Consider the following 57,086-nt stretch of genomic DNA (forward strand, 5'->3'; position numbering starts at 1 on the left):
CTGCCATACGCACCTTGGACTCTGCTTCTTGACCCATACTTGCCCAAACGTCTGTGTATAGAACATCAGCACCTTTTACTGCCTCTGCTGGATCATCTACCACTTCTACTAAACCACCGTTGGCTTTAGCATCAGCCTGGGCCAGGGCAATAATCCCGGAATCCGGCTTGTAACCCTGAGGAGCAGCAATAACAACATGTAACCCCATTTTTGCGCCGCCAAACATTAGGGAATGGGACATATTGTTTCCATCGCCTACATAAGCAAGTTTTAATCCGGCTAAGCGGCCTTTATGCTCCTGTATCGTCATGAGATCTGCTAAGACCTGGCAAGGGTGAAGCAAATCTGTGAGTCCATTAATAATTGGAATTGAAGAGAATTCAGCCAATTCTAAGACTTCTTGATGGCTGAAGGTTCGAATCATAATTCCGTCAACCATTCGGGAAAGTACACGAGCTGTATCTGAGATAGGCTCTCCTCTGCCCAATTGGATATCTCGTCCGCTTAGAAAGAGAGCATGCCCTCCAAGCTGATACATACCGACCTCAAAAGAAACGCGAGTACGCGTAGACGACTTTGTAAAAACCATGCCCAGGGTCTTGCCCTGAAGAATCGGATGAGGGCGTCCGGCTTTTTGATCCGCTTTAATGTCTTTAGCTACGTCTAAGATAAAGCTTAATTCATCTTGACTAAAATCATGTAGGGAAATAAAGTCTCGTCCTTTAAATATTGATTTATCAATTGTATTCATTATACCCACTCCTTTGATGTGAATTATTATACACTTTAATGTATAATAATTCAATAGCCAAAATTAGATTTTCATTCTTTCATAGGTACCGTATAGTTTTAGGCAGGATATACAAGCTATTAGCGCGAAGATATTAAATCTTACGCATTGATTTGGTTATTTTGGAGGAATGATCTATGACTTGGCCAGACCGCATGAAATCAGCATGGGTAACGTTTAAGCGGGAAGCACTTCCCTTGTATGGCTGGACACTCATTTTCGTGGGAGTCTTCCTAGTCCTTATGATTGCAGTATCCTTTGGGATACTAAACCATTTAAACTGGGTTTTTCCTAATATTCATAATTTCCAAGGAGCGTATTCCTATTCTGCAGGAATGCCTGTTCCCGGGATGCCTCCTGTTGCAGACCCTTTTACTGAATCTTTTATTGATCCTTTCACAAATCCTTTTACTGATCCTTTTAGCCCACCATTCGAACTGCCCTTTTCCTACTTTGGAGGCATTGAAAATTTCTCTCGCTTTATTCCTTTTATCGAGAGTATTGTTGGCTCCCTTTTATTAATCCTGATTGTGATTTGGTTGGTTGGTGCAGCTTTTTATACTGGGATATCTAACTTAACTATGAAAGCTTATCGTGAGAAAGTAAGCTTTAGAGATTTCCGTTTTAGAGGTTTCTTCCGAATCCTCGGTTGGCAAGCTTTTGTCTTTTTGATCCAGTTGCTAATTGTAGTCTCCGGGTTGGTTGCCGTCTTTGTCTTAAGGCAGTCGGAATGGGCCCTCGTGAGTTTCCTTATTGCGTATGCTCTATTCCTACTAGTTATAGGTCTTTTTACATTGCCCTGGATTATTTCCTCAGGTATTTACCTTCTAGCTCACCCAGAGTTAAGTTTTCCAAAGGCACTTTCTCGAAGTTGGAGTTTCTTTCGCAAACACATGGGTACTCTCTGGGGATATTTAGGGACAGTTTTTTTAATTGAAATCGCCATTGAAATTCTTATTAGAATTTCCCATGGAACCGCTGGATTAGTCTACTTTGTAATTAGTCCATTCACAGTAGTATTAGCAATTGTTTGGGTTCTTTCACTCGAAGACGATGAGCGGGAAAGAGCTTGGCAAGTAAATCTACCTTATAACTCGATGAGCAGTCCCCTACCCCAGACTCCTAATGGTAATCCATCGATCACTGATGCAAAGGAAATGGACGCTTCTACGCCAAATCCCCCCAAACCTAAGCTTAACTTACAAAAGTCAGAGCACTTACCCTCTCTTACAGAGGATAATTCTCCGTTCTGCCCTTCCTGTGGAAAGCCTGATACTGGTACAGCATATTGCCCACAGTGCGGGAGAAAGCTCCATTAAACTTTCTTGATTTAACTAGCCTTATTTGTTTTATACAAGTAAAAAGCTCCTACTGAGATGAACTCCAGCAGGAGCTTTTAATATACTTTTAGTATACTATAATATTTCTAGATTTTGAACTCTTATTAATACCCTTCTTAAAATTAATGGATAGACTTTTTATAAATCACTTTTAAAGTTTACTCCTGATACTTGCTGATTCTCCGATTTGAAAGTTGACATGTAAACCAGATTTGTATAGGCTAATGATAGCAGAAATGAATGGTGATCATAATCAATATACAACACAGATTTTGAAACTACTACATTTATAAATTACTGCTTTCCCCATTTTTAAGTAACCAAATGGAGGTATAATGATGAAACAAATTAAAGAAACCGATTTGCCCGGTATTGGTAAGAAATTTCAACTTATGGCACGCAGCGGAGAGAAAATAGTCATAGTTGTACATGATGACGGACGAAGAGAGATTTATCACTTTTACCGCGAAGATCCTGATGATTCTATCTCCATGGTCACACTTGATGACGAAGAATCACGATGCATAGCGGCTATACTCGGGGGGATGACATATCGCCCCAAAGCGTTAGAGACTGTGGATATTGCCTTAGGGGATATGGTTATAGAGTGGCACAAAATCGAACCGGATGCCTATGCAATTGGCAAGACCATTAAAGATTTGTGTGTTCGGCAAGTTACGGGAGGAACGATTATTGCGATAGTTGACCTTGATCAGAATAAAACCGTCAATCCTGGTCCCGAGGCCTCATTCCGAGATGGCTCTACTGTAGTGATTATTGGTGATAAAAACCAAGTTAAAGCCTGTAAACATCTATTGTTACACGGGAGTATAAAATAATGGAGCATTTAATACTGGAGATTGGCCTAGCACTTGCTTTAGTTGCAGGCGCAGGACTTCTAGCCGGTAAACTCCGGATTTCTATCGTACCAATTCTAATTCTGACAGGCATGATCGTTGGCCCACAGGCGCCTCACATCGGCCCTTTAGACTTTAGATTTATCCAGAGTGCTTCATTAATTGAGTTCATGGGACGTTTAGGGGTTCTGTTCCTTCTGTTTTCCCTGGGGTTGGAGTTTTCCATAAAACGTCTTTTAACAGCTGGACCTTCTATCATTAGAAGCGGAACAATTTATATGGTTATAAATTTGTCCATAGCTATAATATTTCCTTTACTTCTGGGTTGGCCACTTAAGGAAATACTTGTTGTAGCAGGTATTATGACTATTTCCTCCAGCGCAATCGTGGCAAAAGTCATTGTTGATTTAAAGAGAGCAGCGAATGATGAAACTGAGATAATTTTAGGGTTGATGATGTTTCAAGATGTCTTTGTGGCTATTTATTTCTCGGTTGTTTCCGGACTGGTTCTTGCTGGTTCCACTTCCATTTCGGATATAATACTTAGTGCCTTGATGGCTCTTTTATTTATAGGTGGTTTTTTATTTTTGGGGCACAAGTTAGTTCCCAAGCTAGACCGGTGGTTGGACATTCCTTCAGATGAAACCTTTATGCTTGTAGTTTTTGCTATCTTAGTTTTAGTAGCTGGTTTTTCTGAAACTTTGCACATTGCTGAGGCCATAGGAGCTTTGCTCATTGGTCTTGTGCTGGCAGAAACGGAGCACTCCGAACGCATAGAACATTTAATTGTTTCATTCAGAGATTTCTTTGGGGCCCTTTTCTTCTTTAGTTTTGGTCTAAGCATCGACCCCTTTGCTTTGGGCGGGGCCGTTTGGCCGGCAGTCATTGCTGTTATTTTAACCCTCTTAGGAAATATTGTCTCTGGTGTTTGGGCAGGAAGAAAAGCTCGTCTTTCACACAGAGCGTCACTGAACATTGGTCTATCAATTATTTCGAGGGGTGAATTCTCTATCATTTTAGCTACCCTTGCGAAATCTGGCGGATTATTAGCTGCCTTGCAACCATTCGCTGCCTTGTATGTTCTCATCCTCGCCATTCTGGGACCTCTGTTAACGAAGGAATCCCGTTGGGTCTATAACAGGTTAAGGCCATTACTGAAATGGCCCCAAATTCCAGAAAGAAGAAAATCAAGAAAAAGTACAGGTCAATGAGCTAACGCTCATTGACCTGTACTTTTTCTTTTAAATCTCCAAATACTCCTGTAACGAAAGTACTTGGGGCACTGTATTACTGCGAATTTCTTGGAGCGCACGAACCACTGCTTTGGCTGTGTCCATTGATGAGAAACAGGGCACTCCGTGTTCAGCCGCTAATCTCCTTAAGAGATAACCGGTTCTTTCCGGTGTTCCTTGGGTGGAGGTGCTTAAGATGAAGGAGAATTCTCTCTGGCGGACTGCTTCTTGAAGAGCCTCACTCGATTCATTCACCACTTCCACTTCTACTCCACACAGGGCTAAAGCTTTAGCAGTATCTCCAGTCCCTTTAACTCCAAACCCTAGCTGAGCTAATTGGCGAGCGAGAGTAATCGCTTCGGGGCGGTCTTTTTCTGCTACGGAGACTAAAATATTTCCGTCCCCGGGCAGAGGAATCCGTGAGGCAGCAAAAGCCTTCGCCAGGGCATGACCAAATTGTGTATCCATTCCCATAACCTCTCCGGTGGATTTCATTTCCGGGCCCAGCGAAGTTTCGACTTTCGTCAACTTTTCAAAAGAAAAGACTGGGGCTTTAACGACTACAAAGGGCACTTCTGGAGCAAGACCATGGGTATAACCCATTTCCTTTAAGGTCTTGCCGAGAGAAACTTGAACCGCTAAATTGACTAAAGGAATTCCGGTTACTTTAGAAAGAATCGGTACTGTCCGGCTTGCTCTAGGGTTTACTTCTAAGACATATACTTTACCGCGCACAACAACAAATTGAATATTAATTAGTCCTTTGATCCCGACTCCCTCTGCCAAACGACAGGTGAAATCCTGAATTTGATCTATTTCAGAAGGCGTCAAGCTCTGGGGGGGATAAACAGCTAAGCTATCCCCTGAATGGACACCCGCCCGTTCGATATGCTCCATAATGCCGGCTATCACAGTCGTCTCACCGTCTGACACTGCATCGACTTCTACTTCTTTGCCGTCTAAATACCGATCCACGAGGATTGGATGTTCCGGAGAGAGGTGAATTGCTCGTCTTAAGTAATCTTCTAATTGATCCAGATTTTCAACGACTTGCATGGCCCGGCCTCCGATAACATAGGACGGCCTGACGATCATCGGAAATTCCAGTTCCTCAGCAACTTTTTGGGCCTGACTAACCGAAGTAACACTTCGTCCTTCAGATTGTGGAATACCTAAACGACACAAAAGCTCGGCAAAACGTTCTCGATCCTCGGCCATATCAATGGCATCGACAGGGGTTCCCAGCACTTGAACTCCGGCAAGCTTTAAGCGTCCTGCTAAATTGATGGCTGTCTGTCCACCAAATTGAACTAAAACTCCATCAGCTTTTTCTTTATTCAGGACATGCAGTACATCCTCCATGGTCAACGGCTCAAAGTAAAGCTTATCGGCAATGTCAAAATCAGTAGACACTGTTTCCGGATTATTATTGATCATAATAGCTTCTACACCCGCTTCTTGCAAAGCAGACAGCGCATGAACAGAGCAATAGTCAAACTCAATCCCTTGCCCAATTCGGATCGGTCCTGAACCTAAGACGACTACTTTAGGACCATTACTTATCTTGCCCTCATCTTCTTCCTCATAGCTTGAATAGTAATAAGGGGTTGAAGAGGCAAATTCTGCTGCACAGGTATCAACAGTCTTGTAGACAGGAATAATCCCTGAATCCATACGCATAGCTCGTACCGTTTCCTCTGAACGCCCAGTAAGCTTAGCAATTGCTAAATCGGAAAATCCTAGGACTTTTGCTAAGCTCAGCAGTTCGGTGGTCAAAGGTTCATTTTGCAGTCGCTGTTCAAGTAAGACCAGCTCTTTGATTTTAGACAAGTAGAAAGGATCAATCTGCGTAAGCATTTGAACTTCTAATATGGTCCAATCTCTGCGAAAGGCTTCAGGAATTGCAAAAAACCGCTCATGGTCAGCCGAAGTCAGCTTGTCTTCAATCTCCATTTCTGTCCAGCCCCCGGAAGCCTTAATCCGCAGACCAACAGTGCCAACTTCCAAAGAGCGGGTAGCCTTTAGGAGAGCCGCTTCCAAGGTTCTTTCCATAGCCATAACTTCTCCGGTGGCTTTCATTTGTGTCCCCAGACGATGATCTGCCGCCGGGAATTTATCAAAAGGCCACCGCGGAAACTTAACCACGACATAATCAAGGGCAGGTTCAAAGCAGGCACTCGTATGCCCGGTCACCGGATTCGTCAATTCGGGAAGGGTATAGCCTACAGACAAAAGAGCTGCCATTTTGGCAATAGGATAGCCAGTGGCTTTAGAAGCAAGGGCACTTGAGCGACTAACCCTAGGGTTAACTTCAATGACTACGTATTCTCGACTAACCGGATTTAAGGCAAATTGAACGTTACATCCACCGTTCACTCCCAAGGCTCGAATAATCTTTAAGGATGAAGCCCGCAGCATCTGGTACTCAACATCTGTCAATGTCTGTGATGGAGCAACTACGATACTGTCTCCAGTATGTATTCCTACAGGATCGATATTCTCCATGTTGCAGATTGTAATGCAATTATCAGCTGCATCTCGCATGACTTCATATTCAATTTCCTTCCAACCGGCAACACTTCTCTCTAAGAGGCACTGGCCGATGGGGCTGGCCTGCAGTCCTTTTTGCAAAATCTCCTCTAATTGTTTGGAGTTTTTTACAATCCCGCCGCCTGTCCCACCCAGAGTATAAGCCGGTCTAACAATCAGCGGAAAACCTTGCTTACTAGCAAAGGCCTCCCCTTCTTCTAAACTATTTACGATCACACTTTCGGCTACGGGCTCCTTAAGTGAAACCATGGTTTCCTTAAAGGCATCACGGTCTTCTGCTTTGTAAATCGTCTCAGAGTTACAACCAATAAGATCTACTCCGTAACGTTCTAATATCCCCTCACGTTCCAGTTCCATCGCCAGGTTTAGACCAGTTTGCCCTCCCAGGGTCGGCAACAAAGCATCCGGATGCTCTTTGCTGATGATCCTTTCCAATACTTCAGGCAGTAAAGGTTCAATATAGGTAATATCAGCAGTTTGAACATCCGTCATGATGGTTGCGGGATTACTATTAACCAGCACCACCTCTAGACCTACTTCACGCAGGGCTCTGCAGGCTTGAGTCCCGGCATAATCAAATTCTGCTGCTTGCCCAATAACTATTGGACCGGATCCAATGACAAGAACCTTCTTCCACGCCGGATTAAGAGGCATATCCAGCCCTCCATTCCTGCATCAATTGTGCAAATTCATCAAAAAGATAGAGGGATTCACTGGGTCCGGGCCCTGCTTCCGGATGGTATTGAACTGAAAAGACAGGTAAATCACGGTGTTTTACCCCTTCAATACTTTGATCATTAAGGTTGCGATGGGTCACATAGAGTGGAGTTTGCTCCAAACTTTTTTCTGAAATAGCATAACCATGATTCTGCGAAGTAATAGTCACTCGCTTAGTCGTTAAGTCTTGTACCGGTTGATTACCGCCCCGATGTCCAAACTTCATCTTATATGTATCTCCCCCTAATGCCAGGGATAAGAGCTGATGCCCTAAACAAATGCCGAAGATAGGACGTTCGCCCACTAATCCTTGAATTGTTTTTATCCCTGTTGTAACCTCCTTAGGATCTCCTGGCCCATTGGAGAGAAAGACACCATCTGGTTGCAGATTTAGGATTTTCTCGGTGGGGGTATTATGGGGAACAACTGTCAGACGAAAGCCACTTTCTTGCATTGCCTGCAGAATGTTTCTCTTAATTCCAAAATCCATAACCACGACATGCAATATCTCTTTCTCCATTGCCATAGGTGGGAGTGTATAGGTCTTTGAGGTACTGACTCTCGCTACAACATCCGTCGGAACAGACAAATTGTTTAAGCGCGAGACAATTTCCTGCAAACCTTCTAATTCCGTAGTAATTATCCCGCGTAATACTCCGTGTTCTCGTATAATGCGAGTTAACGCACGAGTATCAATTCCCTTAATCCCCACAACTCCAGACTGTGCCAATGTCCTGGAAAGGTTTTTCTCCATTTGCCAATGACTTGGATTACGAGCAGCTTCTTTTACTATAAAGCCTTGCACCTGGGGTTTTTCTGATTGATCATCAACCCTGTTGATGCCATAGTTGCCAATCAGTGGATAGGTCATACACACTATTTGCCCCGCATATGACGGATCGGTTAACACTTCTTGATAACCAGTCATTCCCGTGTTAAAGACAACTTCTCCAAAAGTCTCTCCTGTTGCTCCAAAAGACTCTCCCAATAAAATTTTCCCGGTCTCAAGTACGAGTGCAGCTTTCATTCCCATCCCTCCTCCGACCCTCTATCTGAAAGATTCTTAACCCTTGAGCTCTTGCTCAGATCTCTGATATCCGACATTTCTACCAGATTTTAGCCAGGACATCATCTAAAATTCTTAAGGCTTTATCAATGACTGGTTTTTCCACAGTAAGAGGGGGCAGGAAACGTAAGATCTTGCCTCCAACACAATTGATTAGCAGTCCGTTCTGCAAACAAGTCTCCACAATTTCGGGGCCCAGCTTAGAAACTGGCCATCCTAAGATGAATCCCTGGCCTCGAACCGTTCCACCTGTTTGATATTTTTGGGCTAAGTCCTCTAGTCCCTGACGAAAATACTCAGAACGTTCTTTAACTCCTTCAAAGAAACCCTCTTCGAGCATTATATCTAAGACAGCACAACCCACTGCCGTGGCTAGCGGATTTCCTCCGAAGGTTGAAGCATGGTCTCCGGGCTGAAAAGCCTGCGCTACTTTATCTGAGGCTAACATTGCTCCTATCGGCACTCCGCCCCCTAAAGCTTTAGCTAAAGTCATAATATCCGGAACCACTCCGCTCCACTCATAGGCAAAGAGCTTTCCGGTTCGTCCAACACCACACTGAACCTCATCAAATATCAGCAACGCTCCAAACTGATCACATAAAGTCCGTGCCTCTTGAAGGAACTCTGCCGAAGCGGGGATCACTCCTCCTTCGCCTTGAATAGGCTCAATAAAAACCGCTGCGGTATTATTATTAATCTTTGACCGTAAATCTTCAATATCGTTTAAGGCTGCATAGCTGACCCCATTAGGGAGGGGATTAAATCCTTGCTGGTATTTTGTTTGACCAGTAAGGGTAAGGGTAGCTAATGTTCGCCCGTGAAAGGAGTTTTCCAGTGAAACTACCTCATATTTGTGCTCCCCAAAATTCTTCTTAGCATATTTGCGTGCAAGTTTAAAGGCCGCTTCATTAGCCTCAGCACCGCTATTGCAGAAGAATACTTTATCGGCAAAGGAATGCTTCACCAAGCGTTCTGCCAACGCAACTTGATTTGGAATCCAGTAAATATTTGAAGTGTGCAATATTTCTTTAGCCTGATCTTGAATAGCGCGGACTATCGCAGGGTGGCTATGCCCCAGGGAATTAACGGCCAAACCCGTCACAAAGTCTAAATATTGCTTGCCATCCGAATCCCAAACCCAGGCCCCTTCCCCTTTGACCATTGTCATCGGCAAGCGGCCATAGGTATTCATTACGACATTTTTTCCTCGCTCTACAATCGCTTCAGTTGTAATACCCTCTAACATATCCAGTACCCCCCATTCTCCAAATTCCTATCATTAAAAAATTCATCCCGAAAATCTAAAGACCCAAAATCTCCACGCAAGGGTATGGGCCAGCCTCAGTCTCTTAAGCATCACCTTTGAACATCGTGCCAATTCCACCGTCTGTAAACAATTCCAGTAAAATTGCGTGACTTAGCCGCCCATCCAGGATATGTACACTGCCAACCCCGCCGTCTAAGGCCGAGATTGCACATTCAACCTTAGGTAACATTCCCCCGCTCAGAATCCCTTGAGCTTTCAGAGTCTCTACTTCCCCCCTGGAAATCGTCGAAATTAGAGAATCTGTATTAGAAACCTCTCTTAGGATTCCACGCACATCCGTTAAGAGCAGCAGTTTATCCGCTTTAAGGGCTTCAGCAATTTTCCCCGCAGCAGTATCAGCATTAACATTGAAGGTTTCCCCTGCTTCCCCACTGGCTACCGGAGAGATGACTGGAATGTAACCCTGACCCAGCAAAGTATTTAAAATATCCGGAGTAACACTTTGAATTTGGCCTACAAGTCCTAAATCAATATCTTCCATTTTTCCTGAACTGTTAGGCATCTGCATCGGTTTCTTTACAGCCATAAGCAGATTGGCATCCTTCCCGGACAACCCCACACTCTTCCCTCCAAAACGATTGAGAAGAGAAACCATCTCAGTATTTAGTTTGCCGAGCAAGACCATTTGGGCAATCTCCATAGTCTGCGCATCTGTTACTCTTAATCCTTGGACAAATTGGCTTTCAATTCCGACCTTTTTCAACATAGAATTTATCTCCGGCCCTCCACCATGTACAAGAACCGGGCGAATTCCAACAGAATGTAAAAGAAGAATATCTAACATTACCGACTCTTTCAAAACAGGATCAACCATAGCATGGCCCCCATACTTAATCACCACGGTCTTTCCCGCAAACTTCTGGATGTAGGGAAGGGCTTCTACTAAAACACGGGCTTTTCCTAATCCTTGTTCCATCGGGGTCATTTCTTCCACCTCCAATTTCGAATCATGACTTTTTAACTTATTTTTTCTAGTGATAATTCTTATCTCCGCAAGGTCAGTTTTAAATTTTCATTAGCATTCTCTCAGTATCTCTGAATTAAGTTCTATAACTCCCATTTATAGTCACGTACTCGTGAGTAAGATCGCAGCCCCATGCTGTCGCCTTTTCTTTCCCGTCGTGAAGATTCAAACTTATATTAACCTCTTTTAATTCTAAAATTGTTTTAGCCTTATCTTCAGAAAAGTCAATTCCTTTTCCACCTTGAGCAACCATAAGATCTCCTAAATAGACATCAACCTTATTGGGATCAAATTCTGCTCCCGAATATCCGGCAGCTGTCAAGATTCGACCCCAGTTCGCATCTTCTCCAAAAAGCGCTGCCTTAACTAAACTAGAGCCACAAATACTCCGAGCAATTTTTCGCGCATCCTCTTTCGTTTTAGCTTCCGAAACTGATACTGCCATTAACTTGCTGGCCCCTTCTCCGTCTCGTGCTATATCTTTAGCCATCTCAATGCACATTGCCTTTACCATTTGCACAAAATTGGCTCTGTCTGCCCCCTTCAGAGTGATCCCTGAAGCTCCGTTAGCCATTAGAAGAACCATATCATTTGTGCTTGTATCTCCATCAACAGTCACCATATTGAAGCTTTCATCAACCGCTTCCCGCAAAATCTGTTGCAATTCCTCCGCAGGAAGGAAGGCATCGGTTGTTATGAAACCTAACATTGTCCCCATGTTAGGATGGATCATTCCTGATCCTTTGGCAATTGCGCCCAAGCGAATGACTCCGCCTTGAGAACAAGGAAGTTCGTAGGCATATTCCTTTACCATGGTATCCGTTGTCATAATGGCAAGCGCGGCTTCGTGTGCTGCTTGATCTGCTTCCTCTTTCTGCCCACGGATTCCCTTGACAACATGATTGAGCAACAAAGAACTAGCCACCCTTATACCATTCAAGACTCGATCAATCGGCATCTTAACCCCAATTACGCCTGTTGAAGCAACAAGCACATCCTCGGTTGGTATTGCTAAAAAAGTCCCTGCTACTTCAGCCATTGCCTGGGCAGTTTGGTCACCAAATTCTCCAACACAGGCATTGGCATTTCCGCTATTGACAACAATAGCTCGAGCTAATCCATTTTTCAGATGACGCTGGGTTAAATAAAGGGGATGGGCTTTAACAATATTACGGGTATATACTCCCGCTGCCTGAGCTTGCACATCGGAAAAAATAAGGGCTACATCAAACTTGTCTTTATATTTTATTTCAGCTTGAACACCGACTGCATAAAACCCTTTTGGGGCTGCTATACCACCGTTAATCAACTTCCAAGCTTTCTTTGTATCATCCACTTAACCACATCTCCTTTAGCAAATTCTTAACTTAACTTGAACCGATTAGGGCCACAAGGCTGTACCTTTCAGCCCTTGTGCCTCTGGCCAACCCATGATAAGGTTCATATTCTGTACAGCCTGACCTGCTGCACCCTTTAACAGATTATCAATGGTAGAGACAATAACCACATTTCCTGTTCTTCTATCTAAGGTCAGCTGTAAAAAGGCATGGTTGCTCCCGCTAGAAAACTTCGTCTGTGGCCAGGTTCCTGGCGGCAAAAGATGCACAAACTCTTCCTTCTCGTACTGGTTTTGCCAGCAACTTCGCAATTCTTCTTCAGCTACCCCTTCGGAAACCTTAGCATAAATGGTCACCAGCATGCCGCGGGTCATGGGTACTAAATGTGGTGTAAAGCTGACTGTTAGCGGCGAACCTACAGCACGAGAGAGTTCTTGTTCTATTTCTGGCGTATGGCGGTGGCTTGCAACCCCATAGGCCTTAAAGTTTTCATTAACTTCACTATAGTGCATTCCTAAAGAGATTCCTCGACCTGCTCCCGATACACCCGATTTGGCATCAATAATTAAATACTCTGTTTGAAGTAATTGCTTACGAAGTAGGGGAACAAGTGCCAGCAAAGTTGCAGTCGGGTAGCATCCCGGGTTAGCAATCAAAGATTTTCCTTTAATCTCTTGACGATAAAGTTCCGGCAAACCGTAGACTGCCTCTTTGAGCAACTCAGCAGCAGGATGTTTTATTTTATACCATTCCTCGTAACTCTCCGCTGATTGCAATCTGAAATCAGCACCTAGATCAATTACTTTAATTCCACGCTCTAAGAAGGCGCTGGTTCTCTCTGCAGTCAATCCATGAGGAAGAGCACAAAAAAGCACATCCATGTCAGGTATATTTTCATCTTCTAAAATTCCAATATTTTGATCTAACCAATGCGGATATATTGAATCATAGTTTTCTCCAGCTACACTAGAGGATCCAAGATATAACTCCTTTACCTCTTCATGACGATGTAATAAGCGTACCAATTCCTGTCCTGCATATCCTGTTGCGCCTAGAATACCGACTTTCATAGTATGAACCTTCCCTCTATAGTCATCTTTTTAATAATTATACATTTAGTTGCATAAACATTCAACCACTATCGAAAAAAAGAAAGGGAGTTCCCTTTCTTAAATTACGTCAATCTATCCTTCTCTTATGACCCAATAGCTGAAATTATAATTCCATTATCAATACAAGATTATGCTTATCGATGAGTCAGTGAACTAAATTCTCGTTTAATCTGCTGCAGCAGTTTCTTATTGCTTGAAACGTCCCAACCAGTAAAAGCCAGAGCCTGCATAGCTAACAAGACTAAACTTTCACCATTTGATGAAAGTGACACATCGGCAAATTCTCGGGTATGCGGGATCTCATTACCTGTTCCCAAGGTCAAATATGGGTGTATAGACGGAACAACTCGGCTAACGTTGCCCATATCTACAGAACCCATAGCAATCTGAGGTGAGGCTATCTTATCAATACCCATTTCCTCAAGATTACGCGTAAAACACTCGGCCAACGCTAGATTCGTCAGCATTTCATCATATGAGAATTCGAATTTTTGCCAAGTCATTTTTGCAGATACCATAGACGCTGCACCTTCGGCACAACGAATTACTTTCTCACGCAAGTCATCTAAATCCTTACGCTTTCGAGCACGTAAATAAAATTGAGAAACAGCACGTTCCGGAATAATATTAGGGGCAGTTCCCCCCTCTGTTATAATCCCATTAATTTTCACATCATGAGGGACTTGCTTTTTTAGGGCATTGATACCGACAAAGAAATTTATCATGGCGTCTAAAGCGTTAATGCCAAAATTCGATGCTGCAACCGCATGAGCAGAGCGACCGTGAAAAGTGAACTCTAAGGCATCTAAGGCTAGGCTGGAAATGACAGGAACATTCTGACTGCCTGGATGAAACATCATGGCAACATCGACGTTTTCGAATATACCTTTTTCTACCAAAGTTACTTTTGCCCCACTGGTCTCTTCAGCAGGAGCACCAATAACCAGAATCTCCCCGCCTAATTCTAAACTCTTGCTTAAAATTATGGCTGCCCCAGCGCTGGCCGCTCCTATCAGATTATGTCCACAACCATGCCCTATCACTGGCAAAGCATCATATTCCGCCAGATAAGCAATAGTAGGACCGGAACCTTTACCCTTGAATCTTGCCAAGAAAGCAGTCTCCATACCAGCAATTCCACAATCTACTTTAAACCCATGTTTGGTAAGAAGAGAGCATAAGCTTGCAGATGCAAAGTATTCCTTATAACCAAGCTCAGGTCGCTCACCAATTTGACGGGCAACTTCCCATACTTCTCTGCTTAAACGCTGGGCCTGATCTCTGAAAAATGCTTTAATTGCATCCATAAGCAACCCATCTCTCTTCCAAATTCATAATCTGTAAGGTAATCCATCACCAAGGTGAGTAGCAAGAGTGTGCTTTGTTCAATATTAATATTTATTTTAATTCATACTACTAACTCAAATGTTTCCTCGCTTTATGCCTCTTTGATGGTCGATTTCTTATATAAATTATTTGGAACTCTAAATACGGCAATGATAGACAATACCCCAAGTAAAGGCCAGGAAACAACTTCCCAGAGGAGATATAGCATATTTCTTAGGTCTTGAAAAAGTATTAGGTTCTCTAAGACCCCCAGTCCTAATTGTTGAAGTTCTGAACCGTAAGGTATTCCAGCAAACATTTTGATCAAAAAAACTAACCCTTGAAGAACTACTTCGCTTCCAAACCAGAGAACTGTCCATAACACTCCCGTAATCATTAAGCTAAAAGCTAAACCTAACCCACATTTCCTGCGCGCAGCAAGCTGACTCTCACCTCTAAAATCAATAGGATTTGCCGCGATCTGAGCCATAAGCTGAGCCTGAAAAATGTCTAAAGTTGCTTTGGGTATTGGTTTGTCTGTAAATACTTTACTCCATTGCAGGTTTTCCTTCTCCACTATGGATTTCCCTCCTTTCTAAGCACTGCCGCAACTTGTCTTTACCCCGATGTAGATAAGTCTTAACTCGACTTACAGGAATCTCTAGCACAAGAGCTATTTCCTTGTAGGAAAGTTCCTGATGATAACGCAAATAAAGCGCCTGAGTATAATGTTCCGGAAGTTCAAGCAAGACACTAGCTAATATGCTGGCCTGTTCCTTTTCCACTAAAATATCCTCAGGCCTCGGTTGATGATCAACCATGTCCTCGTCAATATTTATAATTATCTCTTTACGCCTTTTTCGATGCAGATCAAGGGCCTTATTCCGCGCAATGGCATATAACCATGCTCTAAACGGATATTCTTTAGAGTAGTGAGTAAGATTACGATAGGCTGCTAAAAATGCCTCTTGAGCACAGTCTAACACATCCTCCTCTGAACCAAGAATCCGGCGCAAGAAATGAATCAACGGTTCCTGATAACCTTCGACGAGGACAGCATATTGTTCATGACGACCAGCTAGTATTTGCCGAATGATTTCGGCATCTTCCATTTTCTCAGGCTCCTATCCAGAGGGCGCGGCACGCCTTAAGATGCTCTCCTAATCGGCCAAACCTTTTACTGCTAATACGTTTTTCAATCCCTAAAAGTTTCAGACGCTAAGGATTATTGATTATAAATTTATTTTAACCCAGACCTAGATTACTGGCAAGAATTGTCTAGAAAATTCGCTCTCCAAATGCGGAACAAATAAGCCCTACAGCTAATTTAGCGGTTTTGTTGTGATTATCTAAAATTGGATTCACTTCTACAACATCCATACTTGATATATACCCCGAGTCCGCTAACAGTTCCATGGCTAAATGTGCTTCTCGATATGTGATGCCCCCTGGTACCGGAGTTCCAACTCCAGGGGCTTCCTCCGGATCAATGACATCTAAATCGAAGCTTATATGTATTCCATCCGTTCCTTGGGAAGCAATTCTAATCCCTTGGGATACAACTTCCTTCATTCCTATCTGATCTATATCTCTCATTGTAAAAACCTTAATTTTGGATCTGCGAAGTAATTCTTTTTCCTGAGGATCCATTTCCCTAGCCCCAATAATGACGGTATTTTCCTCTCTCAACTTTTTCTTATTCCCACCAATCCTCGTTAATTCGGGAGCCCCGAGTCCATTAGATATTGCTAAGGGCATACCATGAATATTGCCACTTTCTGTTGTATCGAGAGTATTATAATCTCCATGGGTGTCAAACCAGATTAGTCCAAAGGACTGTTCGCTTAAAGCCAACCCTGCTATTGTTCCAATACCTAAACTATGATCTCCACCAAGGATCAGTGGGATAACACCATCCTTTTTTGCTTTAGCGACAATAAGATGAAGTTGCTCATTAATTTGTACAATCTCCTCCAAGTACTTTAGCTTTTTATCCTTTATTTCTCTCGTCTCCGGAACCGGAACGTCGATATTTCCATAGTCTTCGACAATCCAACCTAAACGCTTTAATCTGGCGTTTAATCCCGCATATCTAATAGCACTTGGACCCATATCTACTCCACGACGATCAGCACCTAAATCAATGGGAACCCCAATAATTCTAACGACCTTTTTTTCCATGCTTTCATACTTCCTATCTTCAATTATTTATTCCGTGATTTGAGGCATCTTTGAACCAATGATTTCAAACTATCCCATTCTTATATATTAATGTTCCCCAAAAACAAAAAAGCTTGCAAATACTTTGCAAGCTTAGACTTATTAAAGCTAGGTTCTGACAGTAGAGTAAACTCCTACTATTTTAATAATCGATTAATTGTTTCTTCTACAGTTAGACCAACGGACAATTTGAATGTTCCTGCTTGAAACTTTCGCTCTACTCGCCTCAGACGAGCTTGCTTTAAGAAATCAGTTTTATCAAGGATAAAACCCTCTGCTAATAATAACTCAGCAATTTTTTCAGCATTTGCTCCCTTTGGGATAACAAAATCTCGCTCTATTTGGGCAGAACTTTGAGGTTCGGTGGAGCTTTCATTTGGTGTTGACTCCGAGGTTTTAATTGGTTGTGGAGGATCAATATCCGATGGCTGTTCTGTATTTGAATTTGAAACCATTGAGTTTTGATCGGATTGATTGTCTGATTGGATATCCGATTGTGTATCCGTTTGAATACCTGTTTGCACCTTTGATGGCTCATTAAGTCTAAGGTAAGGAGAAACGAACATTACGATTATGGCACTTAATATAAGTCCGGAACCTAAGCCTAGCCAAAAGGATCGTGTAACTTTCAATTATTCCTACCTCCATTTGGCTGCATTGACAGAACCATCTTTACGGCATCTTGACTTAACAACAAGCGAGAAGCAATATCCGGTATCCTTTGCCCACTAGCTGCAAGTTCTATTACTTCTTGATATTTTGGGGAGAGATTAAGATTAAGATTAGGACTCGGAACAGGATCAGCTTCGGCACTTCTTACTTTCTCTTTAATATAAACGTCATTGGGGATGCTAATTTCTTTTGAAGGAGTTTTAAGTTTCTCTTGGCTTGGTACCCCCAAAACATCTTCCTTTTCCTTAAGCATAGCTTCTATCTGTTCAACATCTTTAGTTTGTTTTACTCTTGACTCTAGAAGCTTCCCTTCGAGATCATAGACATGATCTTGGACTCTAATGATTTCTCTCTTCAAATAAGCTAACCCTTTCAAAGCTGTGATTGCTTCTTCGTTGGGTGGATTTTGCCAACGCCAACCTAAAACAATAAAACCAACTCCAAGTAATAGTAACAATATAGGCAAAATATCCACGGATCCCCCTACTTTCAAAGAATAGCTATTCAATATCTCTATTAGACATTCGCGAAAGAAAATAGTTTCCCTGCAAAAACTAACAATATTCAACAAAATTTCTTATTCATCGTTGATTAGTCTCTGTCTGTTTACTAAAATAGATACTTAGACCTTGGAATATAGCAATTGCCAATTTTTGCTGGTATTCTGGATTTGTTAGTAACTGCTCTTCTTGAAGGTTTGAAAGAAAACCTAGTTCAACAGTAACGGCTGCTTGCTTTGCCTTTTTTAAGACATATATGTCCTGATTCCCTTTAGCAATTCTTTTACTATTTGTCATACTATTTAGTTCTTGCTGAATGAATTGTGCCAGAACCTTCCCTTCCGGAGAATCGGAATGATAAAAAGTTTGTGCTCCTGCTAGCTTTGGATCAGGAAAGCTGTTTGCATGAATGCTCAGATAGACTTCTGCTTGAGTATCCATCGCTAACTGAATCCGTTGGGCTAAATCCTCTCTCTTTCGTTTTAAAAGTCCTTGTGAGGTACCTAAATCTCGGTCGTCCTCACGAACCATAACAGCCTTAGCACCACTTTGCTGAACTAAAACCTGTAATCGTTTTGATACACCTAAGGTTATATCTTTTTCTAAAACCTTGCTTATACCTACTGCCCCTGGGTCAACTCCTCCGTGACCGGCATCGATCACCACAACACGATCACCCAAAGTCCAACTCCAAATCTCTTGGTCTTGTCCTCGAAATCCAACTGCTAGTGTTACCGCTACCAAAAACGTTAGCACCAGGCCAATTAACATTTTACGTCGTTTCATACTAACAACCCAAATCGGTTTCATCTCTATTCCCCCCCTAGTTTATTCCGTGTTTACCTTATGGGGAAGAACTCGAGATTATTCGTCTAGCTTGTCACAAAATTCACTAAACTTTTATCAATGATAAATTATATCCTCCTCTATAGCCCCATTGTCAATTACTGCATCAGGGGGCTATAGAAAACTAAAATCCCCCAACCATGCTCGGTTGAGGGATCTATGTTTCTCAGACGATTAACGTTTCGAGAATTGTGGCGCCTTACGAGCTTTCTTCAAGCCATATTTGCGACGCTCTTTCATACGTGGGTCACGGGTAAGGAAACCCGCTCTCTTGAGACTTGGACGAAGACTGGCATCAGCCTTCAGCAAAGCACGAGCAATACCTAAACGAATTGCGCCAGCTTGACCTGTAGTGCCGCCTCCATGAGCTAGAGCAATAACATCATACTTAGCAAGTGTGTCAGTAATATTAAATGGTTGCTGAACAATCATTTCCAATGTCTTTTTGCCAAAGTACTCAGATACTTCGCGCTTGTTAATGATGAATTTCCCTTCACCTGGAATAAGACGAACACGCGCAATTGCATTTTTACGTCGTCCTGTCCCTGCATATTGTAATTTAGTTGCCATGTTTTACTTCCTCCTTCCTACTGAATTGTCCAAATTTCAGGTTGTTGAGCTTGGTGAGGGTGAGTATCCCCCTTGTACACTTTTAACTTAGTGTACATTTGGGCGCCCAACTTGTTATGAGGAAGCATTCCCTTCACGGCATGTTCCATAGCTCGTTCAGGCATAATTTGCATTAATTTTTTGTAAGGTATTTCTTTTAATCCGCCTGGGAAACCTGAGTGGCGGCGATACAGTTTGTCGTTTAATTTATTTCCAGTTAAAACTAACTTTGCAGCATTAATAATAATAACATGATCCCCTGTGTCAACATTAGGGGTAAATGTCGGTTTATGTTTACCTCTCAGGATACGTGCTGCTTCGGTAGCAATACGACCCAAAGGGATTCCCTCAGCGTCAATAACATACCATTTACGCTCCTGGTCTTGTGCTTTCGCAAAAAACGTGGACATGACTTTCCCTCCAAATTTAGAAGTATTCTGTTTTTCCTCACAGGCATGGGGCTCAATCATGCTTGCGTATGCCAGGGGCATGGGGCTCAATTCACAACCGAGGCATAAAAACTCATATTGGTATTTTATTTAAAAATCAACACAATGTCAAGTTATTTTTGAAAGTTCTAGAATAACTCTTCAAAAACAGCACTTGGGCTTTCATTTGTATAATTTACGTGTACAAGGGTTAGCCCGTGGGCTGGAGCAACCATGCGAGCACGTCGACGCTCTTGACTGGCTATAATGTCGGGAATATCTCCTGGAAGAATACGACCTCTTCCTACATCAACAAGTGTTCCAACAATAATACGTACCATATGGTATAAAAATCCATCACCTATGCAGTTTACTCTAATCATTCCCTTGTCCTCACGACTTACTTTGCATCTATAAATTGTTCGTTCAAATCTTTTGCTATCTCCACCGGCAGCCGCGAAAGTTTTGAAATTATGACATCCTTCTAAATAGTTAGCCGCCTGCTGCATACGGTCTGCATTTAAAGACTGAGGAACATGATATGCATAAAGTCGCTGGAACGTATCCGGAATTGACTTATTATCTATTAAGTAGTCATATCGTTTCCATCTGGCAGACCAGCGTGAATTAAAATCATCGGGTACACATTCTGCCTCAAGTATACGAATGTCTCTTGGAAGCAAACTATTGAATGCCTTAGGAATTTTCTCTTCAGGAATTCTTGCACTTGTCATATAATTAACGACTTGTCCAGAGGCATGCACTCCCGCATCTGTTCGTCCAGCCATAGCAAGTGTTACCTCTTCTTCAACGAGCTTAGCCCATACAGACTCTAGAGTTCCCTGTATTGTAGGTCCATATGCCTTAGCTTGGCGCTGAAAGCCATGGTAGTGTGTCCCGTCATAGGCTAATCTTAACCGAATGTTGCGCATACTCTGCATAGCCTCCGCAATTTACTTTGGTGTTTAGTGGAAGAACCAACAAGCCCAATGAGCAAATTCGTAAGTGTGATGAATTACATTTGTTGGTCGACCCTTAAAAACAGCTCAAAGGCCGGGAGTGCTCAACCATTGCAAGCAACCCGGCCTTAAAGTACCGCATTTTATACGAGTTCGATGATTACCATTGTGGCAGCATCTCCCCGACGTAAGCCGAGTCTCATGATCCGAGTATAGCCGCCTTGACGGTCAGCATATTTCGGCGCGATAGTATCAAACAAATTCTTTACAACATCTTCATCCATGAGATAAGCCATCGTTGAACGGCGAGCAGCCAGATCTCCTTGCTTGCCGAGTGAAATCATTTTTTCAGCAATCGCATTTAGTTCCTTGGCGCGTGCTTCAGTCGTTTCAATACGTCCATGTTTTAACAGGGAAGTGACAATGTTACGCAACATTGCCCCGCGATGACCAGTATTTTTTCCTAACTTGCGGTAAGCCAATTACATTCCCCTCCTTTTGCACCGAATTAGTCTTCAGCTGGCCGGAAAGACAAACCTAAGTCTTTCAGTTTGAATTCCACTTCTTCTAAAGACTTGCGACCAAGGTTACGTACTTTAATCATGTCTTCTTCCGTTTTTTGAGTCAACTCTTCAACTGAGTTAATTCCCGCCCGCTTTAGGCAGTTGTAAGAACGAACAGACAGATCTAATTCCTCAATCGTCATTTCGAGGATTTTATCTTTGGCTTCCTCTTCTTTCTCTACCAAAACCTCAACGCTGTTGAGCTTGTCAGTGAGACCCATGAAGAGGCGCAGATGATCACTTAAGATTTTTGCTGCCGAGCTGGTAGCTTCTTCTGGTGAAATACTGCCATTGGACCATGCTTCAAGGGTTAGCTTGTCATAGTCCGTAATCTGACCAACCCGGGTATCCTCTACCGTATAGTTGACCTTGTAAATCGGGGCAAAGATGGAGTCAATAGGGATAACTCCAATGACATGATCCGGCTTCTTATTTTTGTCGGCAGAAACATAGCCACGGCCACGCTCTACCGTCATTTCCATAAATAAACGGCCATCTTTGTCTAATGTAGCAATCTTCAAGTCATTGTTTAATATCTCAATATCTGGGTCTGTTAATATATCCCCAGCAGTGACAACCCCTTCGCCCTGTGCCTCGATACGAATGACCCTAGGTTCATCAGTATAGCCTTTGAGGGCAAGAGACTTTAAATTGAGAATAATGTCTGTAACGTCTTCCAAAACACCCGGAATCGTTGAGAACTCGTGGAGTACTCCTTCGATTTTGACTGATGTTACCGCTGATCCCTCGAGAGAGGACAGGAGAATCCTTCTTAAAGAATTACCTAAGGTGATTCCATATCCTCGCTCAAGAGGTTCAACAATGAATTTTGCATAGGAGTTATCTTCAGAACGCTCGATACACTCGATTCTGGGCTTCTCGATTTCTAACATCGGAATGCACCTTCTTTCTCGAGAACTTGATATACACAGACCATCCTACCCAGCTGGGTTGAACGTCAACATTAACGGGAGTATTTCTCCACGATGAGGTGTTCTTGGATGGGCAGTTGAATATCTTCACGAGTTGGTAGTGCGACTACAGTTCCAGAAGCAGCATTGGCATCCAAGCTCAACCAACCTGGAACTGTTCGAGAACCCAGGTTTTCGAGGAGTTGTTTCATACGTGGCGAACTCTTACTGCCTTCTTTAACAGCAATAACTTCACCAGCACGTACTGAATATGAAGGAATATCTACTTTTTTACCGTTAATGGTAAAATGACCGTGGCTAACAAGTTGACGAGCTTCCGGACGGGATGAAGCAAATCCCAATTCGAAAACCACATTATCTAGTCTTCGTGACAAGAGACTAAGCAAGTTTTCACCAGTTACCCCTTTGCGGCGGGCAGCCTCGTCAAAATAGCTACGGAATTGTTTTTCCATAACGCCATAAATACGACGTGCTTTTTGCTTTTCTCGCAACTGAAGACCAAAATCTGTTGGCTTCTTACCTCGGGCTTGGCCATGTTGTCCAGGAGCGTAAGCACGACGATCAATCGCACACTTACCAGTATAACAACGTTCTCCTTTAAGGAACAACTTCATTCCTTCGCGCCGACATAAGCGACAGACTGGTCCAGTATATCTAGCCATGATTACACCTCCTATACCCTTCTACGTTTCGGTGGCCGACAGCCATTGTGTGGAATCGGTGTCACGTCTTTGATTAAATTTACTTCTAATCCTGCAGCTTGCAGAGCGCGAATAGCAGCTTCTCGACCAGCTCCAGGTCCTTTTACATAGCATTCAACATCTTTTAAGCCATGTTCCATTGCCACTTTGGCACAGGTTTCTGCAGCCATTTGAGCTGCAAAAGGTGTACTCTTACGAGATCCCTTAAAGCCAAGTGAACCTGCACTGGACCAGGAGAGTGCGTTCCCGCTGGTATCCGTAATGGTCACCATGGTATTGTTGAAAGTAGATTTAATATGGGCAATTCCACTTTCAATATTTTTACGTTCCCGGCGCTTTGTCCGGACAACTTTACGTGCCATCTCGGTTATCCCCCCTTATTACTTTTTACGTTTTGCTCCAACAGTCTTAGCCGGGCCCTTACGGGTGCGGGCATTGGTCTTAGTGCGTTGACCCCTTACAGGAAGTCCACGACGATGGCGCAAGCCACGATAAGAACCAATTTCCATAAGACGTTTAATATTGAGGGAAACTTCGCGACGCAGGTCGCCTTCAATCTTATACTCTTTATCGATAACTTCCCGAAGTTTGGCTAACTCGTCATCTGACAAGTCGCGAACTCGGACATCTGGGCTTACACCGGTTTTTGCGAGAATCTTATGTGAAGTAGGTAGCCCAACTCCATAAATATAGGTTAGAGCTATCTCTAAGCGTTTCTCGCGCGGTAAATCAACTCCAGCGATACGTGCCATCTAAAATTTACACCTCCACTATTTCAGTTCTGGAATAATATAAAATCGGTGCATTGGAGCTTTCTCCAATCAGCCGCGCAACCGAAACCTAATTAACCTTGTCTTTGTTTGTGTTTCGGATTTTCACAGATAATCATAACCTTACCATGGCGACGAATAATTTTACATTTTTCACAGATCTTTTTAACAGAAGGCTTTACTTTCATTGTAATCCCTCCCTTTGGTCATTACTTAAACCTGTATGTGATTCTTCCTCGAGACAAATCATAGGGGGAAAGCTCCACTGTAACCCGATCTCCCGGAAGAATTCTAATAAAGTTCATCCGAATCTTTCCTGAAACATGTGCCAACACCTTGTGTCCATTAGCCAATTCTACTTGAAACATGGCATTTGGCAACGGCTCCAAGACTTTGCCTTCAACTTCAATCACGTCTTCTTTTGACATAATTAATTACCCCTCCTCTGGCATTCCCTGCCTCCAACCTAACATCGAGTTAGAATTTCTAGGCCATTTTCCGTAATTGCTACTGTGTGCTCGAAATGGGCCGATGGCCGGTTATCTTTCGTAACCACAGTCCAGCGATCCTTTAGCGTCTGCACTTCATACGTACCCATGTTTACCATGGGCTCAATAGCCAAGGCCATACCAACCTCGAGTCGTGGCCCCCGGCCTGGTTTGCCAAAATTCGGGATCTGGGGATCCTCATGCATGGCCTTTCCAATCCCGTGCCCAACATAATCGCGCACTACCGAAAACCCATTTGCTTCAACATGCGTTTGAACCGCATTTGAGACGTCATAAAGGCGATTGCCAACTTTCACTTGTGCTATACCCATCATTAAAGACTCTTCAGTGACTTGTAATAGTTTTTGGAGGTCTGCACCAACTTCTCCAATTGGCAGAGTCACAGCAGCATCTCCAAAAAATCCATCTTTAAGTGCACCGCAATCTATACTGATAATATCTCCAGATTCTAGAGTCCTTAAACCCGGAATTCCATGAACTACCTGTTCATTTACTGAAGTGCAAAGCGTCGCTGGAAAACCGTTGTATCCTTTAAACGCTGGAATTGCCCCCTGAGCACGTATATATTTTTCAGCCATGCGATCAAGTTCAAGTGTCGTAACTCCAGGCTTAGCGTGCTCACGGATTAACTCGAGAGTTTCAGCCACGATTCGTCCTGCATCACGCATTAGAACTAGCTGGCTCGCATTCTTCAGCTCAATCATGCTGATTAGGCCAAGGCTTTCAGAATATCCTGAAATACCTTATCAATTGGTTGATCACCATTAATTCGGTTAATTAAACCTTTTTCCTCATAGAAAGCGATTAAAGGCTCCGTTTGTGAGTTATAGACATTTAGGCGATTCTTCGCTGTTTCAACAGTGTCATCAGAACGCTGATAAAGCTCTCCTCCACACTGTCCACAAACCCCTTCTTCTTTAGGCGGATTGAAGACCATGTGATAGGAAGCTCCACACTGCCTGCATACACGTCGTCCAGTTAATCTAGGAATTAACACCTCTTCAGCTACTTCAATGTTGATAACACCATCGAGTTTCATGCCCAGACGGTCTAAGATATCGGCTAAAGCACTGCCTTGAGCAAGTGTACGGGGAAACCCGTCTAAAAGAAATCCATCTGCACAATCTGGCAGTGCTAAACGCTCTTCGACAATCCCGATCGTTACTTCATCAGGAACCAAGCCACCAGCATCCATATAAGACTTAGCCTTAAGACCTAAAGCAGTTCCATCTTTGATAGCTGCTCTAAACATATCTCCTGTAGAAATATGCGGAAAGTGAAACTGCTCTACTAGTGGACTTGCCTGAGTCCCTTTTCCTGCTCCTGGGCCACCCATTAATATTATCTTCATTTCTTCTTCCTCCTCTTATTTCATAAATCCTTGATAATGCCTCGACATAAGTTGGGATTCAATTTGTTTCATCGTATCGAGGGCAACCCCAACCACAATCAGAAGGGATGTTCCACCAAAATAGATGTTCTTGAGTCCTGTAAGTCCAATAACTAGTGTCGGTAGGACTGCAATCAAAGCTAGAAATAAACCACCTGCGAGAGTTATACGGTTTAATACTTTTGTTAAATATTCTGCCGTTGGTCGCCCAGGTCGGAGGCCGGGGATGAATCCCCCATACTTCTTCAAGTTGTCCGCTACATCTACCGGATTAAAGGTGATAGATGTATAGAAGTACGTAAAGAATAAGATGAGCGCACCATAAAGCAGAAGATAAGGGATTGAAGTGATACTGCCATTCATGCTGAACCATGTGTTGACAAACCTGGCAAAACCGGAAGTTGGTGTCCAAGATGCAATTGTCTGCGGAAACGCAAGCAAGGACATTGCAAAGATAACCGGAATAACCCCTGCTTGATTAACCTTTAGAGGAATATGGCTGCTTTGCCCTCCATAGACTCTACGGCCAACAACTCTCTTTGCATATTGTACAGTTACACGACGTTGCCCTTCTTGAACATAGATAACTCCTGCTGTAATAAACACTACAATAATGAGCAATCCAATAATCGACAGTGCATTGATCTCTCCAACTCTTAACATTTCCCACAAGGATGCTAGTGCAGAAGGAACACGAGAAACAATTCCTGCAAAGATGATTAGAGAGATACCGTTTCCAATCCCCTTTTCGGTAATTGCCTCTCCAAGCCACATTAAGAAGGCTGTTCCGGCAGTTAGTACAAGTGCTATCAGTAGATAAGTCGGCCATTTCATTGCTGGGCTGGCAACATTTACAGCAGCACGTATACCGTAGGTTAAACCAAAGGCTTGGATGAATCCAAGAGCAACGGTACTATACCTAGTATACTGCGTTATCTTCTTACGTCCAAAGTCGCCCTCTTTAGAGAGACGCTCAAGGGTGGGAATGACGATGGTCAAAAGCTGAAGAATGATGGAAGCAGTAATATAGGGAGTAATGCTAAGTGCGAAAACAGAGAGACTTTTGAATGAGCCTCCTGAGATCGTGTCCATAAAGTTCATCATGGCTCCTGATCCGAACATCTGATTTAGAAGTTCACGATCAATAAAGGGAGTTGGAATATGTGCCCCGATTCTAAAAATCAAGAACATCAACAAAGTATAACCGATTTTCTTCCTGAGATCCGCTACATTCCATGCATTCTTCAGGGAATCGACACTCATACTATTCCACCTCTACTTTTCCACCCGCCGCAACTATCTTCTTTGCCGCTGCTGGGCTGACTTTGTCAATTTTGACGGTCAGAGCTTTGGTCAAATCCCCAGTTGCAAGAATCTTCACGCCATCCTTAACAGCTTTGATTAAACCGATTTCAAAGAGGCTTTCAATCGTAACTTCAGATCCGTCCTCAAAACGTTCTAAGTCACGAACATTCAATGCAATTATTTCTTTTCTTGAGATATTTTTAAAGCCGCGTTTGGGCATCCTGCGAAACAATGGATTTTGTCCACCTTCAAAACCAGGACGTACTCCGCCACCAGCTCGCGAATTCTGACCTTTGTGTCCTTTACCGGACGTTTTGCCATGTCCGGAGCCAATTCCACGGCCTAAACGCTTAGGGGCATGTGTTGATCCCTCAGCAGGCTTTAGTTCATGCAGTTTCATGCTGACCCACACCTCCTTTTATTGAGCTAGTGTTTCTACCGTAACCAAATGCATGCATTTGCGAACCATTCCTAGAATTCCAGGACTGTCCTCATGAATTGCACTTGATCCTACTTTTCCTAAGCCGAGTGCTTGTAACACTTTGTGCTGTGCTTGTGAATAACCGATTGGGCTCTTTGTCAGTGTCACTTTGATTTTCATGACCGAACCTCCTTAACCTAGAACTTCTGCTACGGTCTTGCCTCGGAGTTTGGCAATCTCTTCTGGACGCTTAAGAGATTTTAAGGCTGTCATCGTCGCATTAACCATATTATGCGCATTAGCTGAACCCAATGACTTCGCTAAGATGTCATGAACTCCAGCAACCTCTAGAACTGCACGAACAGCTCCGCCTGCAATAACTCCAGTACCTTTTGAAGCCGGCTTTAACATTACTTGTCCTGCACCAAAAACTCCGATGATAGGATGAGTAATAGTAGTTCCGTGCATAGGAACACTGATGAGGTTCTTTTTAGCATCTTCAATTCCTTTACGAATTGCCTCAGGAACTTCTCCAGCTTTCCCCAGTCCAGCACCAACACGTCCGTTGCCGTCTCCGACTACAACAAGAGCGCTAAAGCTAAAGCGGCGTCCACCTTTTACAACTTTGGCCACACGGGCAATATGAACAACCTTTTCAATCATGTCTGATTTATTAGCTTCGAACTTCGCCAATTTGAAAATTCCTCCTTTACCCAAGCTTAGAAGCTAAGTCCAGCTTCTCGCGCTGATTCCGCTAATGCTGAGATTCGGCCGTGATAAACATTTCCTCCACGATCGAATACTACTTTCGTAATTCCTTTTTCAAGAGCCTTCTTCGCAACTAGTTCGCCAACCTTTTGAGCGCCAGCGGTGTTTCCGCCTGACAATTCTGCTGCTTTGAACTCTGGGTCGAGTGAAGAAGCCGCAACAAGTGTTACTCCGAGCTCGTCATTAATTACTTGAGCATAGATATGATTCAAGCTCCGAAACACTGCTAAGCGAGGACGCTCGGCAACTCCGACTACATTCTTACGAATACTCTTATGCTTTTTCATGCGAATTGCCTTACGATCAATGCGCTTTATCAAAGGGAACACACTCCTTTCACGTTGGCAAGAGATTTTGCCCTTGCCTAGTTTTTATTACTTCTTACCGCCTTTTTTACCACCGGTCTTACCAACCTTACGACGGATTATTTCACCTTCGTATTTAATCCCCTTGCCTTTGTAAGGCTCAGGCAGTCGCTCTGAACGTACAATAGCGGCAAAAGCACCTACGAGCTCTTTATCCATCCCTTTGATCAAAATCTTGTTAGGTGCCGGGACATCAAAGTCAATTCCTTCAAAAGGAGTAAGCTCTACCGGGTGAGATTTTCCTACGGTTAAAACTAGCTTGTTTCCTTGCTTTGCAGCACGATATCCAACCCCGACCATGTCGAGACCCTTCGTAAAACCGTTCGTAACACCTTCCACCATGTTGGCAATCAGGGTACGAGTCAGTCCATGCAGAGAGCGGCTTAGGGGTTGATCATCTGGCCGTGCAACAATGATTTGCGAGTTTTCCACGGAAATGTTCATTAATGAATGGAGTTCCCTGGTTAATGAACCTTTTGGTCCGCTAACTGTAACAACGTTATTCTCTATTTTGAAGTCCACACCACTGGGGATGCCAATGGGGCGCTTGCCAATTCTGGACATTCACTGCACCTCCGTTGAAAATTACCAAATGTAGGAGATTACTTCTCCGCCTAGGCCCTCTTTGCGAGCATTTCTATCAGTCATTATCCCCTTAGAAGTGGAGATAATTGCGATTCCGAGTCCTCCAAGAACTTTAGGGATTTCATCCTTCTTCGCATATACACGAAGTCCTGGACGGCTTATCCGTTTTAGCCCTGTAATAACACGCTCGCGATTTGGTCCATATTTCAAATACATACGAATCACGCCTTGTTTATCGTCGGCAATATATTCTACGTCCTTGATATACCCTTCTGCTTTGAGCAGTTCCGCAAGCTCTCTCTTAATACGAGATGCTGGCACCTCAACTTTATCGTGGTAAACCATTCCAGCGTTGCGGATACGAGTTAAAAAATCTGCTATCGGATCTGACATTGACACTTAAGTCGTCCCCCTTCCTTACAATGTTTTACCAACTGGCCTTCGTGACTCCAGGAAGTTCCCCTTTGTGAGCTAACTCCCGGAAGCAAATCCGGCATATTCCGAATTTCCGCATGTAAGCATGGGGACGTCCACAAAGCTTGCATCGGTTATGCGAACGCACTGCGAATTTTTGTCCACGATTTTGGCGGACAACCATTGATGTCTTAGCCACGTTCTCGAACCTCCTTTTCTCTAATCACGGTACGGCATTCCGAATCCACGAAGCAATTCACGTGCCTCTTCATCGGTTTTTGCCGTTGTTACAAAGACTACATCCATTCCACGGAGCTTATCGATCTTATCGTACTCTATTTCAGGAAAGATCAGTTGCTCCTTAATTCCTAACGTGTAGTTGCCACGTCCGTCAAACGCCTTTGCTGAAATACCGCGGAAGTCACGAACACGAGGCAAGGCTACGTTTAAAAGACGATCCATGAATTCATACATACGTTGACCACGTAAGGTCACTTTACATCCAATGGGCATTCCTTCGCGAAGCTTAAACGCCGCAATGGACTTCTTAGCCCGGGTAACGATCGGCTTTTGCCCAGCAATTTTCATAAGATCTCCAACAGCAGAATCAATAGCCTTGGAGTTTTGAACAGCTTCACCGACACCCATGTTGATAACGATTTTATCAACTCTAGGAATTTGCATTACATTTTTATAAGCAAACTTCTGCTGTAGAGCAGGAGCAATTTCGTTTAGGTATCTATCATGCAGACGAGCCACTAAGGTCCCTCCTTTCGCGATTAGTGTTTATCCGGAAGAGTCTCACCGCAATGTTTACACACGCGGAATTTTCCTTCTTCAGTTACCTTAAAGCTCACACGAGTCACGGATTTGCACTCTTGACAATATAACATTACATTTGAGCTGGCCATAGGAGCTTCTTTCGAAACAATGCCGCCTTGAGGCATGCTTTGAGAGGGTTTAGTATGACGTTTTACCATATTAGCCTTCTCAACAACGACTCGGCCCTTTTTACGAATTACATCAATGACTTTGCCCTTTTTACCAGCATCCTTGCCGCTGATCACCATGACGTAGTCACCTTTTTTTACGTGTATCTTATTAGGTTGTACCTTATGCTTAGTAGCAGCCACTTTCTTCACCTCCACCCATCATGGGTCTTAGATAACTTCCGGTGCTAAGGAAATAATTTTCATGTAGTTATCCCGCAGCTCACGTGCTACTGGTCCAAAGATACGAGTACCGCGAGGGCTCTTGTCATCTTTAATCAGTACAGCTGCATTTTCGCTAAACCGAATATAGGATCCGTCGCTGCGGCGAATTTCTTTCGTTGTCCGCACTACAACAGCTTTGACGACGTCTCCCTTTTTAACAACGCCCCCAGGCGTTGCTTGTTTAACAGAAGCTACAATAATATCTCCAATCGTTGCATATCGACGCATTGATCCGCCGAGCACACGAATACACATCAACTCTTTAGCCCCTGAGTTGTCGCCAACTCTAAGCCTAGTTTGTACCTGGATCATTCCATTGACCCCCTTCCGAACAAATATCAGATTTAGAGAGCAACTGATCTCTCAGTTATCTCAACTACGCGCCAGCACTTATCTTTACTTAAGTGGCGAGTTTCCATGATCGTGACAGTGTCCCCGATACGGGCTTCATTGTTCTCGTCATGAGCCTTATATTTTTTCGTTCGTGTAATTGATTTTTTGTAGATCGGATGACTCTCCGTTATTTCAACTAACACAACGACAGTTTTGTTCATTTTGTCGCTGACAACTTTGCCAGATCGAACTTTACGTTGGGCTCTTTCCACGTTAGAATGCCTCCTTTCTCGCCTTAGGCACGTTCAATCTTCAACTCACGCTCTCGAAGAATCGTTTTACCGCGGGCTATTCCTTTGCGGACTTCACGAATTCGCATCGGGTTATCTAATTGTCCCGTTGCTAACTGGAAACGCAAATTAAACAGTTCTGTTTTAAACTCGTCGATTTCCTTTAGTACTTCTTCATTTGTTAAATCACGGAAATCTTTAGTTTTCATTTGCGTCACCTCCTTCTTGATCTGCACGAGCAACGAACTTGCACTTGATAGGGAGTTTATGCATAGCAAGACGTAATGCCTCACGGGCTTGTTCCTCGGTTACGCCGTTTAATTCAAACATTACACGGCCTGGCTTTACAACAGCTACCCAGTACTCCGGTGAACCTTTACCACTACCCATACGTGTTTCAGCAGGCTTAGCTGTAATAGGTTTGTCCGGGAATATTTTAATCCAAACTTGACCACCACGTTTAATGTAACGTGTCATGGCAATACGAGCTGCCTCGATTTGACGGTTAGTGATCCAGCCTGCTTCCATTGCCATAAGACCGTATTCACCAAACGTAATTTTATTTCCTCGTGTAGCCTTTCCTGTTAAGCGTCCACGATGTTGTTTCCGATGTTTCACTCTGGTTGGGACTAGCATCTAGTTTCCTCCTTCCACCTGAGCGACGACCTTCTTGGCGGGAAGAACTTCACCTTTATAAATCCAAACTTTGATACCAATTTTTCCATACGTGGTATTTGCTTCGGCAAATCCGTAATCAATATCTGCACGTAGGGTGTGAAGGGGTACTTTTCCCTCATGATACCATTCAGTTCGGGCAATTTCGGCTCCTGCCAAACGGCCGCTGCATTGAATTTTAATACCTTGAGCGCCCTGTCTCATTGTCCGACCAACTGTTTGCTTCATTGCACGACGGAAGGATACACGCTTCTCAAGTTGTAATGCAATGTTTTCTGAAACCAGTTGTGCGTCAAGTTCAGGCTTTTTGATTTCAACGATATTTACAGCTACTTGCTTGCCAGTGATGGCTTCAAGTTGTTTGCGTAAGTTTTCGACTTCTGTACCGCCACGTCCGATAACAATACCGGGTTTTGCAGCATAAACAGATACCTTAACTCGGCTAGCTGCCCTTTCGATTTCAACTTTAGGGCATCCTGCTTGTTTAAGTTTATTTTTGACGAACTCACGAATCTTCAGGTCCTCATGAAGAAGTTCCATGTAGTTCTTATCTGCATACCAACGGCTTTCCCAGTCCCGGATGATTCCGACGCGGAGGCCTTTGGGATTTACCTTTTGACCCACAGCTTAGCCCTCCTTCTTCTCGCCTACGACCACAGTTATGTGACTCGTCCGTTTCCGGATTTGGTCAGCACGTCCCATAGCCCGAGGCTTGATACGTTTTAAAGTCGGTCCTTGATCCACACATATTTCTGTAACATACAGTTCATCAGCATTCATGTCGTAGTTATGCCCCGCATTCGCGACTGCAGACTTCAGTACTTTAGTCACATCGTCAGTTGACCCTTTAGCGGTAAACTGAAGGATTGCGAATGCATCACTGACTTTCTTGCCACGAATCAAATTAACAACTTGGCGTACCTTACGAGGAGAGATACGTACATATTTTGCCACTGCTTTTGCTTGCATGTGCCTTAACCTCCTCTCGAATTATCGTAAGCCGCTGGATTTTTCACTGCCAGCATGGCCCTTATAGGTGCGTGTAGGCGAAAACTCTCCTAGTTTATGACCAACCATGTCTTCTGTAACATAGATAGGAACATGTTTTCGTCCATCGTGAACCGCAATGGTGAGTCCGACCATTTGCGGGAAAATTGTTGAGCGTCTGGACCACGTCTTAATAACGCGCTTGTCACCTGATTCGTTCATTGCTTCTACACGTTCAAGTAAACGAGCTTCGACGAAAGGTCCTTTTTTAAGAGATCTGCTCATTCATGGGCCTCCTTTCGACTACTTACTGCGCCGCTTCACAATAAAGCGATTCGACGGATTCTTTTTCTTTCGGGTCTTAGCACCCAGTGCAGGTTTACCCCAAGGTGTACATGGGTTGCGGCCAATCGAGTTACGGCCTTCTCCACCACCGTGTGGGTGGTCACAAGGATTCATAACAGATCCACGAACAGTTGGGCGAATACCCATCCAGCGTGATCTTCCCGCTTTACCAACATTAATGTTTTCATGGTCGAGATTTCCGACTTCACCGATTGTTGCTCTGCACTCAATACGGATCATTCTCATTTCGCCTGATGGAAGTCTTAAAGTAGCATATGAACCTTCTTTAGCCATAAGTTGGGCTGATCCACCAGCTGAGCGAACCATTTGCGCGCCCTTGCCAGGCTTCATCTCAATGTTGTGCAACACTGTACCAACCGGGATATTCAGAAGCGGAAGTGCATTCCCTACTTTAATGTCTGCATCCGGACCGGATACAACGATTTGATCAACATGTAATCCGTTCGGTGCTAAAATATAGGATTTAAAGCCATCTTGATAATACAATAACGCAATATTAGCAGAACGATTTGGATCGTATTCGATGCTCGCTACTCGAGCAGGAATTCCGTCTTTATTACGTTTAAAGTCAATAACACGATACTTACGTTTATGTCCGCCGCCTTTATGGCGTACACTTAAACGGCCATCGTTATTGCGACCCGCTTTTTTAGTCAGTGATTTGACTAATGAGCGTTCTGGTTCAGTTCTAGTCAGCTCTTCAAAAGTCGAAACAGTCATGTTACGACGACTTGGAGAGGTTGGTTTAAACGTCTTTATTGCCATAGGTCTTCCTTATCCTCCTTTGCTTCAAGCTGCTTATAGGCCTGCGAAGTTTTCAATCTTATCTCCAGCTTTTAGCGTAGCAATCGCTTTTTTGCGGTCCGATGTCTTGCCTTGATATTTTCCAACCCGTTTCATTTTTCCTTTAACAGATAATGTGCGGATTTCAACCACGGTTACTTTAAACATCTTTTCGACCGCAGCTTTGATTTCGATTTTATTCGCTGCAGGATCTACCCAGAAGGTGTACTTATTTTCTTCGACAAGCCCTACTGACTTCTCGGAGATTACTGGACTTTTGAGGACATCACGTGCGTCGCGCATTACGCTAACACCTCCTCTGCTTTAGTTACTGCCGCTTTAGTCATCACAAGAATGTCATGATTAAGTAGATCTACTATATTCATTCCAGCTACATCCATAGCTTTGACACCCTCAATATTTCGTGCAGAACGAAGCACTGCCTCATCTGCATTATCCATTACGATGATTGCTTTCTTGTCAACATTAAGAGCTTTAAGCACTTTCACGATTTCGCGTGTTTTAACTTCGCTCAGACTTAATGCATCGAGGACAATCAACTGTTGCTCTAACACTTTCGATGAAAGCGCCGAATATAAAGCCAATCGACGGACTTTCTTAGGAAGTTTAAAACCATATTTACGTGGTTTCGGAGCGAAGATTACACCGCCGCCTCTCCACAATGGTGAGCGAGTACTTCCAGAACGCGCACGGCCCGTTCCTTTTTGACGCCACGGTTTACGTCCACCCCCGCGAACTTCGCCGCGTAACAGAGCGGATTGAGTTCCGCGTCTTTCAGAGGCTAATTGCGAGACAACTGCTGAATGAAGAACATGAACATTCGGAGTGATCCCAAACACATTGTCACTGAGTTCAATTTCTCCGACAGCTGCACCTTGCATATTTACTACTTGAACTTTCGGCATTGCTTATTCCTCCTTTCCCAGTGTTACTTCGCCTTGACAGAAGGCTTCAGAATGAGCAACGACTTATTCGCTCCAGGGACAGCCCCTTTAATCAAGATCAAGTTTTTATCCACATCAACCCGGATAACCTCCAGATTTTGTACCGTTACACGTTCGCCACCCATACGTCCTGGCAGCACACGACCTTTGAAAACTCGAGCCGGGCCTTTCGCGCCAAGGGAACCTGAACGTCTGTGATACTTAGAACCATGAGCCATTGGTCCACGACTAGCGCCATTACGCTTAATCATGCCCTCAAACCCTTTTCCCTTTGATTTGCCTACAACATCAACTTTGTCGCCAACTGAGAATAGATCAACTTTAACTTCTTGGCCAATCTCATAGCTATCAACATCGTTAACACGAAACTCACGAACATAGCGCATCGGCTTTAGTGAAGCCTTTGAGAAATGTCCTTTTTGAGGCTTGTTGCTCAAGCCATCGCGAAGAATAGAAAAGCCCACCTGAATAGCATTGTAGCCATCTGTTGCCATCGTCTTCTTCTGAACTACCGGACAGGGTCCTGCTTCAACAACAGTAACCGGAACCACACGTCCTTCATCCGTAAATACCTGAGTCATACCAATTTTTTTACCCAAAATTCCTTTTGACACGAATGCCACCTCCTAAACACTTTGAAGTGCGCCGGATTTCTCCAGAGCACGAAAATGTTTTTTTATTTTATTGTTGGATCGACCCGGCAGCAACTCCACGCAGCCGGGTGTTTCACGCAACAAACATAACGATAGTATATCATATAATAATACGATATGCTAGTAAAAAATTAGCTAATTACAACTTAATTTCGATATCTACGCCTGCTGGTAAATCTAATCGCATAAGTGCATCAACCGTTTTAGGCGTCGGCTCAAGAATATCAATAAGCCGTTTATGAGTGCGCATCTCAAATTGTTCACGTGAATCCTTATTGACATGCGGCGAACGCAAAATCGTGTAAATACTTTTCTCTGTCGGCAACGGAATTGGTCCACTAACCTGTGCGCCTGTCCGTTTAGCAGTTTCGACAATACGTTCTGCTGATTGGTCAAGAGTCTTGTGATCAAATGCTTTCAGGCGGATTCTGATTTTTTGGCTCATAAGTTATAACTACCCCCTCATAATTCCCGTTATACGGGTTTCGAGCGTAAAAATTCCCTGTCCGAGCGGAGTCACTCGACCAGCAACCTTTTACGCCATTCCAGAAGTCAGATGGCAAAGACTAGATAATTTGTAGTGATATGATCCAGCGATCAAACCACCGACTAGCTTTGCTCTTCCTTCAATGACGAGAGGAAAGTCTCCTCTCGTCATTTGAGTCTTATCAAGACCTAATTATTTAGCAGCAATTTTTGCTACGATACCTGAACCAACAGTACGGCCACCTTCACGGATAGCGAAGCGGAGTCCTTCTTCCATAGCGATTGGAGTGATAAGTTCAACTTCAATCGTTACACGGTCTCCAGGCATAACCATTTCGACACCCTCTGGAAGAGTGATTACGCCAGTAACGTCAGTAGTACGGAAGTAGAATTGTGGACGATAGTTATGGAAGAATGGAGTATGACGTCCACCCTCTTCTTTATTAAGAACGTACACCTCACCAGTAAACTTGGTGAATGGTTTAATGGATCCAGCTTTTGCTAAAACTTGACCGCGCTCGATGTCTTTACGCTCAACTCCACGGAGGAGTGCTCCGATGTTGTCTCCTGCTTGAGCTTGATCAAGCAATTTGCGGAACATTTCAACGCCGGTTACAACGCTCTTACGAGAAGCTTCAGCTAATCCAACGATTTCAACTTCGTCTCCGACTTTAACGATACCACGCTCAACACGGCCTGTAGCAACAGTACCACGACCAGTAATCGTGAATACATCCTCGACTGGCATTAAGAAAGGCTTGTCAGTGTCACGAGCTGGAGTTGGTATATAGGAGTCAACTGCGTCCATTAGATTCCAGATCTTTCCACACCACTCGCATTCACGCGTTCCGCAACCACATTGAAGTGCTTTGAGTCCTGATCCAGGAATGATGGGAACATTGTCGCCATCATATTCTTGAGCAGTTAAAAGTTCACGTAGTTCCATCTCAACGAGCTCGATAAGTTCCGGATCATCAACCATGTCGACTTTATTAAGCCAAACTACAATGCTAGGAACACCTACTTGGCGAGCTAAGAGGATGTGCTCACGAGTTTGTGGCATTGGGCCATCAGCTGCGGAAACACAGAGGATTGCGCCGTCCATTTGAGCAGCACCGGTGATCATGTTTTTAACATAGTCAGCGTGCCCTGGGCAGTCTACGTGAGCATAGTGACGATTGTCAGTTTCATACTCAACGTGTGCTGTTGAAATGGTAATTCCACGCTCACGCTCTTCAGGAGCCTTGTCGATTTGATCAAACGCTGTAGCAACTGCGCCACCGTGTTTGGAAAGTACAACGGTAATAGCTGCCGTTGTTGTAGTTTTACCATGGTCAACGTGACCAATGGTTCCTACGTTAACATGAGGTTTTGTACGTTCGTATTTAGCTTTTCCCATTTTTTTCACTCCTTTAAAATACTTTGAAATTTTATAATTCAGGGAGATACGAGAGCAAGAATTTCAAATTGTTCCCGCCTCGCGTCTCCAACCCCGCTTATGACCCTTGGCGTTTAGCAATAATACCATCCGCAATGTTTTTGGGAACTTCCTCGTAGTGGTCAAACTGCATTACATAGACCCCTCGGCCTTGAGTTGCAGAACGCAAGTCGGTGGAATAACCAAACATCTCAGAAAGTGGAACATATCCACGAACAACTTGAGTGTTGCCCCGTGCTTCCATTCCTTCAATCCGTCCTCTACGTGAACTAATATCCCCTATGACATCTCCCATATATTCCTCGGGAACGGTCACTTCGATTTTCTCAATTGGTTCAATGATTACAGGATCTGCCTTGAGTGCACCGGCTTTAAAGGCCATAGATCCAGCAATCTTAAAAGCCATTTCAGACGAGTCAACATCATGATAAGAACCATCATATACAGTTGCACGCATGTCGAGAAGTGGGTAACCGGCAAGAATACCATTTGCCATTGCCTCTTCAATACCAGCACCAATAGGATTGATGTATTCTCTCGGAATAACACCCCCGACCACTTTGTTAACAAATTCAAAACCACTACCGGGTTCAAGCGGTTCCAGTTCGACCCAACAGTGACCGTATTGTCCACGACCACCTGACTGACGTACGAACTTTCCTTCTGCTTTAACAGTACGGCGGATAGTTTCTTTATAAGCAACTTGTGGCCGACCAACATCACACTGAACCTTAAATTCACGCTGCAGGCGGTCAACGATGATCTCCAGATGAAGCTCACCCATACCTTCAATAATTGTCTGCCCGGTTTCTATGTCAGTGTGCATTCTGAAGGTTGGATCTTCTTCCGCTAAGCGGCCGAGAGCCCCACCCATTTTTTCTTGGTCTGCTTTAGTCTTAGGCTCAATCGAGACTGAGATAACAGGTTCCGGGAACACCATTTTTTCTAAGATGATCGGACTTTTTTCGTCACATAAGGTATCCCCAGTTGAAGTATCTTTCAAGCCGACAGCAGCGGCGATATCACCGGAGCGGACTTCTTGAATATCTTCTCTATGGTTAGCGTGCATTTGGAGTATGCGTCCAATGCGCTCGCGTTTTCCCTTAGTTGAGTTGAAGACATAAGAACCTGCACCTAAAACTCCGGAGTAGACCCGGAAGAAAGCAAGTTTTCCAACAAATGGGTCTGCCATGATCTTAAAGGCCAGTGCGGAGAAGGGCTCAGTATCAGATGCTGTCCGCTTGTCTTCAGCCCCAGTATCAGGATGTACACCATTAATTGGAGGAACGTCAAGAGGAGATGGCATATAATCTACAACTGCGTCGAGCAGAGGTTGTACGCCTTTGTTCTTGAACGCAGAACCACATATAACAGGAATGAATTTATTACCGACAACACCACGACGTATACCATCGCGAATTTCTTGCTCGGTTAGTTCTTCCCCTTCAAGGTACTTCATCATCAGTTCTTCACTGGTTTCTGAAACCGCTTCAATCAGCTTCTCCCGATACTCAGTGGCTAAATCAACCATATCCTCAGGGATCGCACTTTGTTCGGCTGTTGTACCTAAATCATCTGTATATACAACTGCGTTCATGGTTACTAAATCGACAATTCCTTTGAAGTTCTCCTCAACACCGATCGGCAACTGAATTGGAACCGGATTTGCTCCCAAACGATCAGAAATCATTGATACGCCCCGGAAGAAGTCAGCACCTAAGCGGTCCATCTTGTTAATAAATGCGATACGCGGAACTTTATATTTATCCGCTTGACGCCATACAGTTTCGGATTGTGGTTCAACGCCACCAACCGAACAAAACACAGCTACAGCACCGTCAAGTACACGTAGGGAACGTTCCACTTCCACTGTGAAGTCCACGTGCCCTGGTGTGTCAATTATGTTGATCCGATTGCTTCTCCATTGGCATGTTGTGGCAGCGGATGTGATAGTAATACCACGTTCTTGCTCCTGAACCATCCAATCCATCGTCGCGGCGCCATCGTGAACTTCTCCAATTTTATGCACACGCCCGGTGTAAAAAAGGATACGTTCTGTTGTTGTCGTTTTACCCGCGTCAATGTGAGCCATAATTCCTATATTGCGTGTATTCTCGAGTGAAAATTGTCTTGCCATTGAGAATCCCCCTTTCTGTCAAAATAAGTGTGTCTCAAATTACCACTTGTAATGCGCAAAAGCCTTATTGGCCTCAGCCATTTTGTGCATATCATCTTTTTTCTTAACAGATCCACCAGTATTATTAGCGGCATCGAGTAATTCACCGGCAATCTTCTCTTGCATTGTCTTCTCGCCTCGTTTACGAGCCATAGCGACAAGCCAGCGAAGTGCTAGTGTTGTACGACGCTCAGCACGTACTTCAATGGGAACCTGATAGTTAGCTCCACCAACACGACGAGCCTTAACTTCTAATACCGGCATAACATTTTTCAGCGCAGTACCAAAAACTTCAAGCGGATCTTTACCCGACTTTTCCTGAATCATATTAAACGCGCCATAGCAGATAGCTTCGGCCGTACCCTTTTTACCATCTAACATAATTTGATTGATGAACTTTGTCAGAGTTTGATTCTTGTAAATCGGATCTGGCAGAACATCCCGTTTAGCAACATATCCCTTACGTGGCATTTGGCAACCTCCTTTGTATCAATATATTTAACAATTCAACAGTTCGTCTTAGGCTTTCTTAGGACGTTTTGCACCATACTTAGAACGCCCTTGCATACGTTTTTGAACGGCAGTTGTATCCAAAGCGCCACGAATAACGTGATAACGAACACCAGGGATGTCCTTAACACGACCACCACGAATAAGAACTACAGAGTGCTCTTGTAGGTTGTGACCAATTCCAGGGATATAGGTCGTAACCTCAAGTCCATTAGTTAAACGCACACGAGCGACCTTTCGAAGCGCTGAGTTAGGCTTCTTAGGAGTCGTGGTATAAACCCTAGTACAAACACCCCGTTTTTGTGGGGATCCTCCTGAGGGATATTGCTTACGTTTAAGTGAGTTATAGCCCCACTGTAAAGCTGGAGCTGTAGATTTTTGTGCGACACTGCTACGTCCCTTACGGATAAGTTGATTAATTGTCGGCATGTCTCCGCCTCCTTTCTGGTAAAATCAATATACAAGGAATTGCTTGCCACAGCATCTAACAAGCAATTCCAAAATTCGCTGTATAGATTAGTATCTACTCATGTAATATAGCCGCGATAGCAGTACCTACCTCAATTCCGCATGCTTTCCCAAGTTCCTTCATTGTAGGAACTTCGACCAGCTCGATATTATGGCTATCGCACCATTCAATGACAGGTCGACGCACATGGCTTTCGGCATCTTTGGCCATATATACACGCCGAACACGCCCTTTTTCAAGGGCTCGCTGGGTTTGCTTTAACCCAACTGTCTTCTGTTTGGCGTGTTTGAAGGTCTCATCAAGCACCAAAATGCTTTCCCCCTTAATCACACTATAGTAGTTTAGCATTTGAGCCCTAACGTGTCAATAATTCGGTCCCATTTGCATCCATTGTTTTTACATTATGATATCTTAACATGCCCGTTCCGGCAGGAATTAACTTTCCGATGATCACATTTTCTTTTAGACCAAGCAATGGATCAACCTTTCCTTTGATTGCCGCCTCGGTAAGCACTCTGGTGGTTTCTTGGAAAGATGCCGCCGACAGGAAGGAGTCGGTAGCTAATGAAGCCTTTGTTATCCCCAACAGAACGGGGTGAGCAACTGCCGGTTCTCCACCTTCTGCAATCGCCTGGGCATTCTCATCTTGGAAATCAAAGACATCAATAAGCCCACCCGGAAGCAAGCTTGTGTCTCCCGCATCATCAATCTTCACTTTGCGAAGCATCTGACGTACCATAACCTCAATATGCTTATCGTTAATATCTACCCCTTGGAGTCTATATACACGCTGAACTTCTCCTAATAGATAGACTTGAACTCCCCGTTGTCCTTTGACCTTAAGCATATCATGTGGGTTAATACTACCTTCAGTTAATTCATCCCCAGCTTCGACTATCTGTCCTTCTTTGACACAAAGCCTGGAGCCATAGGGGATGGAATAAACGATGTGTTCATCCGCCTCTGTGAGAAGATCTACCTCACGTCGTCCCTTAATCTCGCTGATCGAGACTTTTCCGACTGTTTCTGCGATGATCGCTTGACCCTTAGGTTTACGTGCTTCGAATAGCTCCTCTACCCGTGGAAGACCTTGGGTAATATCATCTCCGGCAACCCCCCCGGTGTGGAAGGTACGCATGGTCAACTGAGTTCCAGGTTCCCCGATAGATTGAGCGGCAATAATCCCTACTGCTTCCCCCATCTCAACCGGTCTACCTGTTGCTAAATTACGACCATAACATTTCTTACATACTCCGTACCGTGATTTGCAGGTTAAGACAGAACGAATCACTGCCGAATCGAAACATTTTGCAATTTCAGCGGCTTGTTCTTCTGTCATTTCAGTATCCGGCGAAGCCAGGATTTCTCCGGTCTCAGGATGATGCAGATCCTCTAAGACAAAACGACCTACCAGACGATCTACTAATGGCTCGATAATTTCTGGGCCATCCTTGATATCCTCGACCATAATGCCATTTAAGGTTCCACAATCTTCTTCCCGTACAATCACATCTTGAGAGACGTCTACCAATCGCCGTGTCAGGTAACCTGAGTCAGCAGTTCTTAGAGCAGTATCCGCCAGACCTTTACGAGCACCGTGAGAAGAAATAAAGTACTCTAAAACCGTAAGTCCTTCACGGAAGTTTGCTTTAATAGGCAACTCGATAGTTCGTCCGGAAGGGTCTGCCATAAGTCCCCTCATTCCTGCCAATTGTCTAAGCTGCTGAATATTACCACGGGCACCGGATGTCGCCATCATATAGACCGGGTTAAACTCATCTAAAGAATCCATTAATGCTTGGGTTACAGTCTTTGTAGCTTTTGCCCAAGTATCAATGACTAGATTGTATCGCTCTTCGTTAGTTATTAAACCGCGTCGATATTGTAATTCCGTCTTGGCAACGGAAGCATCCGCAGCAGTGAGGATCTCTGTTTTCTCCTTTGGTACGGTAATGTCTGTTAAACCAACAGTCATACCTGCTCTAGTTGAAAACTTGAAACCTTGACTCTTCAGTCCATCCAACAATTGGGCAGTGGCTTCATAGCCTGCCTTACGATAAGTCTTAGCAACAATATCCGCAAGTCCTTTTTTGCCGACTACTTCATTGAAATATCCAATTTGAGGAGGGATGACAGAGTTAAAAATCAGACGTCCAACCGTTGTCTCCAACAGTTTTCCATCATTACGTCGAACTTTAATCTTAGCCTGCAAGTGAACTTCTTTAGTATCGTAGGCTAAAACAGCTTCGTCGTAATCCTTGAATATTTTCCCTTCGCCAAAAGCTCCCGGTCTCTGCATCGTTAGATAATAGGATCCTAATACCATATCCTGAGTAGGAGTGGCAACAGGTCTGCCATCTTTTGGGTTAAGGATATTATGAGCTGAGAGCATTAATAGTCTCGCTTCAGACTGAGCCTCTGCCGACAATGGCACGTGAACTGCCATCTGGTCACCGTCAAAGTCAGCATTATACGCTGTACAAACTAATGGGTGAATCTGCAGAGCTCGACCTTCGACCAAAATTGGCTCAAAGGCCTGAATCCCTAAACGGTGAAGAGTTGGTGCACGATTCAAAAGGACTGGATGATCTGAGATAACCTCTTCAAGAACATCCCATACCTCGGCACGCACCCGTTCGACCATGCGTTTAGCACTTTTGATATTATGTGCATGACCTTCATTAACAAGCTTTTTCATCACAAATGGCTTAAAGAGTTCCAACGCCATTTCTTTAGGCAGACCACACTGATGAAGCTTGAGATTTGGGCCAACGACGATAACCGATCGACCTGAATAATCCACCCGCTTACCTAATAAGTTCTGACGGAAACGGCCTTGCTTCCCTTTTAACATATCGCTGAGAGACTTAAGGGGCCTGTTTCCCGGGCCGGTCACAGGACGACCACGGCGGCCATTATCAATCAATGCATCGACTGCCTCTTGGAGCATTCTTTTTTCGTTTCGTACAATAATATCAGGCGCACCCAGATCTAATAGACGTTTTAGACGATTATTTCTGTTGATTACCCGACGATAGAGATCATTAAGATCCGATGTAGCAAATCGACCACCGTCCAGTTGCACCATAGGTCGTAGTTCCGGTGGAATTACCGGTACAACATCCATGATCATCCAGTCAGGACGATTGCCGGAGGACTTAAAAGCTTCTACAACTTCAAGACGACGAATAGCTCGGATTTTCCGCTGTCCGGATACTTCCTTTAGCTCAATTCGAAGTTCTTCATTGAGTTTTTCCAAATCCATTTCAGCGAGTAATTCTTTAACCGCTTCCGCGCCCATGCTGGCTTGAAAACGATCTCCATATTTATCACGATATTCCCTATACTCCGTTTCAGTGAGGAGCTGCTTCTTCATTAAAGAAGTATCGCCAGGGTCTGTAACAATATATGAAACAAAATATAACACTTTCTCCAAAGCACGTGGGGACATGTCTAAAAGCAACCCCATACGACTTGGAATCCCTTTAAAATACCAGATATGTGATACAGGAGCAGCAAGAACAATGTGTCCCATCCGCTCGCGGCGAACTTTTGAACGTGTTACTTCAACTCCGCAACGATCACAGACAATTCCTTTATAACGAACTCTCTTGTATTTCCCGCAGTGACACTCCCAATCTCGGGTAGGTCCAAAGATTTTTTCACAAAACAAACCTTCACGTTCCGGCTTTAAGGTTCGATAGTTAATAGTTTCAGGCTTCTTTACTTCTCCGAATGACCATTCGCGAATCATATCCGGAGAAGCTAAACCGATACGCATACGGTCGAAGTTATTGACGTCAAGCAATCCTTATCGCTCCTTTCGTCCGGGGACTAATTGAGATCGCCAAGATCTATATCTTCTTCCTCAAGGACTTCAACATTCAATTCATCGAGAGGATCTTCCTCGTCAACGCTCTCCTCCTCGTCTGCCTCTCCAACTACTCGGGTTGCGGGAAGCGGGAGTTCTTCATGCAGATCAATGCCAAGTTCCTTTGCGGTTTCCGTTATATCCTCATCAGTATCATGAATCTCAATTTCCCGATCATCTGCTGCCAAGACTCTTACGTCAAGACCCAAACTCTGCATTTCTTTGATTAATACTTTAAAGGATTCAGGAATTCCCGGTTCAGGAATATTCTCTCCTTTAACGATGGCTTCATAGGTTTTTACTCGGCCAACCACGTCGTCTGACTTAACTGTTAGGATTTCTTGCAGAGTATACGAAGCCCCATATGCCTCCAAGGCCCAGACTTCCATTTCTCCGAAACGTTGACCCCCGAATTGAGCTTTTCCGCCCAAGGGTTGTTGTGTAACTAAAGAGTAGGGACCTGTCGAACGAGCGTGAATCTTGTCGTCAACCAAATGGTGAAGTTTGAGAACGTACATATAGCCAACGGTAATTTTGCTGTCGAAAGGATCTCCCGTGCGTCCATCATAGAGCATGGTCTTTCCATCGCTGGAAAGGCCTGCCTTCTCTAAGGTTTCAAAAATATCATCCTCAGTTGCTCCGTCAAAGACCGGGGTCGCAATACGAATCCCCAAGGCCTTGGCAGCTCTTCCTAAGTGGGTCTCCAGAACCTGCCCGATGTTCATCCGCGAAGGAACACCTAAGGGATTTAACACCACTTCAATCGGTGTACCATCCGGCATAAACGGCATATCTTCTTGACGCATAACCCTCGAAATAACACCCTTGTTGCCGTGGCGACCTGCTACTTTGTCACCGACAGAAATCTTTCGTTTCTGAGCGATATACACACGCACAAGCTGATTAACACCGGGAGATAATTCATCCCCGTTTTCCCGGGTAAACACTTTAACATCAACTATTTTTCCGGCTTCTCCGTGAGGTACACGTAAAGAGGTATCCCGCACTTCACGAGCCTTTTCTCCGAAAATAGCACGCAACAAACGTTCTTCTGCCGTTAACTCCGTTTCACCTTTAGGAGTTACTTTTCCTACCAAAATATCTCCGGGACGAACTTCTGCACCAATACGAATAATTCCACGTTCATCCAGATCCTTCAGAACATCTTCCCCAACGTTCGGAATGTCGCGAGTGATTTCTTCAGGCCCAAGCTTCGTATCACGAGCATCTGATTCGTACTCTTCAATATGAATCGATGTATAATAATCTTCTCTAACCAGCTTTTCACTAATTAAGATTGCGTCCTCGTAGTTATATCCTTCCCAAGTCATGAAGGCTACTAAAACGTTCCTGCCTAAGGCCAACTCGCCATGGTCCGTTGACGGACCATCCGCAATAATTTGACCCGACTCAACTATCTCGCCCTTCTTAACAATTGGCCGCTGGTTAATACATGTACCTTGGTTAGAACGGGAATATTTAAGAAGTTTATGTTTTTCTGTCATCCCATCATCGCCAAGAACAATTATCTCATCAGCTGTTGCTCTTTTGATAACTCCGGCGCGCTTAGTGATGGCACAAACTCCCGAATCCTTAGCCGCCTTGTATTCCATTCCCGTACCTACATAAGGCGAATCAGTTCGCAATAAGGGTACTGCCTGCCGTTGCATGTTTGAGCCCATCAAAGCTCGGTTCGCATCGTCATGCTCCAAGAAAGGAATTAAGGCTGTAGCGATGGATACCATCTGTTTTGGTGAAACGTCCATATAATCAACCTGATTGGGCGATACATGCACAAAATCCGGTCCATGACGACCATCAATTTTCTCCCCTAAAAACTTTCCGTTCTCATCAAGAGGCGCGTTGGCCTGTGCAACGATATATTTTTCTTCCTCGTCTGCTGTCAAATAATGAATCTCATCCGTAACTCTGGCACCTTCCTTATCCGCTTTACGGTAAGGGGCCTCGATGAAGCCATAAGGATTAATGCGGCCAAAAGTACTTAAGGATCCGATCAGACCAATGTTGGGTCCTTCCGGGGTCTCTACCGGACACATCCTTCCATAGTGAGAATGATGTACGTCACGAACCTCAAAACCGGCACGCTCTCTGCTTAATCCTCCAGGCCCTAAAGCACTTAGGCGACGTTTATGAGTTAACTCCGCAAGGGGGTTCGTCTGATCCATAAACTGAGACAACTGGCTGCTGCCAAAGAATTCTTTAATTGCTGCTACGACGGGGCGAATATTAATGAGTACTTGAGGCGTAATGACCTCTACATCCTGAATCGTCATCCGCTCACGAACAACACGCTCCATACGAGATAGACCAATTCGGAATTGATTCTGTAGGAGCTCTCCGACCGAACGAAGTCTGCGATTGCCTAAATGGTCAATATCATCTCTATGACCTTCCCCATTCATTAACGCAAGCATCCGCTGTACGCTGGCAATAATATCACCACGAGTTAAATGTCGTACATCCATAGGGATATCGAGACCAAGCTTCTTATTGAGCTTATACCGTCCGACTTTAGCTAGATCATAGCGTTTAGCGTCAAAGAACAAAGCTTCGAGTAATGAACGAGCGCTGTCAACCGTCGGCGGTTCGCCGGGTCTTAACCGCTTATAGATTTCAACCAAGGCTTCTTCGGTTGACTCTGAGTTATCCCTTTCCAAGGTAGCACGGATATATTCATTATCATCAAATAACTCGAGAATTTGACCGTTGCTGGCATACCCTAAAGCACGAATCAGAACTGTGCCGGGCAGTTTTCGAGTCCGGTCAACTCTTACAAAGATATTATCATTAACATCCGTTTCAAACTCCAACCAAGCTCCACGATTTGGAATAACTGTAGCCCCATAAAGCTTCTTCCCACTCGGGTCAATTTGCTCTGAGTAATAGACTCCTGGTGAGCGAACAAGTTGGCTAACAATAACACGTTCGGCCCCGTTAATAATGAAGGTTCCCTTGTCTGTCATCAAGGGGAAATCTCCCATAAAGACTTCCTGTTCCTTCACTTCTCCAGTTTCCTTGTTGATCAGGCGTACCTTGACGCGAAGTGGCGCGGCATATGTAACATCGCGTTCTTTGCACTCCTCCACCTGATATTTAGCATCTCCTAGACTATAATCAACAAATTCTAGAACGAGATTGCCCGTGAAATCTTGAATCGGCGAAATATCGCGAAACATATCGCGCAGCCCTTCATCAAGAAACCAACGATAGGAGTTTTGCTGGATTTCAATTAAATTTGGCATGTCGAGAACCTCACGGATTCTGGAATAACTCCAGCGCTCTCGTGTCCCAACCTTAACAGGATAGAACATTTACGTTTCACCCCTCAGTGTGGTTTTCTCATTGAGGTCATAATATATTGACATATACAGCCAAAAGCAAGGCCTTTAAAAGAACCTCGCTTAACTGTTTATGATCTTTCAATATCATTCCGACAATTTCAAAGATAATATCTCCTTATTATCTATTGCTATTTACTTATTACCATAGCATGGATGGATTAAGTAATAAATTCCATTTACATATGGTAACATTTATAAAGTATACCAAAACAGAGACCCTCTGTCAAGAAAATATTTGATTAATCTCATGGAACATTTACAAATATTGGTGTCCGCTTTGGATGAAACATTGATCCTTGTTGTCAAATTAAAGAAGGTACTCTCTACACGAAGAGAGTACCTTCAAATTAAAAGCATTACTTAACGTCTACAGTTGCACCAGCTTCAGTCAATTTAGCTTTTAAAGCTTCAGCCTCGTCTTTGGAGACTTTCTCTTTAACCGGTTTTGGAGCATTGTCAACGAGGTCTTTGGCTTCTTTGAGGCCTAGTCCGGTAGCTTCACGAACTACTTTGATAACTCCGATTTTAGAAGATCCACAGTTCATGAGAATTACGTCAAACTCAGTTTTTTCTTCAGCTTCAGCTGCAGGAGCTGCTGCTGCTGCTCCACCAGCAACGGCTACAGGAGCTGCTGCGCTTACACCAAATTCTTCTTCAAAAGCTTTTACAAGTTCAGATAACTCGAGAACGGTTAAGCCTTTTACGGCTTCGAGAATTTCATTGATTTTAGACATTTTAAATTTCCCCCTTAAAATTATAAACATTTAAATTTAAGCTAACTCATTCACTGGTTCTAAAGGAATCCACTTCAATAAATCGAAGTTCTACATACCCTATTGTGCAGCCTTAAGCTTACGTACTTCCTCCAAAGCATATCCCATTTTACGGATAGGACCTTGAAGAACATTAGCCATACCTGTAAGAGGAGCTTGCATACCACGTAAGACCATAGCCAGTAAGACCTCACGAGAAGGCAGATCAGCAAGAGCTTTAACGCCCTCTGCTCCAATAACCTTTCCCTCAAGTACCCCAGCTTTAATTTGGAATGTCTTTAACTTATTTACCTTAGCAAATTCTGTTAATATCTTAGCCGGAGCAACAGGATCTGCACTAAAAGCAAGTGCAGTAGGTCCCTTAAGATAAGAATCCAGCCCTTCTACCCCTAACTCATCAGCAGCGCGTCGTACGAGGTTGTTTTTCAAAACCCGGTACTCTACTCCAGCTTTACGTAATTGAGCACGTAATTGCGTTACTTGGGCAACAGTCAAACCGCGATAGTCAGCCAATACAATACCGGAAGACTGTTGAAACTTTTCTTTAATCTCCGAAACTATTAGACCTTTTTCTTCGATGTTAAGCATCTGTGTACCTCCTTCCCGATTAGATAAACTTATTAGCAACAAGAAAACCTCCGCGCTTGCAGAGGTTAAGAATGCCAAATAGATATCTTCGGCGTAATCTTCCAACCTCGGCAGGTCATTAAGCCTTTCGGCACCTGCTTTCTACAGCGGACTTATTAAATTCCTGATAAGTTTATCCCATTTATCCAACACTGTCAAGCATACCGTAAGTTAGATTGCTTTTGCAGGGTTAATGCGTACGCCTGGGCCCATCGTAGAGGACACTGTGACACTCCGCATAAATTGACCTTTAGCAGCTGCAGGCTTTGCCTTAAGCAAAGTCTCTCCAAGTACACGATAATTTTCCAGTAGTTGTTCAATACTGAATGAGGCTTTACCGATGGGTGCATGTATAATGCCAGCCTTATCCGCACGGTATTCAATCTTACCAGCCTTAATTTCTTTAATCGCACGAGTTACATCAAAGGTAACTGTTCCCGTCTTCGGGTTTGGCATGAGGCCCTTAGGTCCGAGTACTCGTCCTAATTTACCAACCATACCCATCATATCTGGGGTTGCAACAACAACTTCGAAGCCAAACCAACCTTGCTCAATCTTAGCAATCATATCTTCTGCTCCAACAAAGTCTGCTCCTGCTTGCTCTGCCTCTTTGGCCTTTTCCCCTTTAGCAAATACCAATACCGAACGAGTTTTACCCGTTCCATTCGGGAGTACAACAGCACCACGAATTTGTTGGTCAGCATGACGGGTATCAATGCCTAATTTGAAGGCAGCCTCCACAGTCTCATCAAACTTGGCTTTAGCATTATTTTTTACAATTGATAATGCTTCTGTTGGTTCGTAGAGAGCAATGCGATCAAAGGATTTTACAGCCTCTTGATATTTCTTACCTACTTTAGCCATTCTATTAACCTCCTTGTGGTTACACGGGCTTAGCCCTCCCACAAAATTCTTTGATGTTTACAAATTAACCTTCGACAACGTCGATTCCCATGCTCCGCGCTGTTCCTTCAATCATGCGCATCGCAGCTTCAATGCTGGCTGCATTCAAATCCTTCATCTTAGTATCCGCGATTTCACGAATTTTTGATTTAGGAACAGAAGCAACCTTCTTGCGATTAGGTTCAGCAGAGCCAGAATTAATATTTGCAGCTTTCTTAAGCAAAACTGCTGCTGGTGGAGTTTTGGTAATAAAGGTAAACGAACGGTCCTCATAGACAGTAATCTCAACCGGGATTATAAGCCCCACTTGATCTTTTGTACGCTCATTATACTCTTTACAAAAGCCCATAATATTGACCCCGTGCTGACCCAAAGCTGGACCAACCGGAGGTGCCGGTGTTGCCTTTCCTGCATTGATCGCTAATTTTACCAAACCAATTACTTTCTTTGCCATTTTCAATACACCCCCTTATTAGGATAACCTTTTAATCTAATTTTTGAACCTGCGTAAACTCAAGTTCAACGGGAGTTTCTCTGCCAAACATAGATACCTCAACCCGCAACTTGCCTTTGTCTGCAAGGATTTCTCTCACTACTCCAACGAAGTCCTTGAAAGGACCGGCAATAACTTGGACACTTTGATTAATATCAAAGTCGACCCGGGTCTGAATTTCATCCATTCCCATTTGCTGCAATATACTTACAACCTCATCATCCAGCAAAGGGATAGGCTTCGTTCCAGAACCGACAAATCCCGTTACACCCGGAGTATTACGAACAACATACCATGAGTCATCCGTCATTTCCATTTCAACGAGCACATAGCCTGGATAAACCTTGCGTTTGGTAATCTTTTGTTTACCATTTTTGAATTCAATTTCATCTTCCATGGGAACTAGAACTCGGAAAATCTTCTCCTCCATGTTCATGGATTCGACTCGTTTTTCGAGATTCATTTTTACCTTGTTCTCATAGCCAGAATAGGTATGAATTACAAACCAATTTTTTGCCATTTCTCAGGGACCTCCTCAGACACTGCCGTTGAAACTTATATGTTTAGGGCAGCAGCTTGGTCAAGGCCGCACTTAAGCCGCTATCAACAATCCACATAAGAATAGATACAATTGCAACCGCAAAAAACACAACAACTGTGTAGGTTAGCAATTGCCTGCGGCTTGGCCAATGAACTTTCTTGAGTTCGCTCAAAACCCCGCGGAAATACTCCATCGCCTTATCTTTCTGGCTCTGAGTATTGGCCGGTTTCTTCAACTCGCCCATCACTTCACATCCTTACAGACTCCAAGTCATCGACTCGTGACAACGCCCCCTGGCGTACATCTAAACCTTTGCAAAAAAAAAATTACTTAGTTTCCTTATGCAGAGTGTGGCTCTTGCAAAACTTGCAAAACTTTTGAGCTTCCAAGCGATCTGGGTTGTTTTTCTTATTTTTCATAGTAGCATAGTTACGGTGCTTGCAATCAGTACACGCTAAAATAATGCCGACACGCATTCACGAACACCTCCCGGACAACGGTAGGACGCTGTATTTTTTCATTACTCAAAACACTTTATCACAAGATAATTTGACTGTCAAGAAAAAGCCTTGATAGATCTTAGCTGACACCAAGCCCCTAGGCATTTCCTTACTAATGGTTCGATATCCAGTTCCATTGACTATAGCCACAATAGTTAATGAAATGATAACCCAGCTCAAGGTCGAGTGCAGCCAAATAACAAAAAAGACAGCTTTGCTGTCTAGTTTACTTGGTTGCGGGGGCCGGATTTGAACCGACGACCTTCGGGTTATGAGCCCGACGAGCTACCGCTGCTCCACCCCGCGATAATAACTGTTCAGTTGCACGAAGTGCGATAGACACCCGTCAACCTATCCATGCCTAAGAGAGGTACGCTTTGCTGCACCCTCATTTTGCAATGAGTCCACAAAGCCAAGAAGTTCTAAATGGAGCCGACGATGGGACTCGAACCCGCAACCTGCTGATTACAAATCAGCTGCTCTGCCAATTGAGCTACGTCGGCCTATATCTTCCTGTGCTACAAGCATTAACCTCAAGGCACTTACGTAGTTTAGCACTAATCTTTATAAAACGCAAGTACTTTAACCAATAAAAGATATGTAAAATTATCCATCACGACGTTCAAGATATCGTTCGAGCTTTCTTTTAACTCGCTGCAACGCATTATCGATTGATTTTACATGTCTTCTCAAGTCAACTGCAATCTCTTGATAAGATTTGCCCTCCAAGTATGACATTAGTACTTTCCACTCTAAAGAACTAAGGATTTCGCCCATTTTTTCTTCAATGTCGTCAAACTCTTCTCTGCTGATAATTAGTTCTTCGGGATCGGTAATTCGAGTTCCCGAAATAACATCGAGAAGAGTCCTATCCGAATCTTCGTCATAAATAGGCTTATTCAAGGAAACATATGAGTTTAAGGGAATGTGTTTCTGCCTCGTCGCGGTTTTAATTGCTGTGATTATCTGTCGTGTAATACATAATTCTGCAAACGCTCTAAACGAGGAGAGTTTGTCCCCGCGAAAATCACGAATTGCTTTATAAAGTCCTATCATTCCCTCTTGGATAATATCTTCACGATCAGCACCAATCAGAAAGTAAGAACGCGCTTTGGCCCTAACAAAGTTTTTATATTTGTTAATTAGATACTCCAGTGCTGTAGCGTCGCCTTCCTTGGCAAGCTCAACCACCTCTTCATCTACGATAACGTCGATGATTTCACATTCTGGTAGTTCTGGTTGGGCTTGAAGAGTCAAGTTGATCCCCCCTACAATGTCATCACGAAGAAGACGCAATCTCGGCTAGCCCTCGTCCACGAGAACATCCTCATTATACTCGACGCTAAAGAAAAGCGTCAAGGCGAAGTTTTGGTTGTTCTGTCGCTATTCGTGAAGTTTGAGATCGAGACACGAGTTCTAAAGACCCAAAATCCTGCGAAAATGGGGCTTTAGAGGTCAAAATAGTGTAAAAAATTTAATAATCAAAATTACAAAGCCCCATTTGGAAAGTTATACCGTTGCTGGGCGCCGACTGTGAGTCCAGCTGCCATTTTTAGGTCTTTAGATTTTTGTGATGGGTTTTTCAGATTGAATTCTTTGTCTAAGCACCTCATAGAGCATAACCGAACCTGCAACACTGGCGTTTAAGGAAGAGACCTGGCCCCTCATGGGCAGACTTACGATTTCATCGCAATTTTCTCTAAGCAAACGGCTAATCCCCTTTCCTTCACTGCCAATTACAATTACCCTCGGGCCAGTTAAATCTGCCTTGAATGCATTTGTCCCCCCGGCTTCCGCCCCCGATACCCAGCATCCCGCTTTCTTTAAATCCTTTAAGGTTTGAACTAAGTTACTTACTCGGGCTACTTTGACATGTTCAACTGCTCCGGCAGATGTTTTGGCTACCGTTCCAGTGAGGGCTACACTTCTCCGCTTAGGAATAATCACTCCATGGGCACCGACAGCATCAACAGTCCTAAGTAAGGCCCCCAGATTATGAGGATCCTCTATCTCATCGAGCATTAAGATAAAAGGGTCTTCTTGGCGCTGGACAGCTAAGGCCAGAATATCTTCCACATTCGCATACTCACTCGCCGCCACATAGGCCAGCATGCCTTGGTGTCGCTCGCGATTTGTCAACCGATCAAGAGTCTGGCGATCTACAAATTGGTAGGGTGTATTATGCTTATGAAGCAAGGCCATAATATCTTGATTTTTACCACTAGGCCCATCTGAAACAAGGAGAACTTTGTTAATTGGTTTGCCACTTTTAAGAAGCTCAGCCACTGGATTTTTACCATAAACAATTTCTTCGTTCACGAAGTTCACTTCTTTCTTTCTAGGGTCTTCAGTCTTCCACAGCTATATGTCCCTTGACGGCAGACCCCTTGTGTTATACAGGTTGGACCAGCTTCACTAAACAAATTAGGGGCAACCTCTCTTACTAAGTTTAACATTCTTTCAGCTAAAAACCGTATCTCCCATTGAGCTCTAATACAAGTTCGATGCTCAAAAAAATTCAATAACGATCGTGCGTTAAAGGTAGCCATTAAAGAAGTAGTACAAGCATTCGGCAAGACATAGCGAGCATCCTCGGCAGGCACATTATTCAAGAGCTCCTGATAGTCTTCCTGCAAGCGAGACATAACTGTCTCAAACCGCTCTAAAGCTTCAGGATTTTGCCTGACGCTTGGAGGAACGACGAATTCAAACCCATTCTCTTTGACATAACGCTGAGATCGTTGCGAATAACTTGCAATCCGGTGACGGACAAGCTGATGGGACAAAGCCCTTGAAACACCATCTATCGAAAACTGAAAACTTACATGTTCAAAAGGGGAAAGATGACCCATTTCCCTAAGTCTTCGGACAAAGTTAGCCACCTTATCATCGTTCAGCTGTTCAAACAAATCGGGTATAGCATCTGACGAGTAACACAAACGGGCTGCCGCAGCTACTACTTTTTCCGGATCTGGCGTGTGCTGAATAAGATCCACAATCATTAAAAAATCTCCCTTTCCCACTGTACCCTATAATGAGCATCTTTATTTAATTATTTCTTCACCGCGAAGCATCTGGTCTACTTTAGCAAAGGCCCATTTCATCCGGTCAGTTTGTCCGCTTAATTGCCAATAGCCCACTAAGCTTTCAAACCCTGTGGCATGACGATAAGTCACAACATCTACATTTTTAGGATGGCCGCCCTTTGTATTTCTTCCTCGTATTACAACCTGCTGTTCAACCTCATCAAGCTCTGGGAATAAGGCATGTAAAACCTGAGCTTGGGTGCCGGCTCGTACATAGTTGACCGCCTGCTTGTGAAGTTCCTTCACCCTCTCGTGCCCTAGTTCAAGTAAATGGGTGCGCACCCAAAGTTCATAAACCGCATCGCCCAAATACGCTAAGGTCAAGGCATTCATTTCCTGCCAATTTCGCATAAGGTCACCTTTCAATTATCGCTTAATTTGCCACCTGGCCCCTTGTGGAGTATCCTCGATAACAATTCCTTTTTCTTTAAGTCCATCGCGAATAAAGTCCGCCATTTCCCAGTCCTTTTTCTGGCGTGATTTCGAACGAATCTGTAAGACAACTTCCATCACTTCGTTTAGGATTTCATTGTTCTCGACACCGATTTTAGCCGGATGAAGCAAATCAAACCCTAAAACATCTCCAAGTTTCACTAAAGTGTTTTGAGCCTCAGCTAATCCTTCCGAAGGCACAGGATTTGCCTGTACAAAGCTATTCATGGTCTTAGCTAGCTCAAATAAAGCCGCATAAGCTAATGCGGAATTAAAATCATCATCCATTGCCTTCTCAAAGGCCTCTCTCGCCTCTTTAGAAGCCCTTGACAACTCTAGGGTGCCCTGATCATTTTTCACTGACCCTTCTCTGGCCAGAGCCTCCTGAGCTAAGCGAACGCTGGTTTGCAGACGTTCCAAGCCCTTTTGCGCCATAATTAAGTTTTGATCGTTAAAATCCAAGGGACTGCGATAGTGAGTTCCCAGTAAATAGAAGCGAATAACTTCTCCCGGAGAATTCACTAACAACTCGCGGATGGTGAAAAAATTACCCAAGGATTTTGACATCTTTTCTTGATTAATTGTTAGAAAAGCGTTGTGCATCCAATGACGAGCAAAGGTCTTCCCTTTTAAGTACCCTTCTGTTTGAGCAATTTCATTTTCATGATGAGGAAAGGAAAGATCCTCCCCTCCACCGTGAATATCAAATCCCGCCCCCAAATATTTCAAGGACATAGCCGTGCACTCAATATGCCAACCCGGTCGCCCCTCTCCCCACGGGCTTTCCCAGGCCGGTTCACCAGGTTTAGCCTTTTTCCAAAGCGCAAAGTCCATGGGATGCCTTTTGCGCTCATCCACTTCAACCCGCGCTCCTGCCTTCATATCCTCAAGAGTTCTACCTGACAGCTTTCCATAATCAGGGAAGTGATCCACTGCAAAGTAGACATCCCCCTCCACCTCATAACCCAGCCCGGAATCGATAAGACCTTGGATAATTTCAATCATTTCCGGAATATGCTCTGTAGCCTTGGGGTGAACCGTTGCCGGCAGCAGGTTTAATTCTTTAGCATCTTTAAAGTACTCATCAATATACTTTTGACCTAAAGCTAAAGGATCCATCCCTTCAACATTCCCACGCTGGATAATCTTATCATCTATATCGGTGAAATTTTGAACGTAACGAACATCAAAACCTTTATAAATAAAATAACGCCTGATCATATCGAATACGACGAACATCCGAGCATTACCCGCATGAAAATAATTATAGGTTGTCGGGCCGCAAACATACATTGCCACCTTCCCGCTCTCTCTTGGTTGAAACTCCTCTTTTTGCCGGGTCATTGTGTTGAATAATTTCAAAGACATCGTATCGACTCTCCTCTTCATTTAATCGCTGTTCCAAATATTCTACACGCTGCATTAGACACTTCAGCATTTCATTCACCGGATCCGGAAGCTCATCATGCCTCAAATCAGGATCTTTAATCGGTATCCCGCGGTGAAGAACAATCCGCCCGGGTACACCCACAACAGTCGTATCACTTGGTACAGGCTTATTAACAACCGAACCTGCTC

General features: G+C 43.9%; 71 protein-coding genes, 2 tRNA genes and 1 other annotated feature (2 of these 74 cut by a window edge). Of the genes, 3 read left to right on the forward strand and 70 right to left on the reverse strand.

Annotation, left to right across the window (positions count from 1 at the left end):
• On the reverse strand, nt 1–751 hold the 5' portion of the coding sequence (gene argF / locus DP73_RS05820) for an ornithine carbamoyltransferase (protein WP_034598166.1). 197 nt of this gene lie to the left of the window's left edge; 751 of the gene's 948 nt are visible here — the first part of the coding sequence; the start codon lies at nt 749–751; the stop codon falls past the left edge of the window.
• 176 nt (nt 752–927) lie between these two features.
• On the opposite strand from argF, the gene DP73_RS05825 reads away from it, so the two are divergent.
• The 3 genes from DP73_RS05825 to DP73_RS05835 all read left to right on the forward strand — a co-directional run bounded on the left by DP73_RS05825 (nt 928) and on the right by DP73_RS05835 (nt 4,198).
• Complete coding sequence (locus DP73_RS05825; protein ID WP_034598169.1) at nt 928–2,109, forward strand: zinc ribbon domain-containing protein; 1,182 nt, start codon at nt 928–930, stop codon at nt 2,107–2,109.
• Between the two features lie 359 nt (nt 2,110–2,468).
• Nucleotides 2,469–2,969 carry a cation:proton antiporter regulatory subunit gene (locus tag DP73_RS05830; RefSeq protein WP_034598179.1) on the forward strand — a complete coding sequence of 167 codons (501 nt, stop codon included), beginning with the start codon at nt 2,469–2,471 and terminating at the stop codon, nt 2,967–2,969.
• Nucleotides 2,969–4,198, forward strand: a complete 1,230-nt coding sequence (locus DP73_RS05835) for a cation:proton antiporter (RefSeq protein WP_034598181.1) — start codon at nt 2,969–2,971, stop codon at nt 4,196–4,198. The genes DP73_RS05830 and DP73_RS05835 overlap by 1 nt, the downstream gene beginning before the upstream one ends.
• 30 nt (nt 4,199–4,228) lie before the next feature.
• On the opposite strand, the gene carB is transcribed toward DP73_RS05835, so the two are convergent.
• The 69 genes from carB to cysE form a co-directional block, all read right to left on the reverse strand.
• Nucleotides 4,229–7,423: a carbamoyl-phosphate synthase large subunit gene (gene carB / locus DP73_RS05840; protein WP_034598182.1), complete on the reverse strand. Its 3,195-nt coding sequence runs from the start codon at nt 7,421–7,423 to the stop codon at nt 4,229–4,231.
• Nucleotides 7,413–8,513, reverse strand: coding sequence for a glutamine-hydrolyzing carbamoyl-phosphate synthase small subunit (gene carA, locus DP73_RS05845; protein WP_034598184.1), 1,101 nt, complete (start codon nt 8,511–8,513; stop codon nt 7,413–7,415). The genes carB and carA overlap by 11 nt, the downstream gene beginning before the upstream one ends.
• Before the next feature lie 79 nt (nt 8,514–8,592).
• Nucleotides 8,593–9,798, reverse strand: a complete 1,206-nt coding sequence (locus DP73_RS05850; RefSeq protein ID WP_034598186.1) for an acetylornithine transaminase — start codon at nt 9,796–9,798, stop codon at nt 8,593–8,595.
• A gap of 103 nt (nt 9,799–9,901) precedes the next feature.
• Nucleotides 9,902–10,804 carry an acetylglutamate kinase gene (gene argB / locus DP73_RS05855; protein WP_052090424.1) on the reverse strand — a complete coding sequence of 301 codons (903 nt, stop codon included), beginning with the start codon at nt 10,802–10,804 and terminating at the stop codon, nt 9,902–9,904.
• Between the two features lie 115 nt (nt 10,805–10,919).
• Nucleotides 10,920–12,179, reverse strand: a complete 1,260-nt coding sequence (argJ, locus tag DP73_RS05860) for a bifunctional glutamate N-acetyltransferase/amino-acid acetyltransferase ArgJ (protein ID WP_034598187.1) — start codon at nt 12,177–12,179, stop codon at nt 10,920–10,922.
• A 45-nt stretch (nt 12,180–12,224) separates the two neighbouring features.
• Nucleotides 12,225–13,250 carry an N-acetyl-gamma-glutamyl-phosphate reductase gene (argC, locus tag DP73_RS05865; protein ID WP_034598189.1) on the reverse strand — a complete coding sequence of 342 codons (1,026 nt, stop codon included), beginning with the start codon at nt 13,248–13,250 and terminating at the stop codon, nt 12,225–12,227.
• 176 nt (nt 13,251–13,426) lie between these two features.
• The gene (locus DP73_RS05870; protein ID WP_034598192.1) at nt 13,427–14,599 is read right to left on the reverse strand and encodes a M20 family metallopeptidase; all 1,173 of its coding nucleotides are present in this window, start codon (nt 14,597–14,599) and stop codon (nt 13,427–13,429) included.
• A 131-nt stretch (nt 14,600–14,730) separates the two neighbouring features.
• On the reverse strand, nt 14,731–15,195 hold the full coding sequence (locus DP73_RS05875) for a hypothetical protein (protein WP_034598193.1): 465 nt from the start codon (nt 15,193–15,195) through the stop codon (nt 14,731–14,733).
• On the reverse strand, nt 15,167–15,730 hold the full coding sequence (locus tag DP73_RS05880; protein ID WP_034598195.1) for an RNA polymerase sigma factor: 564 nt from the start codon (nt 15,728–15,730) through the stop codon (nt 15,167–15,169). Before DP73_RS05880 ends, DP73_RS05875 begins: the two co-directional genes overlap by 29 nt.
• A 166-nt stretch (nt 15,731–15,896) precedes the next feature.
• On the reverse strand, nt 15,897–16,799 hold the full coding sequence (gene rocF / locus DP73_RS05885; protein ID WP_034598197.1) for an arginase: 903 nt from the start codon (nt 16,797–16,799) through the stop codon (nt 15,897–15,899).
• A 176-nt stretch (nt 16,800–16,975) separates the two neighbouring features.
• Nucleotides 16,976–17,470 carry a hypothetical protein gene (locus tag DP73_RS05890; protein WP_034598199.1) on the reverse strand — a complete coding sequence of 165 codons (495 nt, stop codon included), beginning with the start codon at nt 17,468–17,470 and terminating at the stop codon, nt 16,976–16,978.
• Nucleotides 17,467–17,985 (reverse strand): response regulator transcription factor, encoded by a 519-nt coding sequence (locus tag DP73_RS05895; RefSeq protein WP_034598200.1) that lies wholly within the window; start codon nt 17,983–17,985, stop codon nt 17,467–17,469. The genes DP73_RS05890 and DP73_RS05895 overlap by 4 nt, the downstream gene beginning before the upstream one ends.
• 106 nt (nt 17,986–18,091) lie before the next feature.
• The gene (locus DP73_RS05900; RefSeq protein ID WP_052090425.1) at nt 18,092–18,820 is read right to left on the reverse strand and encodes an N-acetylmuramoyl-L-alanine amidase; all 729 of its coding nucleotides are present in this window, start codon (nt 18,818–18,820) and stop codon (nt 18,092–18,094) included.
• 210 nt (nt 18,821–19,030) lie between these two features.
• The gene (gene rpsI / locus DP73_RS05905) at nt 19,031–19,426 is read right to left on the reverse strand and encodes a 30S ribosomal protein S9 (RefSeq protein ID WP_014901262.1); all 396 of its coding nucleotides are present in this window, start codon (nt 19,424–19,426) and stop codon (nt 19,031–19,033) included.
• 17 nt (nt 19,427–19,443) lie between these two features.
• A complete protein-coding gene (gene rplM, locus DP73_RS05910) occupies nt 19,444–19,875 on the reverse strand; it encodes a 50S ribosomal protein L13 (protein WP_014901261.1) in 432 nt (143 codons plus the stop codon).
• A 167-nt stretch (nt 19,876–20,042) separates the two neighbouring features.
• Nucleotides 20,043–20,825, reverse strand: a complete 783-nt coding sequence (gene truA / locus DP73_RS05915; RefSeq protein WP_205623359.1) for a tRNA pseudouridine(38-40) synthase TruA — start codon at nt 20,823–20,825, stop codon at nt 20,043–20,045.
• Between the two features lie 170 nt (nt 20,826–20,995).
• A complete protein-coding gene (gene rplQ / locus DP73_RS05920; RefSeq protein ID WP_034598204.1) occupies nt 20,996–21,334 on the reverse strand; it encodes a 50S ribosomal protein L17 in 339 nt (112 codons plus the stop codon).
• Between the two features lie 26 nt (nt 21,335–21,360).
• Nucleotides 21,361–22,308 (reverse strand): DNA-directed RNA polymerase subunit alpha, encoded by a 948-nt coding sequence (locus DP73_RS05925; protein ID WP_014901258.1) that lies wholly within the window; start codon nt 22,306–22,308, stop codon nt 21,361–21,363.
• A 71-nt stretch (nt 22,309–22,379) separates the two neighbouring features.
• Entirely contained in the window at nt 22,380–23,009 is a 630-nt protein-coding gene (gene rpsD / locus DP73_RS05930; RefSeq protein WP_034598206.1) for a 30S ribosomal protein S4, read from the reverse strand.
• Between the two features lie 11 nt (nt 23,010–23,020).
• Nucleotides 23,021–23,410, reverse strand: a complete 390-nt coding sequence (gene rpsK / locus DP73_RS05935; RefSeq protein ID WP_007778485.1) for a 30S ribosomal protein S11 — start codon at nt 23,408–23,410, stop codon at nt 23,021–23,023.
• Between the two features lie 18 nt (nt 23,411–23,428).
• On the reverse strand, nt 23,429–23,800 hold the full coding sequence (rpsM, locus tag DP73_RS05940; RefSeq protein WP_034598209.1) for a 30S ribosomal protein S13: 372 nt from the start codon (nt 23,798–23,800) through the stop codon (nt 23,429–23,431).
• Nucleotides 23,801–23,892: 92 nt separating this feature from the next.
• Entirely contained in the window at nt 23,893–24,006 is a 114-nt protein-coding gene (gene rpmJ / locus DP73_RS05945; protein WP_007778480.1) for a 50S ribosomal protein L36, read from the reverse strand.
• Between the two features lie 21 nt (nt 24,007–24,027).
• Nucleotides 24,028–24,246 carry a translation initiation factor IF-1 gene (infA, locus tag DP73_RS05950; RefSeq protein WP_007778476.1) on the reverse strand — a complete coding sequence of 73 codons (219 nt, stop codon included), beginning with the start codon at nt 24,244–24,246 and terminating at the stop codon, nt 24,028–24,030.
• 38 nt (nt 24,247–24,284) lie between these two features.
• Nucleotides 24,285–25,031: a type I methionyl aminopeptidase gene (gene map, locus DP73_RS05955; protein WP_034598211.1), complete on the reverse strand. Its 747-nt coding sequence runs from the start codon at nt 25,029–25,031 to the stop codon at nt 24,285–24,287.
• Between the two features lie 5 nt (nt 25,032–25,036).
• Nucleotides 25,037–25,678, reverse strand: a complete 642-nt coding sequence (locus DP73_RS05960) for an adenylate kinase (protein ID WP_034598213.1) — start codon at nt 25,676–25,678, stop codon at nt 25,037–25,039.
• A gap of 15 nt (nt 25,679–25,693) precedes the next feature.
• Nucleotides 25,694–26,980, reverse strand: a complete 1,287-nt coding sequence (gene secY, locus DP73_RS05965) for a preprotein translocase subunit SecY (RefSeq protein WP_034598215.1) — start codon at nt 26,978–26,980, stop codon at nt 25,694–25,696.
• 1 nt (nt 26,981) lies between these two features.
• A complete protein-coding gene (rplO, locus tag DP73_RS05970) occupies nt 26,982–27,422 on the reverse strand; it encodes a 50S ribosomal protein L15 (protein WP_034598217.1) in 441 nt (146 codons plus the stop codon).
• A gap of 18 nt (nt 27,423–27,440) precedes the next feature.
• Complete coding sequence (gene rpmD / locus DP73_RS05975; protein WP_014901251.1) at nt 27,441–27,623, reverse strand: 50S ribosomal protein L30; 183 nt, start codon at nt 27,621–27,623, stop codon at nt 27,441–27,443.
• A 12-nt stretch (nt 27,624–27,635) separates the two neighbouring features.
• Complete coding sequence (rpsE, locus tag DP73_RS05980) at nt 27,636–28,136, reverse strand: 30S ribosomal protein S5 (RefSeq protein WP_014901250.1); 501 nt, start codon at nt 28,134–28,136, stop codon at nt 27,636–27,638.
• Nucleotides 28,137–28,162: 26 nt separating this feature from the next.
• Nucleotides 28,163–28,531, reverse strand: a complete 369-nt coding sequence (gene rplR, locus DP73_RS05985; RefSeq protein WP_034598218.1) for a 50S ribosomal protein L18 — start codon at nt 28,529–28,531, stop codon at nt 28,163–28,165.
• Between the two features lie 54 nt (nt 28,532–28,585).
• Nucleotides 28,586–29,140, reverse strand: a complete 555-nt coding sequence (gene rplF / locus DP73_RS05990) for a 50S ribosomal protein L6 (protein WP_034598219.1) — start codon at nt 29,138–29,140, stop codon at nt 28,586–28,588.
• 21 nt (nt 29,141–29,161) lie between these two features.
• Complete coding sequence (rpsH, locus tag DP73_RS05995; protein ID WP_014901247.1) at nt 29,162–29,560, reverse strand: 30S ribosomal protein S8; 399 nt, start codon at nt 29,558–29,560, stop codon at nt 29,162–29,164.
• Nucleotides 29,561–29,588: 28 nt separating this feature from the next.
• A complete protein-coding gene (locus DP73_RS22410; RefSeq protein ID WP_014182804.1) occupies nt 29,589–29,774 on the reverse strand; it encodes a type Z 30S ribosomal protein S14 in 186 nt (61 codons plus the stop codon).
• A 20-nt stretch (nt 29,775–29,794) separates the two neighbouring features.
• Nucleotides 29,795–30,334, reverse strand: coding sequence for a 50S ribosomal protein L5 (rplE, locus tag DP73_RS06000; RefSeq protein WP_034598221.1), 540 nt, complete (start codon nt 30,332–30,334; stop codon nt 29,795–29,797).
• Nucleotides 30,335–30,354: 20 nt separating this feature from the next.
• Nucleotides 30,355–30,708, reverse strand: a complete 354-nt coding sequence (gene rplX, locus DP73_RS06005; RefSeq protein ID WP_014901245.1) for a 50S ribosomal protein L24 — start codon at nt 30,706–30,708, stop codon at nt 30,355–30,357.
• Between the two features lie 27 nt (nt 30,709–30,735).
• Entirely contained in the window at nt 30,736–31,101 is a 366-nt protein-coding gene (gene rplN, locus DP73_RS06010) for a 50S ribosomal protein L14 (RefSeq protein ID WP_014901244.1), read from the reverse strand.
• Between the two features lie 32 nt (nt 31,102–31,133).
• On the reverse strand, nt 31,134–31,394 hold the full coding sequence (gene rpsQ / locus DP73_RS06015; RefSeq protein ID WP_014901243.1) for a 30S ribosomal protein S17: 261 nt from the start codon (nt 31,392–31,394) through the stop codon (nt 31,134–31,136).
• A 23-nt stretch (nt 31,395–31,417) separates the two neighbouring features.
• The gene (gene rpmC / locus DP73_RS06020) at nt 31,418–31,621 is read right to left on the reverse strand and encodes a 50S ribosomal protein L29 (protein WP_014901242.1); all 204 of its coding nucleotides are present in this window, start codon (nt 31,619–31,621) and stop codon (nt 31,418–31,420) included.
• Nucleotides 31,611–32,048 carry a 50S ribosomal protein L16 gene (rplP, locus tag DP73_RS06025; protein ID WP_014901241.1) on the reverse strand — a complete coding sequence of 146 codons (438 nt, stop codon included), beginning with the start codon at nt 32,046–32,048 and terminating at the stop codon, nt 31,611–31,613. The genes rpmC and rplP overlap by 11 nt, the downstream gene beginning before the upstream one ends.
• On the reverse strand, nt 32,049–32,711 hold the full coding sequence (gene rpsC / locus DP73_RS06030) for a 30S ribosomal protein S3 (RefSeq protein WP_014901240.1): 663 nt from the start codon (nt 32,709–32,711) through the stop codon (nt 32,049–32,051).
• A gap of 3 nt (nt 32,712–32,714) precedes the next feature.
• Nucleotides 32,715–33,056 (reverse strand): 50S ribosomal protein L22, encoded by a 342-nt coding sequence (gene rplV / locus DP73_RS06035; RefSeq protein WP_034598223.1) that lies wholly within the window; start codon nt 33,054–33,056, stop codon nt 32,715–32,717.
• Nucleotides 33,057–33,077: 21 nt separating this feature from the next.
• Nucleotides 33,078–33,359, reverse strand: a complete 282-nt coding sequence (gene rpsS / locus DP73_RS06040) for a 30S ribosomal protein S19 (protein ID WP_034598224.1) — start codon at nt 33,357–33,359, stop codon at nt 33,078–33,080.
• A gap of 18 nt (nt 33,360–33,377) precedes the next feature.
• Nucleotides 33,378–34,205 (reverse strand): 50S ribosomal protein L2, encoded by an 828-nt coding sequence (gene rplB / locus DP73_RS06045; protein WP_034598226.1) that lies wholly within the window; start codon nt 34,203–34,205, stop codon nt 33,378–33,380.
• Nucleotides 34,206–34,238: 33 nt separating this feature from the next.
• Nucleotides 34,239–34,526, reverse strand: a complete 288-nt coding sequence (gene rplW, locus DP73_RS06050) for a 50S ribosomal protein L23 (RefSeq protein ID WP_014901236.1) — start codon at nt 34,524–34,526, stop codon at nt 34,239–34,241.
• Complete coding sequence (rplD, locus tag DP73_RS06055; protein ID WP_034598228.1) at nt 34,526–35,149, reverse strand: 50S ribosomal protein L4; 624 nt, start codon at nt 35,147–35,149, stop codon at nt 34,526–34,528. Before rplD ends, rplW begins: the two co-directional genes overlap by 1 nt.
• A gap of 23 nt (nt 35,150–35,172) precedes the next feature.
• Nucleotides 35,173–35,802 carry a 50S ribosomal protein L3 gene (rplC, locus tag DP73_RS06060; RefSeq protein WP_034598230.1) on the reverse strand — a complete coding sequence of 210 codons (630 nt, stop codon included), beginning with the start codon at nt 35,800–35,802 and terminating at the stop codon, nt 35,173–35,175.
• Nucleotides 35,803–35,980: 178 nt separating this feature from the next.
• Entirely contained in the window at nt 35,981–36,286 is a 306-nt protein-coding gene (gene rpsJ / locus DP73_RS06065) for a 30S ribosomal protein S10 (protein ID WP_007778414.1), read from the reverse strand.
• Between the two features lie 234 nt (nt 36,287–36,520).
• Nucleotides 36,521–37,726 carry an elongation factor Tu gene (gene tuf, locus DP73_RS06070; protein WP_034598232.1) on the reverse strand — a complete coding sequence of 402 codons (1,206 nt, stop codon included), beginning with the start codon at nt 37,724–37,726 and terminating at the stop codon, nt 36,521–36,523.
• A 97-nt stretch (nt 37,727–37,823) separates the two neighbouring features.
• Nucleotides 37,824–39,902: an elongation factor G gene (fusA, locus tag DP73_RS06075; protein WP_034598233.1), complete on the reverse strand. Its 2,079-nt coding sequence runs from the start codon at nt 39,900–39,902 to the stop codon at nt 37,824–37,826.
• 39 nt (nt 39,903–39,941) lie between these two features.
• A complete protein-coding gene (rpsG, locus tag DP73_RS06080; RefSeq protein WP_014901231.1) occupies nt 39,942–40,412 on the reverse strand; it encodes a 30S ribosomal protein S7 in 471 nt (156 codons plus the stop codon).
• Between the two features lie 48 nt (nt 40,413–40,460).
• Nucleotides 40,461–40,880, reverse strand: a complete 420-nt coding sequence (gene rpsL, locus DP73_RS06085) for a 30S ribosomal protein S12 (protein WP_034598235.1) — start codon at nt 40,878–40,880, stop codon at nt 40,461–40,463.
• A gap of 94 nt (nt 40,881–40,974) precedes the next feature.
• On the reverse strand, nt 40,975–41,226 hold the full coding sequence (locus tag DP73_RS06090; protein WP_034598295.1) for a ribosomal L7Ae/L30e/S12e/Gadd45 family protein: 252 nt from the start codon (nt 41,224–41,226) through the stop codon (nt 40,975–40,977).
• A gap of 49 nt (nt 41,227–41,275) precedes the next feature.
• Entirely contained in the window at nt 41,276–44,728 is a 3,453-nt protein-coding gene (gene rpoC, locus DP73_RS06095; protein ID WP_034598238.1) for a DNA-directed RNA polymerase subunit beta', read from the reverse strand.
• A 26-nt stretch (nt 44,729–44,754) separates the two neighbouring features.
• Nucleotides 44,755–48,123 (reverse strand): DNA-directed RNA polymerase subunit beta, encoded by a 3,369-nt coding sequence (gene rpoB / locus DP73_RS06100; protein WP_034598240.1) that lies wholly within the window; start codon nt 48,121–48,123, stop codon nt 44,755–44,757.
• Between the two features lie 386 nt (nt 48,124–48,509).
• Nucleotides 48,510–48,887: a 50S ribosomal protein L7/L12 gene (gene rplL, locus DP73_RS06105; RefSeq protein WP_034598241.1), complete on the reverse strand. Its 378-nt coding sequence runs from the start codon at nt 48,885–48,887 to the stop codon at nt 48,510–48,512.
• Nucleotides 48,888–48,986: 99 nt separating this feature from the next.
• On the reverse strand, nt 48,987–49,514 hold the full coding sequence (gene rplJ, locus DP73_RS06110) for a 50S ribosomal protein L10 (RefSeq protein ID WP_034598243.1): 528 nt from the start codon (nt 49,512–49,514) through the stop codon (nt 48,987–48,989).
• A 32-nt stretch (nt 49,515–49,546) separates the two neighbouring features.
• Nucleotides 49,547–49,679, reverse strand: a sequence feature (ribosomal protein L10 leader region).
• Nucleotides 49,680–49,724: 45 nt separating this feature from the next.
• Entirely contained in the window at nt 49,725–50,417 is a 693-nt protein-coding gene (rplA, locus tag DP73_RS06115; protein ID WP_034598245.1) for a 50S ribosomal protein L1, read from the reverse strand.
• A gap of 64 nt (nt 50,418–50,481) precedes the next feature.
• On the reverse strand, nt 50,482–50,910 hold the full coding sequence (gene rplK, locus DP73_RS06120) for a 50S ribosomal protein L11 (RefSeq protein WP_014901223.1): 429 nt from the start codon (nt 50,908–50,910) through the stop codon (nt 50,482–50,484).
• A gap of 31 nt (nt 50,911–50,941) precedes the next feature.
• Nucleotides 50,942–51,469 (reverse strand): transcription termination/antitermination protein NusG, encoded by a 528-nt coding sequence (gene nusG, locus DP73_RS06125; protein WP_034598247.1) that lies wholly within the window; start codon nt 51,467–51,469, stop codon nt 50,942–50,944.
• Between the two features lie 43 nt (nt 51,470–51,512).
• Complete coding sequence (gene secE / locus DP73_RS06130) at nt 51,513–51,734, reverse strand: preprotein translocase subunit SecE (RefSeq protein ID WP_034598249.1); 222 nt, start codon at nt 51,732–51,734, stop codon at nt 51,513–51,515.
• A gap of 82 nt (nt 51,735–51,816) precedes the next feature.
• On the reverse strand, nt 51,817–51,966 hold the full coding sequence (gene rpmG / locus DP73_RS06135) for a 50S ribosomal protein L33 (RefSeq protein WP_014901220.1): 150 nt from the start codon (nt 51,964–51,966) through the stop codon (nt 51,817–51,819).
• 255 nt (nt 51,967–52,221) lie between these two features.
• A tRNA-Met gene (locus tag DP73_RS06145) sits at nt 52,222–52,296 on the reverse strand.
• A gap of 121 nt (nt 52,297–52,417) precedes the next feature.
• A tRNA-Thr gene (locus tag DP73_RS06150) sits at nt 52,418–52,493 on the reverse strand.
• 103 nt (nt 52,494–52,596) lie between these two features.
• On the reverse strand, nt 52,597–53,247 hold the full coding sequence (gene sigH, locus DP73_RS06155; RefSeq protein WP_034598253.1) for an RNA polymerase sporulation sigma factor SigH: 651 nt from the start codon (nt 53,245–53,247) through the stop codon (nt 52,597–52,599).
• A 303-nt stretch (nt 53,248–53,550) separates the two neighbouring features.
• On the reverse strand, nt 53,551–54,318 hold the full coding sequence (gene rlmB, locus DP73_RS06165; RefSeq protein ID WP_205623361.1) for a 23S rRNA (guanosine(2251)-2'-O)-methyltransferase RlmB: 768 nt from the start codon (nt 54,316–54,318) through the stop codon (nt 53,551–53,553).
• On the reverse strand, nt 54,315–54,992 hold the full coding sequence (gene thyX / locus DP73_RS06170) for an FAD-dependent thymidylate synthase (protein ID WP_034598258.1): 678 nt from the start codon (nt 54,990–54,992) through the stop codon (nt 54,315–54,317). The genes rlmB and thyX overlap by 4 nt, the downstream gene beginning before the upstream one ends.
• Nucleotides 54,993–55,034: 42 nt before the next feature.
• Nucleotides 55,035–55,427, reverse strand: a complete 393-nt coding sequence (locus DP73_RS06175; RefSeq protein ID WP_034598296.1) for a ribonuclease III domain-containing protein — start codon at nt 55,425–55,427, stop codon at nt 55,035–55,037.
• Nucleotides 55,428–55,442: 15 nt separating this feature from the next.
• Nucleotides 55,443–56,876 (reverse strand): cysteine--tRNA ligase, encoded by a 1,434-nt coding sequence (gene cysS, locus DP73_RS06180; RefSeq protein WP_034598260.1) that lies wholly within the window; start codon nt 56,874–56,876, stop codon nt 55,443–55,445.
• Nucleotides 56,773–57,086, reverse strand: partial view of a serine O-acetyltransferase gene (gene cysE / locus DP73_RS06185; RefSeq protein WP_034598262.1) — the 3' end only. Its footprint extends 433 nt past the window's final position; 314 of the gene's 747 nt are visible here — the last part of the coding sequence; its start codon lies beyond the right edge, outside the window — the gene reads right to left on this strand; the stop codon is at nt 56,773–56,775. Before cysE ends, cysS begins: the two co-directional genes overlap by 104 nt.

This window comes from Desulfosporosinus sp. HMP52 (assembly GCF_000765145.1).
Classification (GTDB): domain Bacteria; phylum Bacillota; class Desulfitobacteriia; order Desulfitobacteriales; family Desulfitobacteriaceae; genus Desulfosporosinus.

Coding starts and splice junctions, on each gene's coding strand:
- DP73_RS05825 (WP_034598169.1), top strand. CDS start 928: ATGACTTGGCCAGACCGCATGAAATCAGCATGGGTAACGTTTAAGCGG.
- DP73_RS05830 (WP_034598179.1), top strand. CDS start 2,469: ATGAAACAAATTAAAGAAACCGATTTGCCCGGTATTGGTAAGAAATTT.
- DP73_RS05835 (WP_034598181.1), top strand. CDS start 2,969: ATGGAGCATTTAATACTGGAGATTGGCCTAGCACTTGCTTTAGTTGCA.
- carB (WP_034598182.1), bottom strand. CDS start 7,423: ATGCCTCTTAATCCGGCGTGGAAGAAGGTTCTTGTCATTGGATCCGGT.
- carA (WP_034598184.1), bottom strand. CDS start 8,513: ATGAAAGCTGCACTCGTACTTGAGACCGGGAAAATTTTATTGGGAGAG.
- DP73_RS05850 (WP_034598186.1), bottom strand. CDS start 9,798: ATGTTAGAGGGTATTACAACTGAAGCGATTGTAGAGCGAGGAAAAAAT.
- argB (WP_052090424.1), bottom strand. CDS start 10,804: ATGACCCCGATGGAACAAGGATTAGGAAAAGCCCGTGTTTTAGTAGAA.
- argC (WP_034598189.1), bottom strand. CDS start 13,250: ATGAAAGTCGGTATTCTAGGCGCAACAGGATATGCAGGACAGGAATTG.
- DP73_RS05870 (WP_034598192.1), bottom strand. CDS start 14,599: ATGGATGCAATTAAAGCATTTTTCAGAGATCAGGCCCAGCGTTTAAGC.
- DP73_RS05880 (WP_034598195.1), bottom strand. CDS start 15,730: ATGGAAGATGCCGAAATCATTCGGCAAATACTAGCTGGTCGTCATGAA.
- rocF (WP_034598197.1), bottom strand. CDS start 16,799: ATGGAAAAAAAGGTCGTTAGAATTATTGGGGTTCCCATTGATTTAGGT.
- DP73_RS05900 (WP_052090425.1), bottom strand. CDS start 18,820: ATGAAACCGATTTGGGTTGTTAGTATGAAACGACGTAAAATGTTAATT.
- rpsI (WP_014901262.1), bottom strand. CDS start 19,426: ATGGCAACTAAATTACAATATGCAGGGACAGGACGACGTAAAAATGCA.
- rplM (WP_014901261.1), bottom strand. CDS start 19,875: ATGTCCACGTTTTTTGCGAAAGCACAAGACCAGGAGCGTAAATGGTAT.
- truA (WP_205623359.1), bottom strand. CDS start 20,825: ATGCGCAACATTCGGTTAAGATTAGCCTATGACGGGACACACTACCAT.
- DP73_RS05925 (WP_014901258.1), bottom strand. CDS start 22,308: ATGTTAGAAATCGAGAAGCCCAGAATCGAGTGTATCGAGCGTTCTGAA.
- rpsD (WP_034598206.1), bottom strand. CDS start 23,009: ATGGCTAGATATACTGGACCAGTCTGTCGCTTATGTCGGCGCGAAGGA.
- rpsK (WP_007778485.1), bottom strand. CDS start 23,410: ATGGCACGTAAAGTTGTCCGGACAAAGCGCCGGGAACGTAAAAATATT.
- rpsM (WP_034598209.1), bottom strand. CDS start 23,800: ATGGCACGTATCGCTGGAGTTGATTTACCGCGCGAGAAACGCTTAGAG.
- rpmJ (WP_007778480.1), bottom strand. CDS start 24,006: ATGAAAGTAAAGCCTTCTGTTAAAAAGATCTGTGAAAAATGTAAAATT.
- infA (WP_007778476.1), bottom strand. CDS start 24,246: ATGTCAAAAGAAGACGTGATTGAAGTTGAAGGCAAAGTCTTGGAGCCG.
- map (WP_034598211.1), bottom strand. CDS start 25,031: ATGATTGAGCTGAAGAATGCGAGCCAGCTAGTTCTAATGCGTGATGCA.
- DP73_RS05960 (WP_034598213.1), bottom strand. CDS start 25,678: ATGAAGATAATATTAATGGGTGGCCCAGGAGCAGGAAAAGGGACTCAG.
- secY (WP_034598215.1), bottom strand. CDS start 26,980: ATGAGTGTCGATTCCCTGAAGAATGCATGGAATGTAGCGGATCTCAGG.
- rplO (WP_034598217.1), bottom strand. CDS start 27,422: ATGAAACTGCATGAACTAAAGCCTGCTGAGGGATCAACACATGCCCCT.
- rpmD (WP_014901251.1), bottom strand. CDS start 27,623: ATGAAAATCAAAGTGACACTGACAAAGAGCCCAATCGGTTATTCACAA.
- rplF (WP_034598219.1), bottom strand. CDS start 29,140: ATGTCCAGAATTGGCAAGCGCCCCATTGGCATCCCCAGTGGTGTGGAC.
- rplN (WP_014901244.1), bottom strand. CDS start 31,101: ATGATCCAGGTACAAACTAGGCTTAGAGTTGGCGACAACTCAGGGGCT.
- rpmC (WP_014901242.1), bottom strand. CDS start 31,621: ATGAAAACTAAAGATTTCCGTGATTTAACAAATGAAGAAGTACTAAAG.
- rplP (WP_014901241.1), bottom strand. CDS start 32,048: ATGCTAGTCCCAACCAGAGTGAAACATCGGAAACAACATCGTGGACGC.
- rplV (WP_034598223.1), bottom strand. CDS start 33,056: ATGCAAGCAAAAGCAGTGGCAAAATATGTACGTATCTCTCCTCGTAAG.
- rpsS (WP_034598224.1), bottom strand. CDS start 33,359: ATGAGCAGATCTCTTAAAAAAGGACCTTTCGTCGAAGCTCGTTTACTT.
- rplB (WP_034598226.1), bottom strand. CDS start 34,205: ATGGCAATAAAGACGTTTAAACCAACCTCTCCAAGTCGTCGTAACATG.
- rplW (WP_014901236.1), bottom strand. CDS start 34,526: ATGCGCGACGCACGTGATGTCCTCAAAAGTCCAGTAATCTCCGAGAAG.
- rplD (WP_034598228.1), bottom strand. CDS start 35,149: ATGCCGAAAGTTCAAGTAGTAAATATGCAAGGTGCAGCTGTCGGAGAA.
- rpsJ (WP_007778414.1), bottom strand. CDS start 36,286: ATGAGCCAAAAAATCAGAATCCGCCTGAAAGCATTTGATCACAAGACT.
- tuf (WP_034598232.1), bottom strand. CDS start 37,726: ATGGGAAAAGCTAAATACGAACGTACAAAACCTCATGTTAACGTAGGA.
- fusA (WP_034598233.1), bottom strand. CDS start 39,902: ATGGCAAGACAATTTTCACTCGAGAATACACGCAATATAGGAATTATG.
- rpsG (WP_014901231.1), bottom strand. CDS start 40,412: ATGCCACGTAAGGGATATGTTGCTAAACGGGATGTTCTGCCAGATCCG.
- rpsL (WP_034598235.1), bottom strand. CDS start 40,880: ATGCCGACAATTAATCAACTTATCCGTAAGGGACGTAGCAGTGTCGCA.
- rpoB (WP_034598240.1), bottom strand. CDS start 48,123: ATGTTCTATCCTGTTAAGGTTGGGACACGAGAGCGCTGGAGTTATTCC.
- rplL (WP_034598241.1), bottom strand. CDS start 48,887: ATGTCTAAAATCAATGAAATTCTCGAAGCCGTAAAAGGCTTAACCGTT.
- rplJ (WP_034598243.1), bottom strand. CDS start 49,514: ATGCTTAACATCGAAGAAAAAGGTCTAATAGTTTCGGAGATTAAAGAA.
- rplA (WP_034598245.1), bottom strand. CDS start 50,417: ATGGCTAAAGTAGGTAAGAAATATCAAGAGGCTGTAAAATCCTTTGAT.
- rplK (WP_014901223.1), bottom strand. CDS start 50,910: ATGGCAAAGAAAGTAATTGGTTTGGTAAAATTAGCGATCAATGCAGGA.
- nusG (WP_034598247.1), bottom strand. CDS start 51,469: ATGGCAAAAAATTGGTTTGTAATTCATACCTATTCTGGCTATGAGAAC.
- secE (WP_034598249.1), bottom strand. CDS start 51,734: ATGGGCGAGTTGAAGAAACCGGCCAATACTCAGAGCCAGAAAGATAAG.
- rpmG (WP_014901220.1), bottom strand. CDS start 51,966: ATGCGTGTCGGCATTATTTTAGCGTGTACTGATTGCAAGCACCGTAAC.
- thyX (WP_034598258.1), bottom strand. CDS start 54,992: ATGATTGTGGATCTTATTCAGCACACGCCAGATCCGGAAAAAGTAGTA.
- DP73_RS06175 (WP_034598296.1), bottom strand. CDS start 55,427: ATGCGAAATTGGCAGGAAATGAATGCCTTGACCTTAGCGTATTTGGGC.
- cysS (WP_034598260.1), bottom strand. CDS start 56,876: ATGTCTTTGAAATTATTCAACACAATGACCCGGCAAAAAGAGGAGTTT.